Raw genomic sequence first — 48,518 nt, forward strand, 5'->3', positions numbered from 1 at the left:
GTTCATCCTGAGCCAGGATCAAACTCTCCAATAAAGTTAGTTTGTCTAGCATCTAAAATAAAAATTGACGTTTCACGTTGTTTGTTTCGTTCAGTTTTCAAAGAACTACTTCGCCGCTCAGAAGCGACTTTATCAATATAACATTTCGTTATATTTTCGTCAACAACTTTTTTCAATAAGTTGTTTTTCGTTTGTTTTGTTTGTTACCTTTCGTGGCAACGAATATAAATATACCAGTTTGATTATTAAAATGCAATAGTTTTTCTAATAAAATTTTTAACTTAGTAAAAAAGTATAAAAACAGCACTTTTCTTCTATATAAATATAATTTCTTCCAACATCAACATCTAATCTCCACGCTCATACTCAAATAAAGTGAAACTTTATTCAAGCCTCACCAATCGCGATAAAAAAAGCTTTGGAGAAATCTCCAAAGCTTAGTCTTGTTTATGACGCATAGCAGGGAATAATAGTACGTCACGAATAGATGGTGCATTCGTTAATAACATAACAAGACGATCAATACCAATTCCTAGTCCACCTGTAGGAGGCATACCATACTCAAGAGCTTCGATATAATCATCATCCATCATGTGAGCTTCATCATTACCTTGTTCGCGTTCTTTTAATTGCGCTTCAAAACGTTCTTTCTGATCGATTGGATCATTTAATTCAGTGAATGCATTTGCATGTTCACGTGCAACGATAAATAATTCGAAACGATCTGTGAATCGTGGATCTTCGTCATTCTTTTTCGCAAGTGGCGAAATTTCTACCGGATGACCGTAAATAAATGTTGGTTGGATTAATTTATCTTCTACTTTTTGCTCGAAGAATTCATTAATAATATGACCAACTTCCATTGTATCCTTAATTTCTACATTATGTTCTTTTGCAAGTTCACGCGCTTCTTCTACACTCATCGGATTCCAGAAATCTGCTCCAGAATGTTCTTTAATTGCATCTACCATATGAAGACGTGTCCATTCTGGTTCTAGATTAATTTCATAATCACCATACTGAATTGTTGTTGTACCTAGTACTTGCTTCGCGATATGAGCAACCATATTTTCTGTTAGTTTCATAATATCTTTATAATCAGCATACGCTTCATATAATTCAATCATCGTAAACTCGGGATTATGACGAGTTGATACACCCTCGTTACGGAATACACGGCCGATTTCATAAACTTTTTCTAATCCACCCACAATAAGGCGTTTTAAATGAAGTTCAATTGCGATACGCATATATAATTCCATATCTAACGCATTATGATGCGTAATAAAAGGACGCGCAGAAGCTCCACCTGCAATTGCGTGCATCATAGGTGTTTCCACTTCAAGATAACCATTGTCATCTAAGTATCTTCTCATTTCACGAATGATTTTACTGCGAGTAACAAATGTTTCACGGCTTTCCATACTTGTAATTAAGTCTAAGTAGCGTTGACGGTAGCGTTGTTCAACATCTTTTAATCCATGATATTTATCCGGTAATGGACGAAGAGATTTCGTTAATAGCGTAAAGCCCGTTGCTTTCACCGAAAGTTCTCCAACGTTCGTTTTGAAAACTTTACCTTCAATACCTACTAAGTCACCTAAATCTGCCGTTTTAAATAATTCGTACTCTTCATCTCCAACAGCATCTTTACGAACGTAAATTTGAACTTGTCCATGTAAATCTTGAATATGTGCAAATCCAGCTTTTCCTTTACCGCGTTTTGTCATAATACGACCAGCGATAGAAACAGAGATTTCTTTCTCCTCTAATTCTTCTTTAGAGAACTCTCCATATAGGCTTAATAATTCATTTGTTGCATTTGTACGTTCAAAACGTTTACCGAACGGATCGATCCCTTGCTCACGTAAGTTATGTAGCTTTTCACGACGAACAAGCAATTGGTCGTTTAATTCTTCGTGGTTCATGTTATCCATGGTATTGATATCACTCCAGCTCTATTAATTTTTACAATATATACAGTATAGCATTTTCTACTCAACTAGAAAAACTGCCAGCAACTAACTGGCAGTTCTTCTTTCTTTCACGTAATTATAGGAAGTGTATAGAAGAATGTCAATCTTCCCTTCCTATTATTAACCAACGTGAATTGTTTGTTGTTTCGCTTCTACTTCTTCTACAAATGTACTTAATACATTTGCAAGGTCTTCACGCGTATTACAAGCATTGATACCATTACGTACAGTTGCATTACCACGAATGCCCTTTAAATACCAAGCTGCGTGCTTTCTCATCTCTCTTACAGCGACATTTTCATTCTTTAAATCGATCAGACGATCTAGATGCAACATACATACGTCAATTTTCTCACGTACTGTCGGTTCCGGCATTAATTCACCAGTCTCTAAATACTTTACCGTACGATAAATCATCCATGGATCTCCAAGGGCAGCGCGGCCAATCATAACACCATCTACACCAATTTCATCAAGCATACGCTTTGCATCTTGCGGCGTTGCGACATCGCCATTTCCGATAACCGGGATATTTACAGCTTGCTTTACTTGTTTAATAATATCCCAATCCGCTTTTCCTTCATACATTTGTACTCGTGTGCGCCCATGAACCGCTACCGCTTGTCCACCAGCACGCTCAACAGCTTTCGCATTCTCGATTGCGAAAATATGATCCTCATCCCAACCGATACGCATTTTTACTGTAACTGGTTTTTCTACAGCATCTACAACTGCCGCTACCATTTCATATATTTTATTTGGGTCTAAAAGCCACTTTGCTCCTGCATCACACTTAACGATTTTTGGTACTGGGCACCCCATATTAATATCAATGATGTCTGCTGTCGTATATTGATCTACGTATTTCGCAGCATCTACAAGAGTTTCTTTCTCGCCACCAAAAATTTGTAAACTTAATGGCTTTTCTCTCTCATCAATATATAACATATCTAATGTTCTTTTATTGTTCAGTAGTATCGCCTTATCACTTACCATTTCAGCACAAACTAGGCCTGCACCGAATTCTTTTACTGTCAAACGGAATGCAGAGTTACACACTCCCGCCATCGGTGCTAATACAACCGGATTTTTCATCTCAATATTTGCGATTTTTAACACTCGATTTACTCCTTCCTTCATGGTCACTTTGGCATTAGCTCATCTATCGAGACCTTTAATGCTTTAGCAACTTCCACTACAAAGTCTTGGGAAGGCGATCGATTCCCTCGCTCAACTTCACCTAAAACAGATACAGATACCCCTAATTCTTTTGCAAAACCTTCTTGCGTATAACCTTTTAGTTTTCGAAAAGCACGAATGCGTCTTCCCCATTTTTCTGCTTCCATACCGTTACTCCCTCTCGCCTTTTCATTTCTTCTACTTGTGAACGTGAAATGTTTTGTTTTATATCTTGATTAATCTCTAACAACGGAACGATAACAAAAGCTCTTTCGAACATCCGCGGATGCGGAACAATAAGATTCTCTGCTTCAATATTTTCTTGATTATATAGTAAAATGTCAAGGTCGATAGTCCTAGGTCCCCACCTAATTTCCCTTTTTCTTCCTAGATCATTTTCTACTTTTTGCGTTACTTTCAATAATTCTTGCGGTGATAAATTGGTAGAAATTTTTATAACTAAATTTAAAAAGCAACTTTGGTCAGTATAGCCAACCGGTTCCGTCTCATATACAGACGAAACATCCTCAACTTTGATATAAGGATTTTTATTCAGAAACTGAATCGCTTCAGTTAAATACGTATAACGCTCTCCAATATTTGAACCTAATGCAATGTAAGCTATATTATTCATGGACGTTCTCTCGTAATTTCTACCGCTACAGCACGATAATGTCCTGGTATCGGCGGATCTGGTTTAATTACCTTTATCGTACATCTTGAAATACTCTCATATTGTTTCAATATATCTGTAGCAATATTTTCAGCAATACTCTCTACAAGCTTATATGTTCTATCTTCTACAACTTTCCTACATAATTCGAAAAGCTCTCCATAATTAACAGAATGCTCTAAGTCATCACTTTCTCCTGCTTGTTTCAAATCCAATTCCACCGTTAAGTCCACTTTAAATCTCTGGCCCAATTTATTTTCCTCTGGGAATACACCATGATAACCGTAAAACTCCATATCATGAATATAAATTTTATCCAATTACTTTACCCCCTTACCAATCATCGCATCCATCATCTTAGCCATACGTGCCATTTCCTTCACATCATGAACACGAACAAACTCACAACCCTTTTCAATACCAAGACAAACGGTAGCTCCCGTCCCCTCAAGACGTTCTTCTACCGGTAAATCTAGCACATGCCCAATAAAGGACTTTCTTGAAGTCCCTAAGAGAACTGGATAACCTAGTACGTTTAACTGTTCTAAATTACGCATCGCTTCTAAATTTTGTTCAGGTGTTTTAGCAAAACCGATGCCTGGGTCTAAAATGATATTCTCATCTCGTACACCAGCATCTTTAGCAATTTTAATACTGTCATATAAATCAGCAACCATATCAGCCATTAAATTACGATAATTCATGTTATCGCGATTATGCATTAAGATAATAGGTACATCGTAATGAGCCGCAACTTCAGCGATTTTCGGTTCCGCCTTCGCTCCCCAAACATCATTAATAATATGAGCACCAGCTTCGATCGCTTGTTTTGCAACTTCCGCTTTATATGTGTCGATAGAAATAGGTAATTTCACCTCTTTTGAGACAGCCTGAATCATTGGAACAACTCGTTTTATTTCTTCTTCCACTGACACTTTAGCAAAGCCCGGACGAGTAGATTCGCCACCAATATCAATAATATGAGCACCTTCATCTCGCATTTCTTTCGCATGGCGCACTGCAGCATCTACCTCGTTGTAACTCCCACCATCAGAAAACGAATCTGGTGTTACATTTAAAATCCCCATAATTAACGTTTTTTCATTTAAGTTCAATGTATATTCGCCGCAGCGCAAATCATAATCCCACTTCAAACTACACATCTCCTCTTCGTAATTCATTTCTGCTCCACAATTTCTCTCTCTGCATTTCATAAAGGTTCATAAATCTTTTTGTAACCATACCTACTTTACCCGGGAAATCTCGTCCCTCTATACGATTAAGCGGAACAATTTCTTGAATCGAGTTTGTTACGAAGACTTCATCGGCTGAAAGTAATTCATCTTTTGTAAAGAAACCTTCTTTTACTTCTATACCAATCTCTTCAGCAACCTTTATAATAAACGCACGAGTGATACCATTTAAAATCCCTGTTTCAAGCGAAGGTGTATATAAAATATCACCTTTCACAAAAAAGAGATTCGAAACAATACCCTCTGCAACATAACCTACTTCAGTCAGGAAAATTCCTTCCTTATTCACACCATTTCCAATTTCACGTTTCCCCAAAATGTTATTTAAATAATGGTGAGACTTCAAGCGAGATGCACCCTCTGGTGTATTTCTCACTTGATTTAAGACAACCCCTTCTTTTTCCACTACATCTCCCGGGGCCGCTAAAGGTTTTATAAAAACAATAATAGACGGCTCTTCATACATTTCTGTTTGCAATCCAATTTCATCTATACCCGCCGATACATTAAAACGGACATACGCATGCTCTAATTTATTCTTAACGAGTAAATTCTTCAAAATAAGCATTACTTCATCTTTCGTCATCGACCATTTAATTTGCAATGTATCCAACGCATCTATTAAACGGTCATAATGATCATCCAATAAGAAAGGATGACCATTATAAATACGAAAAGTCTCAAAAACTCCAAGACCATATAAATAACCATGATCATAAGGAGAAATTCTCGCTTCACTCGATTCTACATACTGACCATTTACGTAAATTAACATGATGTCACACTTGGACTATATTTACGAATGAAATTCTGCAACAACTCTTTCCCGTGAGAAGTCATAATAGATTCCGGGTGGAACTGCACACCTTCAATCGGTAATGTTGTATGGCGGAGCGCCATAATTTCCCCTTCTTCTGTCCAAGACGTTACCTCTAAACAATCAGGTAACGTCTCTTTCTTAACAATAAGGGAATGATAGCGCGTCGCGGTAAACGGATTAGGGATATCCGAAAAAATCGTCTTCTCATCATGATGCATAAGCGATGTTTTCCCATGCATTAATCGCTCTGCACGGACAACCTCTCCACCAAATACTTGCGCAATAGATTGATGCCCAAGACAAACCCCAAAAATCGGAATCTTTCCAGCAAAGTATCGAATAACCTCCATACTAATCCCTGCCTCATTCGGACTACATGGACCTGGCGAAATCATTAAAAAGTCTGGTTTCATATTCTCAATATCTAAAATAGTCACTTCATCGTTACGTTTAACAACAAGCTCTTGTCCAAGTTCTCCAAGAAACTGCACTAAATTAAATGTAAAAGAATCATAATTATCAATCATTAATATCATTTCTCTCACCTAACCGTTTCTTCACTACGTTCTTTTGCACGCCATAAAGCAATCGCCTTTTTTAACGACTCTTTATATTCATTTTCCGGATTTGAATCAATTACAATTCCCGCTCCCGCTTGTACATGCGCTTTTCCATCTTTAGCAAGAAGCGTCCTAATCACAATATTCAATTCTGTATCTCCAGAATAACCAATCCAACCAATTGAACCTGTATAAATCCCTCGGCGAACAGGTTCTAATTCTTCAATAATTTCCATCGTACGTATTTTCGGGGCACCAGTAATTGTCCCCCCAGGGAATACAGCCTTCACTAAATCAAAAGCGTCTTTATCTTCTTCCACCTCACCACGCACATTAGAAACAATATGCATAACGTGTGAGTATTTCTCAATTACCATAAATTCATCTACTTCTACAGTGCCATATTTACAAACACGCCCTAAATCATTTCGCTCTAAATCTACAAGCATGACATGCTCTGCTCGTTCCTTTTCATTCTCAATTAATTCTCTTGCCAACTCTTCATCCTCTTGCTCATTCGCCCCTCTAGATCTCGTTCCAGCAATTGGTCTTGTACTTACTTCAGTTCCTTGTTTCTTAATTAGCAACTCCGGCGATCCACTAACAATTTGAAAATCCCCAAGCTCCAAATAACCCATATATGGAGATGGATTAATTTCGCGAAGACTTGTATAAATTTCTAATGGATGTGTTTGTAACGTTCTTTCTTGTCTTGTTGACAAGTTCACTTGGAACACATCACCAGCACCAATATATTCTTGAATACATTCAACTGCCTTCATAAAACCTTCTTCAGTAAAAGCAACTGCTTCACTTTTCTTTTCAGGGCATGCAAACGGTATAGTCACTTCCGGCGCTTCTGTCGCCCAAAGAACCTTCCACTCATGTAATCGTTCTTTTGCCTCTTCATGCTTATCTGCATAATGTGTAATAATCCATAATACTTTTTCCTCTTGATCATACACAAACACATCATCAAATAATAAAAAGAATATGTCAGGTATATTAATATCATCCTCGGCAAGAGAAGGAAGTTTTTCAATATAACGGATGCAATCATAACTAAAGTAGCCAATTGCACCACCTTGAAAAGGCGGGTATTCCGGATTATAATCCGTTTTCCATCGCTCCATATATTCCTGCATTAAATCTAATGGGTTTCCTTGCTTTATTGTTTCCTTACCACTTTCACTTATATGTAACGTTTCACCCTTCCCTCGGATTACCGCTACCGGGTTTAACCCCACAATGTTATAACGACCGCCACGCCCACTCTCTAACAAAATATGTTGCGGTTTATCCTTAGAAAGAAATTTATATTGCTTAAAGAAATCTAACTGATATGGAATAGAAAGCGCTAAAGATTTTCTTCGTTGCATATCAACACCCCGTCTTCTTTTATCCCACCCTCTTATTTTAACCACTTCAAACTACATTCGTTATGTATATAGAAGAGTTATACTCGAAGGCTAGTGAAAATAAATTAATTATACTACCTCTTATTTTACATGAAGTTTTCTAGTCATTCACTCTTTTCCTATTTCCAATCCAAAAAGAAAAAGCATCCTTTTTCAAGGATGCTTTTTCAATCACATGTAATTAAGACTCAAATTGATAAAGTGGTGTACTTAAATAACGTTCACCGTTACTTGGGATAATAACAAGTACCTTTTTCCCTTTACCTAACTTTTTCGCAATTTCTGTTGCTGCATAAATAACTGCTCCAGAAGAGATACCAACTAGAATACCTTCCTCTTTAGCCACTCTTCTTGCATATTCAAACGCTTGCTCCGTTTTCACTTGAACAATTTCATCATATACTTCTACATCCAATGTCTCTGGGATAAATCCAGCCCCAATTCCTTGGATTTTATGCGGGCCTGGTTTCCCACCAGATAATACTGGTGAATCCGCAGGTTCTACTGCATAAATTTTAATATCTTTATATGCTTCCTTCAGCACTTCACCAGCACCAGTAATCGTTCCACCCGTACCAATACCTGCAATAAACGCATCTAATTGGTCGCCCATTTGTTCAACAATTTCTGGACCTGTTGTTAAACGGTGAATTTCTGGATTCGATTGGTTTTTGAACTGTTGTGGTATAAAGTAACCATTCTCTTTTGCTAATTCAGTCGCTTTACGAATTGCTCCACCCATTCCTTCAGGCCCTGGAGTCAATACTAATTCCGCACCGTAAGCACGTAATAAATTACGACGTTCAATACTCATTGTTTCTGGCATTACTAAAATTGCCTTATATCCTTTAGCAGCCGCTACCATCGCTAAACCAATTCCAGTGTTACCACTTGTCGGTTCAATGATTGTATCGCCTTCTTTTAATAATCCTTTTTTCTCAGCATCTTCAATCATAGCTAATGCGATACGATCTTTAACGCTGCTCCCTGGATTCATAAATTCTAATTTTAAGTATATATCTGCGCTGTCTGATTCTACGATGCGGTTCAACTTAACGATCGGCGTTTTCCCGATTAATTCTGAAACTGATTGTGCCACTCGCATTCCTGTCACTCCTAACACCGAGTATTTTTATTGGTTTTATCTATATTTAGATTTTGTCAGAAAATTCCCTGTTTGTCAATGTATTTAGAGGACGAATTCCCTTATTACAAATTCTCAATTAAATTTGTAATATCTTCTTTAGAGAACTTGTATCGCTCATTACAGAAATGACAATGAACTTCTGTTTCTTCTTCTTCTTCACGAACTTGCTCTAACTCCGTTTTACCTAAACTAATTAACACACTCTCGATACGTTCGCGTGAGCATGTGCAATTAAATTGAACATCCATCGTTTCTAATACTTTTACCTTATCTTCTCCAAGGACTGCATACAGTAACTCTTCTGGAGAAAGCCCTTGTTCAATCAATGTTGATACAGGAGGAATCTTCTGTAAACGCTCTTCAATGAATGAAATTGTTTCTTCCTGTGCACCCGGCATAATTTGAAGGATAAATCCACCTGCTGCTAATATGCTATCATCTCCATTTACAAGGACACCAACACCTACTGAAGAAGGCGTCTGCTCAGAAACTGCAAAATAATACGTGAAGTCTTCTCCTAATTCTCCTGAAACAATTGGAGATTGACCAATAAACGGCTCACGCATACCAATATCTTTAATTACCGTTACAAACCCTTCAGTACCTACCGCTTGATATACACGTAATTTCCCTTGTTCTGTTCCTTCAAAGTCAACATGCGGATTCGTTACATAACCACGTACATCCCCATTTGCATGAGCATCTACTAAGATAGGACCAATCGGGCCATTACCTTCTACTTTAATCGTTAGCTTTTGGTCACCTTTTAACATTGCACCCATCATTGTACCTGCAGTTAAAGAACGACCAAGTGCCGCTGAAGCTGTTCTCCATGTATCATGACGTCTTTGCGCCTCACTTACCGTGTTTGTAGTACGTACACTATACGCACGCACTTCCCCATCAAATGCTAACGCTTTTACTAAATAATCTTTCATACTTATTTATTCACCTTTCTCATGCTGTAAATTTGCATTACGCTCGTATAACATATACAAACCTTTTAATGTTAAGAATGGATCTACAACATCAATTACATTCGATTCTTCTGAAATTAATTTCGCCAATCCACCTGTTGCAATAACTTTCGGTTCTTGTTTAGCTTCCTCTTTCATGCGCTTAACAATACCTTCCACTTGTCCTACATAACCATAAAGAATACCAGATTGCATCGCACTTACCGTATTCTTCCCAACTACACTGCTGGGTTTTGTAATTTCAATACGAGGAAGTTTTGCTGCTCTACTATATAAAGCCTCTGCTGAAATCATAATTCCCGGTGTAATAACTCCACCCATATAATGCTTTTCTTCGTTAATATAACAATATGTAGTAGCCGTACCAAAATCGACAATAATAAGCGGACTTCCATATAAGTGGATTCCTGCTACTGCATTTACGATTCGATCCGCACCTACTTCACGTGGATTTTCATATTTAATATTTAGCCCCGTTTTTATTCCAGGACCTACTACAAGCGGCTTAATTTTAAAATACTTTTCACACATGCGCTCTAAAGCAAACATAATTGGTGGTACGACTGAAGACACGATAATACCTTTCACATCTTCAAACGAAAGACCCTCATGCTCAAGCAACTGTTTTACAAGCATTCCATATTCATCTTCTGTCTTATGACGATCTGTTTCCATGCGCCAATGTTGACGAAGTTCCCCCTCTTCAAACACGCCCAGTACAGCATTTGTGTTCCCTACATCCAATACAAAAATCATATTCTCACCACTTATCTTATTTAATCTATATTTATGTAGTATGCATAAAACTTATAAAAACATCATATCACACATACTTATATAATCAGCTTTTCTATCCTCATCATTTTACAAAAAGATTACTCTCCATTTCAATTTTTAATACCAGATTTATTTAAATTCTTTTTCTACTTAGTTCCCTTCTACAAATAAAAAAGGAGTGACTATCGTCACTCCTTCATCTCTTACTTATCTTCTGATTCTTCATCGTCCTTCTTCATGTTGATGTTTACTTTCACATCAGCTGAAGATGTTGGACGTTCTGGCAATCTGCCATAATCACATAAATGATTAATTTGCTCTGCATCTAACGTTTCTACTTCAAGTAACGTTTTCGCAATAAGATCTAGTTTATCACGATTGTCAGTAAGAATTTGTTTTGCACGAGCATAACATTCTTTCATAATCGTTTGCATTTCCATATCGATTTCGTGTGCAATCGCATCACTATAGTTTTGTTCTGAATGGAAGTCTCTTCCTAAGAACACTTGACCACCTTGTGAGCTACCAAATTGCATTGGTCCAAGCTTATCACTCATACCAAATTCCGTAACCATACGTCTTGCAATACCAGTCGCACGTTGGAAGTCATTATGAGCACCTGTACTCACTTCACCAAATACAATTTCTTCAGCTACTCGACCACCAAGTAAACCAGTGATTTTATCAAGTAACTCTGGTTTTGTCATGAAGTAACGATCTTCTTTCGGAAGCATTACTGCATATCCACCAGCTTGACCACGAGGGACAATTGTTACTTTATGAACGACATCTGCTTCATCAAGAACAACACCAATTACAGTGTGGCCCGCTTCATGGAAAGCAACGATATTACGTTCTTTTTCAGAGATAACACGACTTTTCTTAGCCGGACCTGCAATAACACGATCCGTTGCTTCATCAATGTCACTCATATCAATTTTCTTCTTATCTTGACGCGCAGCTACTAAAGCAGCTTCGTTTAATAAGTTTTCAAGATCGGCACCAGAGAATCCCGGTGTACGAGTTGCAATTGCTCTTAAGTTGATATTCTCATCAAGCGGTTTATTACGAGCATGTACTTTCAGTACAGCTTCACGACCATTTACATCTGGACGATCTACTGTAATTTGACGGTCAAAACGACCTGGACGTAATAATGCTGGGTCAAGAATATCAGGACGGTTTGTCGCAGCGATGATAATAATACCTTCGTTTGCACCGAATCCATCCATTTCAACAAGCAATTGGTTTAACGTTTGCTCACGCTCATCATGGCCACCACCAAGACCTGCGCCACGTTGGCGTCCTACAGCATCAATTTCATCAATGAAAATGATACAAGGAGCATTTTTCTTTGCGTTTTCGAATAAATCACGTACACGTGATGCACCGACACCGACGAACATCTCTACGAAATCAGAACCACTGATAGAGAAGAACGGAACGCCTGCCTCACCTGCAACGGCACGTGCTAGTAAAGTTTTACCTGTACCTGGAGGTCCCACTAATAGAACACCCTTCGGAATACGGGCACCAACTTCAGCAAACTTACGAGGATCTTTCAAGAATTCAACTACCTCAACAAGCTCTTGTTTCTCTTCATCCGCTCCAGCAACATCTCTGAAACGAACTTTTTTCTTTTCGTCATTATATAACTTCGCCTTACTTTTCCCGAAGTTCATAACACGGCTACCGCCGCCTTGAGCTTGGTTTAATAAGAAGAAGAATAAAATGAAGATAATGACAAACGGAATGATAGAAGTAAAGAAGGTTACCCAAGCACTTGTTTCTTCTGCTGGTTGATACTTAACTTCAGCACCTTGCGCTTTATCATTAATTTTCTTTTGTAATTCCTCAGTATTTGGTGCATAAGTAACAAATTGTTCTCCCTGGCTAGAGTTATTAAATTGTCCTTTTACTTCAAACACACCATTTTTCGGTTGAAGTTGCACATTACGAACTTCACCTTTTTCTAGTTTAGTAATGAATTTATCGTAGCTAACTGATGTCGTTTTTTGTGTCGAACCATTAAAATAGCTCACGATTCCAATTACTACTAGGAATATCAGTAAATAAAAGATGGTATTACGGAAGATACGATTCATTCCTAACCTCCTCTCACGGCATAAACACTATAGTAAATCGTAACATAGAAAAACTTTCCTATACAATTGTGACGCCTGTATTTAATTAATTTGAGTAAACGCTTGGTTTTAATACTCCTACATAAGGAAGATTACGGTACTGCTCTTTATAATCTAATCCATATCCTACAACAAATTCATGCGGTACAGTAAATCCAACATAATCCGCTTTCAAATCTACCTTACGGCCTGTTGGTTTATCTAATAACGTAACAATTTTTACAGACTTCGCTTTACGATATTTAAATAGGTCTACTAAGTAACTTAGCGTAAGACCGCTATCAATAATATCTTCAACGATTAAAATATCGCGACCTTCTACAGAAGTATCAAGGTCTTTTAAAATTTTTACTTCGCCTGTTGAAACAGTTGAGTGACCGTAACTAGATACAGCCATAAAGTCCATTTCAAGATATGTATCTGTTCTCTTTAATAAATCTGCCATGAATGGCATTGCACCCTTTAGTACACCAATCGCAAGAGGTACTGTGTTTTTATAATCCTCTGCAATAATCGCGCCTAATTCGAGCACCTTTTCTTGTATTTGCTCTTCAGAAATTAATACTTTTTCGATATCTTGATTCATCATTTCATTATCCTCCCGGAAGACTCCTTGCTTTTGTAGTGAATAATCATATATTTATCCTTCTTTGCTCTCTCTTTCGAGATAGCAAATGCAGATCGCTTCAACAAGGGTAACCAAATAACATTCCCTCTTGCATCACAAACGACCGGCCATTCTTCTCTTTTTTCTCTTGGCACTTTCGCTTCGATAAAAATAGCTTTTATCTTTTTGGTGCCATTCATACCTTGTATTGACATGCGATCTCCATTTTCTCTAGACCGAATACGAAGCGGATATGATATATCATTATACTTAGCAACAAATACTGTTTCATTCATGTCACTTGGTATATCTTCGCTCACCTCTGTTACAAGTTTATCCCCGTTCGATAGCGTAATTGTCCCGGGAACTGATAAATCTTGTAAGAAAGGAGAAACAATTTCTTGTTTAAATCCAAAGCTACACTCCTCGTATGCGCGAACAATTTTCAAATCACCTGGGAAATCAAGTGAACCCGAAGGTTGTGTCCGCTTAAAAAACTCAATCACTTTGTCAATATGTATAGAGGAAAGAGAAGATGGAATCTTATATTCATAAAGATAGTTTAATATTAGTTGAATCCCTCTTCTTTGTAAAGGCATAGACATGGATTCAAAGGCAGGAATTGATATGCTAATTTGTTTATCACTTTTTTTTGTAATTACTTTATTCATTTTCTCAAAAGCTAATTCCTGCAAATACGCCTCATCCTCTTGCATCTGCATGCTAAATTTTTGGAATTTCTCATGCACTTGTGGGTTTTCTTCTTTCAAATGAGGAAGAACATATTTACGTAATCGATTCCTTGTATATACTTCCTTTTTATTACTTGGATCTATACGAGGAATTATTTTCAGCTTATTACAGTAATCAACAATTTCTTCCTTTGTTACTCCAAGTAACGGCCTAATTAAATATCCATTATGAAAAGGACGCTTCACTGCAATTCCTGCATATCCTTTCGGAGTACTCCCTCGTACAAGACGCATTAAAATCGTCTCTACTTGGTCATCACCATGATGTCCAAGGGCTACATATCTCGCATCATATTTCTTCATTATTCTTTCCAAAAATGCATATCTGCATTCTCTAGCAGCAACCTGTGCATTCATCCCGTATTGCTGTTGATATTGCGACACATTAATTCTTATCGTTTCGCAAATAACTCCCAGTCCTTTACAAAGGTCCTGCACAAACTGTAGGTCCTCATGAGATTCATCACCTCTAAACATGTGATCCACATGAGCCACTACAATTTCAAACTGTTTTGCTGCTCTTTTCTCTAACAAATAATATAGAAGAGCCAAAGAGTCAGGACCACCAGAAACCCCTACAACAATTGTTGAGCGTTCCTTTAATACATCATGCTGCTTTACAAAGTCATCTACCTTTTCAACAAATGTATCTTTCAACTTCGTAATCACCTTTCATTAAACAAGAACAGCAACGTTAGTTACCTTGTTTATAATGGTACAACTTTTACAAACATTGTGCAAAAAAAAGATATACAAAAATTACATTTTTATCTTACATCATCCGTACATATTCACAAAAATAATAACATTATCTTTTAAAGCAAAAAAACCTAGGTATTCACCTAGGTTTTTAGAAGGAAAAAGCGATAAAGGAACATCACACTTCAACTTTATTGTGCCTGCATTCCCACAATTGGAATGGTAGCCCACTTCGGCATATTTTTCTTCACTTTCGCCACCACAATAGTCATATCATCATTTATATAACCATCGCCAGAGCGAATCACCTCTTCCATGATGATATCAGCAATCTCTTGCGGATCTTCAGTTTGTAACTCTTTAATTTTCCGCTTCATCCATAACTCGTGATTCTCTACATGCTGCGCGCCCTCAAAAATCCCATCACTCATCATAATAAGAATATCACCTGTTTTTAATTGCTCACCCACTACATCAACTTCAACATCCTCGATAATCCCCATTGGTAAATTACTTGCTTCAATTTTCAAAATATTATTTGCACGTTTAACAAAACTCGGCGTTGATCCAATCTTTAAAAACTTCGCACTCGCATCCCGCAAATCTACCATAGCTAAGTCTAATGTCGTAAACATCTCTTCTGTTGTTCTTAAAGAGAGAATAGAGTTAATAGATTTAATTGCTATCTCCTCATCAATGCCTGACTGAAGTATTTTTTGTAATAATTTCACTGTTTCTTTACTCTCCATATGAGCTCTTTGTCCATTTCCCATGCCATCACTAATTGCAAGGGCATATTTCCCAACACTTAAATCCATCATCGCATAAGAATCACCCGAAACAAACCCACCGCCTTTCGCGGCTGTGGCCAAGCCGGTATCAAGGGAATACGTTTTTGCTGAACCAAATGATATTAAACTGTGGCCGTTCGGATAAGAAGATTTTTCTTCATGTTTCACAACAATATTTTCCTTTAGAATATCAGAAAGCATCGGTGCAACTAATTTTTCACACTCTCCGTGTTCATTAGATGCAACTGGAATCAACATTTCAATATCAATACTCCCTCTATCTAAACAATAAATATCAACATGCTCTACTTCTACACCAAAATCACGAAACGCTTGCAGAATCTGCTCTTCCTGTACTTGATGATTTTCTCGTTCTCTTTGTATCTCCTTAGCAAAATCCTCCATAACTTTTGATACACCTAATAGTTGCTCCGCTACTATTCTACGATTTTCTTTCATTTGTTTTCGTAATTTTTGTCCCTCATAGAAGTGATCTAATTCACCCGCTACTAAATCCGTCACTTTCTTGCCTCTTACGCAATGCTTGTCCCATTCACGAACTAACTTCCGATTATGCTGCAGAGTTCCTTCTTCCGTTTCACTCATTATTTGTTTCATATAATCATATGTTTTATCGAAATTAACTACCCAGCATTGGTCCTTTTTAAAGCATGTTTGACATGTTTTTGCAGTAATTGTACTTAAGAACAAATCTGCCTCCGTCTCTTTATCTTCCTCCTCCACATATCCATATACAGAAAAGCTATTAGATAAAGCAGCAAATACATTGGCAAATTGATTGATTTTATTCGCTGTAACATCACGCATTCTTCTTAAATATTGTTGTTGATCTTGCGAATGCTCCTGTGTGCCTGGCATAAATTTAGCAATACGATCCATAACAAGTTTCGGTGTTAATAAAAAGAAAGCAATCGCCACACCAGATTCAATTAAAGTTGTCACAATGTTTGTTTGCTTATCTACATATAGCGTAATCAAGCTTGTCCCAATTAATAAACCTAAACTAACACCTAAGCGTTTCCCTTCTTTTAACAAACCACCAAGCAATCCAGAAAAAGCAAGCAGACTAAGTTGGGACAAACTAGAGACATTTGCTAAGCTTAATATTAACCCAGTGACGACCCCTACTGTAGATCCTGTAGCCGCTCCTGCGATAAACGCAAACACAAGCACTAAATACCTAGTAAAAATATGTTGAATAGAAGCGTCATATACGAACCAATCTGTTGTACCAGTTAAAACAGATGCTAGTAATATAATTAAACAAACAATTTCTTCTGTCTCTAACGCTTGTTGTTTCCCTTTTCTTTCTACTAAAAGCGGGACACTTTGTAAAAATATCATAGTTAATACAAAGCTAAGCCCTGCTTCAATCGTACTAACGAGTAAATCGTACATGGTAACAGTTTGTTGTGCAAAATATACGACAACTAAATGTGCAGTTAATGCGGAGATAAATACTTGGAATGGTACAAGTCCAACAGTTTTACGTGTAAACCGACTAAAGAAGATATTATAAATGAAGAAAGTAAAAATAGATGCAAAGGTAAAGAATAAATTATCTATCGAAACTGAAAGTGCGCCCCCCATTAGGGCCAAGAATGCGAGCGGCATTTTATCCCGCTTCATAACATAAACAGCAGCAAAAAACGGTAGTGCAAACGGTAAAATGTTTGTTAATATATATGCTCGTCCCAAAAGAAAACCAATAACAACAATAATAAATCCCCATCTAAAGAAAACTTGCTCAAACTTCATTCGCAACTTACTCGTCCACTTTACTCCTCCAAGCTGACCTTCATTCATTGCCAATGCACTTGTATTCATAGTATTCCTTCCTGCTTTAGGCATATTTTTAACACCACCTGCATAGTTTAATTACTGTCATTATAAAAGATGATTATTGGGATTTTTGTCAAAACAACAGTTTTCACTTTTATAATCGTTCGACTTTTTATTCGAAATAACTCTACATATATACACAGTATGTATTTTATTCTTAATATTTTAATCGAACATTCAGAAAATATAGGGTGATTTTGTAGAAGTGTTGTATGTCTTAATTTATTTAACAAAAAAAGATCATGCGCATTTGCATGATCTTTTTAGATGACCCGTACGGGATTCGAACCCGTGTTACCGCCGTGAAAGGGCGGTGTCTTAACCACTTGACCAACGGGCCGTTAAATTAAATATAGCGGCGGAGGGGATCGAACCCCCGACCTCACGGGTATGAACCGTACGCTCTAGCCAGCTGAGCTACACCGCCATGTCGTCTTATTTAACGGACAATTAGTATCTTACCTCAGATATAATTTAAAGTCAACACATCTTGAAAACTTTTTTAAAAATATATTTTCACATATAAAAAAGCACCCTGAGCAATCGCCCTGGGCACCTCTCTATATTCTAAGAATTAAACGTTCTTATTATCCGCGACGTGCGCCACGGCCACCACGTTTAGATTCAGTGTTACGCTTTAAAGAAGTTAAACGATCTTCACTATCCTTTAAGAAACGTGCCATCTTTTGCTCGAATGTTTCTTTTGGAGCACGGTCGTTACCGCCACCACGGTTATCTCTGTTGAAAGAACGATTACGTTGTGGACGTCCAGAACGTTGTTGATCACCACCGCGTTGGTATTCACCACGTGGACGATCTCCTTCTGTTTTTTCACGCTCTTTCGCTTTTTTAATAGATAGACCAATCTTACCATCTTTTTCAACGTTAATAACTTTTACTTCTACTTGGTCGCCCACTTTTAAGTGATCGTTAATATCTTTCACATAATTATCAGCAACTTCACTAATATGAACAAGACCCGTTAAGCCTTCTGGCAGCTCCACAAAAGCCCCAAAATTTGTAATACCTGTTACTTTACCCTGTAACTTGCTGCCTACCTCGATTGACATAAAAAAAATGCTCCTCCTTAGTGGTTAAAAAGTCAAATTTTACTTTATTATATATAATCCTAAAATATAGTGTCAATAAGACATACTCTACTTAGAAACAGGAAAAATTATCTCCCCTTTTCCAGAGAAGAAATAATCCCTTCTAGCAATCTTTAATACGTACTCTTCATCATTTAACTTTTGAACTTCGTCTTTTAGACTCTTTTCTTTGTTCGTTAATGAATCCAGTTCTTTTTTCATGTCCTTAACTTTTGCTTCTTTTGCTTTAATGGAACTGTTTTGTTGATAAAACGTTACACTAATACTCGCAATAATTGTAAAAGCAAAGACAAGAAAAACCGCTAAACGGCGATAAAGTCGCTTCCTGTTCTCATCCGTTTGTATTATATGCTCTTTAACAGGATTTGGACTCTGTTTTTCGATTGTTCTTTGTCTCAGTTCCCTCATTTCCGAGGTCCCCCTAACTTCTTTTTTATACGCTCCCACAATTGGAAGATATGTCCCTTCAATTTTGCTATATATTGCAGGAACCCTACATGCTTCATTATAAAAAGTTTAACACGATTAGGGAGAAGTTTCCATATGAGCGAAGCAATAAATCGAACAGGCCAGAAAAAAACTTTCCATATGAAAAGTAATATCCAAATCACCATTTTCCATAACACATGTCCAATTGAAAGCAGTATACGAAATAAGAATAATATAAATGCAATAAATAGCTGCGCTATAATAATAACAGGTTTTATCATGAGTAGCTGTATAATTTGAACAAAAAAGTGTGTTGTTTGCACAAAAATATAGATGAGAAAATTTAACAGTCTCATGTATATTGCTTTCAACATGCTTTGATATGCCGCAAAACCACATAATAATGCTAAAAATACATATATACGTAGTTCAGCTTCATTTACAAGAAGTAATACGTAAAAAACGAATAATGCTTGGACAATCCAAAATAGTATATCATGTATAAATACAATCCAACGCTTACGTTCTTGACGTTTTAAAAATCGTTGGTATGTATCTAAAGACGCTCCAATCCAAGCACCCATTCCGATCATTGAGAGCATCGTATACAACTGAATTGTTAGACTCATTTAAACAACTTACTAAAGAAGCCTTTAGTTTTCTCCCCTTGATTCTCATCAATATACAGCATCTCATGAACTTTCCCTTTAATCGATACAACACCTTTTTCTACATCTAAATTTTTCATTTGCAAATTTTGACCGCGAATTGTTAAAAAGCCCATTACAGTCTCAAGTAAAAACTCTTCGCTATCAAAACTCTCTACCTGCTTTACACCGGTAATATCAATTACACGTCTGCCACGCATAACAATATCATGCTCTACAGAAACATTTTGTTGATTAGAAGACATAGGTGAGTAACCATTATTCACGTAAATCCCCCCATACATTTATACTAGCTAATAGTAATGTATGAAGGGATAATCGATTTTAGAACAAGCCTTCTTCGGCCTTTACTTTTTCTTCACGAACTAAGCTATACATATTTGCTGCATCTTCTTTTTTAGTCGTTTCTTTCAATTCATTTATTTTTACAGTTACTATTTTTTGACCAAAACGAATTGTTAATTCATCAGCTACTTTTACATCTGAACTTGCTTTTGCCACTTGACCATTAATGGATATTCTTCCTTGATCAGCTACTTCTTTCGCCAATGTTCTTCTTTTAATTAAACGTGATACTTTTAAAAACTTATCTAGACGCATATTAAATCCCCCTATTAACGCTCTGTTTGTTTTGCCTCTTCCCAGAAAACATCTAACTGCTCTAATGATAAATCTTGCATCTCTTTCTTCATTTCAGCTACCTTTGCTTCCATGTATAAAAAACGACTGACGAATTTCTCATTTGTTGAACGTAACGCTTCTTCTGGATCTATTTTATAATGACGAGCTATATTAACAAACGCAAATAGTAAATCGCCAAATTCACTTAACATCTTCGCCTCATCCATGTTTGTAACTTCTTGTTGGAACTCTTGCCATTCTTCTAAGGCTTTCTCTATCATCGGCTGTACATCAACCCAATCGAAACCAACCTTACCAGCTTTTTTCTGGATTTCATAAGCGCGTAGTAACTGCGGCAAACTTTTTGGAACTCCATTTAAAACAGATTCTTTTACAAACCCTTTTTCTTGTTTTTTAATTTCTTCCCAATTGGCAATTACTTCATCGGCATTATTTACATCCGTATTCCCAAATACATGCGGATGACGACGAACCATTTTCTCAGATAAAGTTCGAATAATATCATCTATAGAGAACCAACCTTCGTCCTCTCCGATTTGGGCATGAAGCATAACTTGTAATAATACATCACCCAGTTCTTCTACTAAGTGATCATCATCCTCTTCATCAATTGCTTCTAATACTTCATAAGCTTCCTCAATTAAATATTTCTTTAAAGATTGATGTGTTTGCTTTTTATCCCATGGACAGCCATTCGGGCCACGAAGATCTGCAATAATTTCTCTAAGCACATCAAACTGTTGATACAAGGATGCACGTTCCTGAACTGGTGGTATGTACACACTCGTTAAATTATTCAACTCCGTTTCATGATCTAACATGTACAACGGCACCTTTTTCACTTGCTCAAATGAAGTCCCTGCAGCTGTTACGATATACACTTCATAATCATCTGGCAGCATCTCCATTAATGTTAATTTCACATCTGATGCAACGAATGCGTCATATACTTGGCAAAAGATTAAGTGTTGACGTAATTCTAATTGTCCTCTTTCAAATGATGTAGCGTCAATTAATTGGAATCCTTCAATCGGATCAATCTTAAGACTTGCAAACATAGGATCAAGGAAACTTTGCCCACCTTCAATTCGCACTTCAATATTCGCTACTTCACTTTTTTCCAATAGTAGCTGAACCGTTCTTTCCGCTACAAGTGGATGCCCTGGAACAGCATAGATGATTTCTGCACCTTCAGCTTGTTTTAGCAATGTATTCGCAATTGTTTCATATACAATTTCAAATGTATCATGTGCTTCATATACATTGTCAAAAGCAGTATATCGTATACCTTCTTTCTCCAACTCTTCTATAACGGGATGTTCCTTCGTTCTAACAAACATGTGATCTGCTTCTTTTATTTTTCTATATACACCCATCGTTAACTGATCTAATTCACCAGCACCTAATCCTAAAATAGTAATGATTCCACTCACAACCTGTCACCTCTATCCACTCTTCTTCAATGAACCTTCTTTTTTCTCTTTTTTCATAACGGTTCCTATTTCTGCTTTTGTAAATACACGTAATTTTAAAATGAAAAACATATATGCCAATCCGCCGATGGCTACACCTAACAACGCCTCAAGTGTTGCAACACCTCTATGACTTGTATCCATTACTAATCCAGACATTTGCAATACACGCATAAACATTATTAGTACAAATCCCATACCGATACCACTAATAACTATACCTAACATATTCCGTTTGTCGATAAGCGATTCGGATACAGCTCGCATAAGTAATACACTATTTAGTATAGAAATTACAATTAACGCAACTAGCGTCGCAATTGCAGCTCCCTTCACACTAAAATATGGCATTAATATATAATTTAAAGCTAACTTTAAACAACCGCCACATATAACAAATATTGCTGGTTTTAATGTTTGTCCTAACCCTTGCAAAATAGAAGCAGTTGTAATCGACAATGAACTAAATAAAATAGATAAAGATAAAATAGATAAAACATCTGACCCATCACTATTTTCAAACAACATAATATTCGTAGGTTGGATAATACAAGTTAATCCAATGGCTGCTGCAAATCCGATAACAAATGTTATTTTCATCGCTAACCTTACCTTTTCTCGAATAAAGGTAAGATCCCCTCTTTCCTTCGCTGCTGTAATAATTGGAATAAGCGACAACGAGAAGGAAGTTGTCACGACAGTACCCAATTGCATAAGCGGGATACTTCTGTCATAAACACCTTTTAACACCTTTGCACTTTCAACTGGCTCTCCCGCTCCAATAAGTAGAGAATAGAAAGAAATAGAATCAGCCATTTGTATAAAAATAAGCACTAAGTTACTAACACAAATCGCTAACCCCTGCCAAAACAGGATTTTTATAATCTTCTTTTTCCCTTTAATCCTCTTTACACTTTTGAAGAATATAGAACGAAAGTCATGACGCATATAAAGTATAAGTACGATAATCCCAATCAATCCACCTGCGATTGAACCGAGCATAGCACCTGCACCAACTGTATATAAATCAAATTCGTGAGCAATTAGGAATAGAGATAAAAATACAATAATAGAAACACGAATCGTTTGTTCTATCACTTGCGAAACAGCTGTTGGCATCATATTATTGAATCCCTGGAAATATCCTCTTGCTACAGATAAAAACGGCATCAATATGAATGAAAAGGAAATAACGCGTAATAGCTTATCTAAGTGTATATCGCCCATAGCTATCGCAATTGCTTCGGCACCAAAGAACAATGTAAAAAATCCTATGAAACCAATCCCTAATAAAAACCAAAAAGATACACAAATAATTTCCTCTGCTTCTTGTTTTTTCCCTCGCTCTAATCGTTCCGCAACCATTTTTGAAATTATAATAGGGAACCCATAAGTAGCTAAAATTAAACAAAATCCATAAAATGGATAAATTTGTTGGTAAATATAAAAACCAACGTCACCCGCTATATTTTGATATGGAATACGGTAAAAGGCGCTTAATACCTTTGTAACAAAACTTGCGATTGTTAATATAATAGCCCCACGCCAAAAGGCTTGATACTTCTTCGATTCCATGCAAGAAAACTCCTTTTTCTATTCTCACCCCTCGTATTATATCATAAAGAAAAGGACAAGCTTCCTTACCTACACAAGTAAGAATACGTTCGTGCAACGTTAGAAATATTCAATGAAAAAAGGTAGCAAAGCGCTACCTTCATTCAATATACATATATCTCCAAATAATTGATTTCTCAAGAAGAAATATCATAATTAGGAAAGATTGCTACTTCTAAAATCATACACCTTTACTGTTCCATTTGTTTTGCTAAGAAACTGGCAGCAGTATTGACCGCCTTGTGTTCTATTTCGCTTATAATCGCTTCTTTTGAAAAAATAATGACAGCCCCAATTGGGTCTCCATTTGCAACAATCGGCCCAACTGTATAAGAATGAACCTTTTCTGTTACACCATCAATAATGGAAATATCACTTTCGTCCGTCATAATAACAGACTTTCTTTCTTCCATCGTTTTTTCAATTAAATCGCCAACACTTTTATTTAAGTATTCTTTTTTTGATACACCTGATACTGCGATAATAGAATCTCGATCACATACAAGCACATTATGTCCTAAGCTATCATATAAAGCATCTGCATATTCTTTTGCAAAATCACCTAGCTCGCTAATTGGAGAATATTTCTTTAAAATTACTTCTCCATCGCGATCTACAAATATTTCTAGTGGGTCCCCTTCTCGAATACGTAAAGTTCTACGAATTTCCTTCGGGATTACTACCCTACCTAAATCATCAATTCGACGTACGATTCCAGTTGCTTTCATTCTAATGCTGCCTCACTTTCTACTGATGATCAAAGTGGTGAATTTACCTGTTCATGTAAAAATCACCAACTGTTAGACATAGTATTTTACACATTAGTTCTTCTATGCACGTCGAATTGCATTTTTTTATCTAATATTAGGCATTTATGACTTCTTTTTTTACATCTGGCAAGCCTTTTAATAAATTTTCAGCAATTGTTAACCACTTCGATGTCTCTAAGCCATTTGTTTTCATGACGATTTTCAATTGTGATCCTTCCATTCCTAGACCGATCATTCGTCCAAAACTATTTCCAAGCATAAATAATTTTCCGCCATCAATGTTTTGACTCGCTTGTTCTGAGAACAGAATTGTTACTTCAAATTTATTTTGCTTAATTAATTCAATTTGTTCTTTCATTGCTAATACTTTAATATTTGCGATTTGCAATAAGTAACCAACTTCTTGCGGGTAATCACCAAATCTATCTATCATCTCTTCCTGCAACTCTTCAATATCCTCAATTGCAGAAACACCTCTAAACTGTTTATACATCATAATTTTTTGTTTACTATCAGAAATATAAGCATCCGGTAAATATGCATCTACTTCTAAATCAATTTCAACATTAACTGTATTTTCAACTCCGTCTGTTCCCCTACGCTGTTCAATTGCATCTTTTAACATTTGAGAATATAAATCAAATCCGACAGAATCAATAAATCCATGTTGTTCGGCTCCTAACAAGTTACCAGCACCACGAATTGATAAATCTCGCATCGCAATTTTGAAACCAGATCCAAGCTCTGTGAACTCCTTAATGGCTTGCAGGCGCTTCTCCGCAACTTCCGATAACACTTTATCCCGTTTGTATGCAAAGTAAGCATATGCAACACGATTAGAACGTCCAACACGCCCACGAAGCTGATACAACTGCGATAATCCCATACGATCTGCATCAAATACAATTAATGTATTTACATTTGGAATATCTACACCCGTCTCAATAATCGTTGTGCTTACAAGAACATCATGCTGTCCTTCTAAAAACGATAGCATAACAGACTCTAATTCACTCTCGTTCATTTTCCCATGTGCATAAGTTACACGCGCATCTGGAACTAACATCGAAATTTCATCTGCTTTTCGTTCGATATCCTCTACACGATTATATAGGAAGTAAACTTGACCACCTCTTGCAAGCTCCCGTTCTATCGCTTCTCGCATTAATGCTGGATTATACTCTACTACATATGTTTGAACCGGGAAACGATTTTCCGGCGGCGTCTCAATAACAGATAAATCACGCACACCAAGCATAGACATATGGAGCGTACGCGGAATCGGAGTTGCCGTTAATGTTAATACGTCAACATTTGCTTTTAATTGTTTAATTTTTTCTTTATGCGTTACACCAAATCTTTGTTCTTCATCAATAATAAGAAGACCTAAATCTTTATAAGTAACATCTTTAGATAAAATACGGTGCGTTCCGATTACAATATCTACTGTGCCATCTTTTAAACCTTTAATTGTTTCATTTTGCTGCTTTCTCGTACGGAATCTACTTAATAATCCTATATTGATTGGATAATCTTGAAAACGCTCTCGAATTGTTTCATAGTGTTGTTGTGCAAGGATCGTTGTCGGCACTAAAATTGCAACTTGTTTTTCATCCATAATTGCTTTAAACGCCGCACGAATAGCTACTTCCGTCTTTCCATATCCTACATCACCACAAAGAAGCCTATCCATCGGACGTCCACGTTCCATATCCTTTTTAATCTCTTCAATAGAACGTAATTGATCCTCTGTCTCTTGATACGGGAAAGAGGACTCGAATTCTTGTTGTTCTGCCGTATCCGGTGTATATGCATAACCCTTTGAAGCTTCGCGCTCAGCATATAGTTTAATTAGGTCATCCGCAATGTCTTGTACAGATTTTTCAACTTTCGTTTTGACCTTCTTCCAATCATTTCCACCCAATTTATAAACTTTCGGATCCTTACCCTCAGATCCTACATATTTTTGCACTTGGTCAATTTGTTCAATTGGAACGTATAACTTATCATTACCTTGATATTTAATATTCAAATAATCTTTATGAACACCGTTAATCTCTAATGTTTCAATACCTAAGAATTTACCTATACCATGATTTACATGAACTACATAATCCCCAACTTTTAATTCCGAATAACTTTTAATACGCTCAGCATTCGATAACTTTTGCTTACGTTGTGATTTTTTAACTTTCTTATGGAAAAGCTCTTTTTCAGTAATGACAACAAGCTTTTGCATCGGCATTTCAAATCCTGCATGTAAATCACCTACAGCAATTTGTAGCCTTCCAGGCAATAATATATCTGTGCCTTCTACAATATCTGCCTCAATATCATAATCACTTAAAATATGTTGTAGTTTTTTCACACGTTCATCATCTGTACCTAACACAACAGTCGTAAAATGCCCTTCGTTCCATCTATCAATTTCAGTTTTCAACAACTGCATCTGCCCATGGAAATCTTGCATTGTTTTACATGTCACATTCACAATGTTTTGCGGATGTGTATGTGCTATATGACGTAAGAATAACGTTAAATATACAAAACTTCTTTTTTTATGATGAAGAAATTCTTCAAACGAATGAGAGAAAGATAAATCTTGAATGATTGTTCCCTCACCGAGAAGGGATATATACCATTCCGCCTCTTCCGTTTCAAGATGTGATGCTGTTTCTTGAATACGTGAAATCTCATCTAAAATCACAACACCATCTTCTGGTAAATAATCTATCAGACTAGCAGGTTCGTTATAGAAAATAGATAAATATTTAAACATCTGTTCTATACTTTGCCCGTTTTTTAACATCTCAATTTCATGACTTACCGTCTCAAGCACTGTAGTCTTCAACTTATCATCAGAAAGTTTTTGCATCGTCTTAGTCAGACCTTCTTCAAGATGCTTAATTCCTGATTTCAATTCTTCCTGCGAAAATAAAAACTCTGTTGCTGGACCAAATCTAACACTTTCTTTTTTATCTTGAGAGCGCTGTTCATCCACATCAAATAATCGAATAGAATCAACTTCTGTATCGAAAAATTCAATACGAAATGGTAGCTCTTCAGTTAGTGGATAAATATCTAATATTCCCCCGCGTAAACTAAATTCTCCAGGAGCTTCTACCATAGACTTACGCTCATAGCCGATATGATGTAAAGTATGCAAGAATGTATCTAAATCAATCTCTTGCCCTAGATTGATTTCGATTTGCCTTTGCTTCCACAACTCTTTCATTGGTAAAAATCTGCGTAGTCCTGCAACTGGTGCTACAATAATCCCATGTTCTCCTGCAGCTAAGCGATTTAACACTTCAATACGTTGCGCCTTCAATTCTGGGCTTGCAACACCAAGTTCTGATGCTATCAATTCATTTACTGGATATAGCCATACATCTTTTTCACCAAGTAACGCCACTAAATCTTCATGTACTTTTTGTGCTTGATATAAATTATGCGTCACAATAAGTTGTGATTTTTTTGTTTTTTTATATAAGGCCGCCATTAATAACGAACGAGAAGAGGTTGCCATACCTGATACAAGTTGCTCTTTTAACCCATCTTCTAATCCATTAATGACCGATTGGATCTCTTCATTTTTATAAAATTGCTCTAATAAACCTATCATTTTCAAAACCCCTCTCAACATAAAAGAGCAAGCCACTATATTTTATGCAAATATTTCGGAAAAAGAAAACAGAAAAATGCTTTGGACATGCCAAAGCGACAACATTTTATTGCAGAAATTTTTCATATTCATAATACTCAGGATAAGATGCGAGCGTTTCTTGACACAATTCACAAATCGTTTTTATATATATATTTCCATTCTCATGAAAATGAATCATTTCTACTACTTCTTGCTCTGTTAGTTGAAATAAAACGTCGCTATATACTTTTTCTGCGGTAACGGAGCCTACATTACTCCCGCAATGTCTGCAATAATAATACCCTTCCATACTAGCCTCCTAAAAATCCAATTACTGCTAGTATGGGTAAAAACAAAATAAAATATTCCCAATCGTACCCTTAACTATTGAAAGTATTCATAATTTGAAGAAAAGGTTTATTTAACCATTCTTCACATGCATCTGCTGCTTTTTCAATAGAATGATTTACATCAGGAATCTCTTCTGATGTAAAACGTCCTAATACGTAATCTACTACCTTCATTCCATTTTTCGGACGATCGATTCCCATGCGGATACGTTGAAACTCTTGTGTTCCTAAATGTGAAATTGTTGATTTCACACCATTATGTCCACCCGCACTGCCTTTCATACGAAGGCGTAATTTACCTACAGGAATGTCTAAATCGTCGTACAGAACAACGAAGTCCTCTACATCAATTTTATAGTAATCCATTAGTGGACGAATACTTTCCCCAGATAAATTCATATATGTAAGTGGCTTTAATAAGATTACTTTTTCTCCATTAACAAATCCTGCACCAAATACTCCTTTAAACTTTTGTTCGTTCAAAGAAATATTCCAACGCTTTGCAAGTTCATCAATCGCCATAAATCCAATATTATGCCTTGTTAATTCATATTCTCTACCCGGGTTCCCAAGTCCTACTATCAATTTCATTCTTGTACCACTACTTTCTTTTTTCGATACGAAAAGACGTAACCAATCTTGGTTACGTCTCATTCTATCCAATTAATTGAATAATACACTTACAGATTCTTCTTCGTATACACGAATGATTGCTTCTCCGATTAGTGGAGCAACTGAAAGTTCATGTACTTTGTCGATTTTCTTCTCTTCTGGTAATACGATAGAGTTCGTTACAACTAACTCTTTAATATTTGAGTTTTGGATGCGCTCAATTGCTGGACCAGATAATACTGGGTGTGTACAGCAAGCATATACTTCAGAAGCACCGTTCTCAACAAGAGCGTTTGCTGCTAATGTAATTGTACCAGCTGTATCAATGATGTCATCAATTAAAATTGCTGTTTTACCTTCAATATTACCGATAATGTTCATTACCTCAGATACGTTCGGACGAGGACGACGCTTATCAATAATAGCGATCGGTGCTTTTAGGCGATCTGCCATTTTTCTAGCACGAGTTACCCCACCGTGGTCAGGTGACACGATTACGATATCTTTAAGACCTTTTGTTTCAAAGTAATCTGAAAGAATCGGTACACCCATTAGGTGGTCGATTGGGATATCAAAGAACCCTTGAATTTGTGGAGCATGTAAATCTAGAGTGATTACACGAGTTGCACCTGCTGTTTCAAGCAAGTTTGCTACAAGTTTCGATGTAATTGGTTCACGAGAACGCGCTTTACGGTCTTGACGCGCATAACCATAGTAAGGAATAACAATATTAATTGTTTTTGCAGATGCACGCTTTAATGCATCGATCATAATAAGTAATTCCATGATATGTTCGTTTACTGGGAAGCTTGTAGATTGAATAATGAATACATCGCAACCACGGATACTTTCTTCAATGTTAATTTGAACTTCTCCATCACTAAAACGATCAACAGAACATTTTCCTAGTCCTACTCCAATATGCTTTGCAATTTGCTCAGCAAGTTCCTTATTAGAGTTTAAAGAGAATACTTTCAAATTAGAATTTAGATATTGAGTCGACATCTAGATTAACCCTCCACATTATGATTTTTTCTTATTCAGCAATTGATCAACATAGTCTTCTTTGTTAACTTGACGTGCACGTGCTACAGACAATGCTTTTGATGGAACATTCTCTGTAATTGTAGAGCCTGCTGCCACATAAGCACCGTCTTCAACTGTTACAGGAGCAACAAGGTTTGAATTACATCCAATAAATACCCCGTTACCAATCACAGTTTTGAATTTATTCTTACCGTCATAGTTCACCGTAATTGAACCACAACCAAGATTCACGTCTTCTCCAACTTGTGCATCCCCGATATAACTTAAGTGTGAAGCTTTACTTCTATTACCAAAAACAGTTTTTTTGATTTCCACGAAGTTTCCAACGCGTACTTCATCTCCAATAACTGAATCTGGGCGAATATGTGCAAATGGGCCAACCGATACTTCTGTACCAAGCTTACTATCATGTACAGTAGATTGACGAATTGTCGTACGATCTCCAATTTCACTATCGCGAATTACTGTATGCGGTCCAATCTCACAATCAGAACCGATTACAGTGTTCCCCTCAATAATTGTTCCTGGATGAAGAACTGTATCACTACCGATAATTGCATCAGCAGAAATATACGTGTTACTTGGATCAATAATAGTAACACCATTTACCATGTTCTTTCGGTTGATACGGTTTTTCATAATAATTTCCGCTTGCGATAGAGCGACTCTGTCGTTAACACCTAACGTTTCATCGAAGTGCTCTGTTTGATAAGCTGATACAATATGACCTTCATTTTTTAAAATTTCAATAACATCTGGCAGGTAATATTCACCTTGTACGTTATCATTTGAAACTTTAGAAAGTGAAGCAAATAAAGCTTTATTATCAAAACAATACGTACCTGTATTGATTTCTTTAATAGCTAATTCTTTCTCATTTGCATCCTTATGCTCAACAATCTTTTCAACATGACCATTCTCATTACGAACGATACGACCATATCCAGCAGGTTCTTCTATGTAAGCTGTTAATACCGTTGCCATTGCCCCTGCTTCTTTATGTTGCTGAAGTAATGCTTCCATCGTTTCAGCAGTTATTAGCGGTGTATCACCACAAATAACTAAAGTTGTTCCTTCTTCGTTTGCAAGTACACTTGCAGCTTGATCTACAGCATGTGCTGTACCAAGTTGTTCTGCTTGTAATGCAAACTCACTTACGTTTCCTAGCTGTTCTTGTACCATTTCAGCACCATGTCCTACGACTGTTACAAGTTTCTGCAATCCTAATTGAGATACTTGATCGACAACATGTTGTACCATAGGTTTTCCACATACAGGATGAAGCACCTTGTATAGCTTAGACTTCATACGTGTGCCTTTACCTGCCGCTAGAATCACTGCAAATCTGTTTGACATATAGACCCTCCATCGCAACCTATTTATCCATTAACGATATTATCCTAAATCATCATATATTTCAAGAAACACATTTTAACTATTAAATTTTACCATAATTCTTATAAGATGTTTTACTCTTTAGTATCTTTTTTAAGAAATAAGCTATACTATTTAAAATGATTTTGAAAAAATTAGAAGTTTATCTCTTCACTTTGTTGAATTTAGAATTTTCCGGACATAGGAATGTATATAACCACAAAAAAACAAACCCCTGTAAATGCTTACAGGAGTTTGTTACAAAATTATAGGGCTTTCTCTAAAAAGCCCTTTTCATTCGAATTTTACGAAGCACCTGCTTCTTCAAACTCAACCTCTTCTAACTCGCCTAAACGATGATACTCTGTTAAAACCGCATCTTGAATTTTAGAGCGTGTACCAGAATTAATTGGATGTGCAATGTCACGGAATTCTCCATCTGGAGTACGTTTACTTGGCATTGCTACAAATAATCCATTATTACCATCAATTACACGAATATCATGAACAACAAATTCATGGTCTAGAGTAATAGAGGCAATTGCTCTCATGCGGCCTTCTGTGTTTACGCGGCGTAATCTTACGTCAGTCACTTCCATCTTGTGTTCACCACCCTTTTCTAAATAAGCGATATATTTGTATAAATTCCACAAAATTTCTATTTTCCCTTTAATTTTTTAAAAATTTTTAAGATAAAAATTTTTAATGTAATTGAATATAGAGATTAGTAGAGGTTATCGCTTACAAAGAATTACTTAACTAGGGCAATTACTTCGATTTCAACTGAAACATCTTTCGGTAATTTTGCTACTTGTACACAAGAACGAGCTGGCTTATGAGCAGAGAAATAAGATCCATATACTTCATTAACAGCATTAAAATCATCCATATCTTTTAAGAATACTGTTGTTTTTACTACCGTATCAAATGAAGCACCTGCTTCTTCTAATACTGCTTGTAAATTTTGAAATACTTGCTCTGTTTGTACTGTTACGTCTCCTGCTACAAGCTCTCCACTTGCAGTTAACGGAATTTGTCCTGAACTGTAAAAAATATTATTTACAATAATCCCTTGTGAATATGGTCCAATTGCTTGTGGTGCATTGTTTGTTTGAACAACTTTCATACTTTTCACCCTTTTATTATTTATTTTTACTCTTTAAAAATAGTGCACGAAAAGCAGTTTGTCCATCTATTTTATAATTTATAAATAGAATAAAAAAAGATAAAGCTATTTGCTTTATCTTTTTACTCAGCCTCTACAAGCCCTTCATCAAATGGTGCCAGTGAATAATTTCCCTTTTCCACTTGAATCGCTTTTTCTTTCACATCAACTTCTGATAGACGAATCAATGATACAAAGTTATTAATTAGTCTTTCTTCAATATCCGTGGACTCTACTAATACACCAATACCAACAACATTAGCCTTAAACTCTTCTAACATACTCATCATACCTTGAATTGTCCCGCCAGCTTTCATGAAGTCATCAATAATTAAAACATTTGATCCTTCTGGAAGGCTACGCTTTGCTAACGTCATTGTTTGAATTCGCTTAGAAGAACCTGATACATAGTTAATACTAACAGTGGGGCCTTCTGTTACCTTATTATCTTTTCTTGCAATCACTACCGGTACATCTAAATAGTTCGCCACTGCATATGCAAGTGGAATACCCTTCGTTGCGACCGTCATAACTGCATCAATTGGTTGCCTAGCAAAAACAGAAGCAAACAAACGACCTGCGCCATTAATATGACGAGGATTACTTAAAAGATCTGTCATATATAAGTAACCACCAGGCAAAATACGATCTGGATTTTCAAATAAGCTACAAAGCTCACCGATAATTAGATCTGCCTCTTCTTCACTTATATATGGTATATATTTCACTCCTCCTGCTGCTCCTGGTATCGTTTGCAATGTGCCGACCCCTTGTTGTTCAAACGTTTGCTTAATAATAACTAAATCTTCACTAATAGAAGACTTAGCTGATTGATACCTTTCAGCAAAAAAAGTGAGAGAAACTAGCTGACGAGGGTTTTGTAACAAGTAATACGTCATATCGACTAATCTTGTACTTCGTCTAATTTTCATACTCTCACCTCAAATCACGAATATTCTAAACAAATCATAACGTATTATACGTCTTTATTCAAGCGTTTCTCGCTCTCCTAATAAACGTACTGCGTATACTTGTTCACAAAATCCTTTTAATCCGTTATATATACGATGCATTCGTGAATCATGGTGCACCAGACCGAATACAGTTGGACCACTACCACTCATTAATACAGCATCTGCTCCAAATCGCTTCATCTGTGCCTTAATACGTGCAACTTCAGGATGCATCGCAAACGTTACATCTTCTAAAACGTTACCAACAGTATCACAAATCCCTTTGTAGTCTCCAGCATTTATGACATCCACCATTTTATCTACATTTGGATGTGTAACCCGATTTAACTTTAAATTTCCATACACATCAGCAGTAGATACACCAATATGGGGTTTTGCTAAAATAACCCAACAAGAAGGTGGAGTTTTTATGTGCTCAATCTGCTCTCCTCTTCCAGTGGCAATTGCTGTCCCACCATATACACAAAACGATACGTCTGATCCAATTTCTGCGCCAAGCTCTGCTAACTGATCAATTGTAAGCCCTAAATTCCATAATTTATTAAGACCACGTAATGTCGCTGCTGCATCACTACTTCCACCCGCTAATCCAGCTGCTACTGGAATCGTTTTTTCAATAGTAATAGATACGCCTTTTTTCACATTAAACTTCTCTTTTAATAATTTCGCTGCTTGATAAGCCAGATTTCTTTGGTCGTCTGGGACATACCGATTATGGGATAAAATTTCAATACGGTCTTCTGCTAATTCCATTAGTTCTAAACGATCCGCTAAATCAATTGTTGTCATAATCATTTTCACTTCATGATATCCGTCTTGTCTTTTTCCCAGTACATCTAACGACAGATTAATCTTTGCTGGTGCTTTCACTAGTAGCTTCAATCTATTCACCCACTCTATGTACTCAATCTTTTATCGTTTATTTTACCATAAATTTATAGTAAGACGATGACACTTCCCTAATTATAACGAAAAGCATTCAGAATGAAACTACTTATGTAAAATGATGGCACTTTTTATAGTACAAAAAGCCGAGGAATCACTCCTCGGCTACCGTAGCATAGAAAGTATCTTACAACTACTGGTTTTGTTTCATTAATTGCTGTTCTGCAATTTCTATAGCACGTTTCACCATGTTACCAGCATCTTTCGCACGAATTCCGCCCCATCCTTCTTTCTGAACAACATCATAAAAGCCCAACTCTTTTGCAAGCTCTTCTTTAAATTGATTCGACATGACACCTCTTCGTCTACTCAATGCAGAGTCCCTCCTTATTTTGCTACGGTATCATTAGTATGCAAAATAATATAGCTTTTCATTTGTGGGAATATATGTAACGATACATGAATTATAAAATCACTTCATTATGAGGTTCACCATAAAATGTTAACTCTACTGTCTCTGTTAAAACATCCGCATAACTATACGACACACGTTGCAACGTATCTTCTTGTTGATCCAGTTGTACAACAAAAACAGAACGGTACGTTTCTGCAAGTACACCTGATTGTTCTACAGTTTTTCTTCTCCCACTGTTTGCCTTTAACATCAGTCTCTGTCCAAGATGGTGATCTAATTCGCTTTTAATTTCATCTAAACGTTTTGACATATACTTCGTTACACCTCGCTGTAATTTAGATTGAACACTTAAAACACGATATATCTATCCCAATTATTAACCGCAACTCACAGACAATATCATTATAAAAGCATCATGCGTTCGAATAGATAGAAGAAATACTATATTGTAAAAGTATCATTATGTAGTCTGTGCGTTCTTGTCTCTTTTTATCCAAACAGATTTAAATCCTCTCCATACAAAAAAGCAAGATACATATGTACCTTGCTTATTCTTCATAATGTTGAAAAGGTAAGCCAGTTCGTAAAATCCCCCTTGTCTCAATCCCGCCAAGTCCCTTTTCACCAGTAATCGTATTACGTACAACATCCCATACATTAACCCTTTCCATAAATGACGTAAAACTAATTTTACCAACCACATATACAGGATCTAGTGCGTGAATATTAATTCTAGATGGGGAACTAGCAAAATTAGCGCCCGCTCGAATTAATGCTTCAAAGTGTGATTGACATGCCCCAGCAAAAATAACGAGTTGATCCAATGATGGATATTTTTTTCTCACTTCTCGAACAGCCTGTACAAAATGCCTTGAATGCCTATATGCTGCTAAATCTCCCTTTACACCTTTTGATTTTGTATACGCATCGTGCCCTGTAATAACTAAAATGTCCGGGCGAAAATGGTCTATTAAATCTACTACCTTTTCATGCATCTCCGTCTCTTTACAATGAATACCTTGTACAGGAACACCAATTTTATTATATAAATCTAGGCACTTGCGCAAATATAAGGGGTCTCCATCTATGTGCAATACACGTCCTGGCATTTGAAAATAATTCACTTCACTTGTATATCCACCAGTTGAAGTGTGTTCATGCCTTTGTTTCATTAATACGTAATCTTGTTGAAACAAACGATACGTCCGCTCCATTGTTTCTTTCTCACGCTTTGCTCTCTTTTTATGTTCTCGTTGATCTATACTAATTAAATCTTCAAGTGGCGCATCTGCCACTAATCTAATTTCCTCTCCAAACAATATAGCTATCTCGCCTTTTATTTCTATAATACGAAAAAGGATATCCCTATTATGAGAATATCGTTCCACTAATTCTCCAACATGTAAAGCCATTCTCCTACCTCCAAACTCGTTAGGCCATCTTACCTGTTTTTAAAGTATGAATTTAGGAGGAGAAAGGTGACAAAAGGGACAGTTCAAATTGAACTGTCCCTTTTGTACCCTTATGATAACTTATGAAGAACTAATGCATTACTTAATGTCGCAAACTCTTCGATAGATAGCGTTTCGCCTCTTCGTTTTGGATCAATTCCTACTTCTGTTAAAATCCGATCCAACAGCTCTTTATCTTTCGGGAAACCATTTAAATTATTTGATAAATTATTCATTAGAGTTTTACGACGCTGTGCAAAACTTGCTCGTACTACTTCAAAGAAGAATGTCTCATCTGTTACCTCTACCACTGGTTTAGGACGCTTTAGGAGGCGAATAATTGCAGAATCAACATTCGGTTGTGGCACAAACACTGTACGCGGTACAGTCATAACTGTTTCTACCTCTGTATAATACTGAATAGCAATGGATAAAGAACCATACTCTTTCGTTCCAGGCTTAGCCGCTAAACGATCCCCAACTTCTTTTTGCATCATAACAACGAATCCACGAACCGGTAATTTCTCTTCCAGCAATTTAAATAAAATTGGCGTCGTAATATAGTATGGTAAGTTAGCTACTACCATTACATCTTGCCCTTCTTCAAATTGCTCACTAAACACCTCATGTACATCTGCCTTTAGTACATCTTTATTGATAACAGTAACGTTGCCATATGGAGCTAACGTCTCATCTAAAATCGGTAATAACCTTTGATCAATTTCAAAAGCCACTACTTTTTTAGCACGCTTCGCTAATTGTTCTGTTAATGCACCGATACCTGGTCCAATTTCAATTGCACCACTTTCTGAACCAATTTCAGCGTGATCAACGATACGATTTAATACATTCGTATCAATTAAAAAATTTTGTCCTAAACTTTTTTTGAATGAAAATCCATACTTTTCAACAATATCTTTCGTACGATTTGGCGTTGCGATATCCTTCATTTTCTTTCCTCCTGTATGACTTGCTTATAAGCTTCTGCAAATGATTCTTTTGAAACTTGAAACATTTGTAAACGTTTATGTAACTGTTTTGCGTTTGTATAACCAATCTTTAATAGCTTACCCATTCTTTCTCTGCGACTCTTTGCCATTTCTCCGCCCACTAAACCTGCATCGACTAAATCGCTCCAACTGATTTCACTTGTGTAAGCTTCCATTTCTTCATGTATATTCTCTAAAGCACGGCGAATTGATTCATTAGAAGCATGTTCAATCCCGACACCTTTTTTCCTCTTAGCAAGTGCTTCTTCCTTCGGTAAAAAAGCATGTTTACATCCAGGCACCTTATCAGAAATAATTTTTCGAATACGCTCTCCAGGATAATCCGGATCTGTGAAAATAATAACGCCTCGTTTTTGCAGCGCTAATTTAACTTGTTCAATAACATGATCACCGATTGCTGAACCGTTCGTTTCAATTGTATCCGCATCAACAGCACGCTTAATCGCGACTGTATCATCTTTACCTTCTACAACGATAATCTCTTTAATTTTCATGCTTGCCTCCACACTCGTTTCGTCTCTACTTAGTAAAACAAAAAAATGACGACTTTTCCATTATTATTTTCCCCATTGTTACATTTTAAAAAATAGAATGTCCAAAACTTTGTTCTCTCTCCTTATTGTAACACTTACTCATTCACCCTCGTTTTCTCTACCACTTCTACTATTCTGTTTCTCAAAAAATAAAAAGAATGGGCTCCCCCATTCTTTTTATTCGACACCAAATAAAGCTTTTGCATTCTTAGTTGTTACTTCCGCTACCTCTTCATAAGAAATTCCTTTTAAGTTCGCAATTTCTTCTGCTACGAGTTTTACATAACTTGGTTCATTTCGTTTCCCGCGAAATGGATGCGGTGTTAAATACGGACAATCCGTCTCTATTAATAATTTCTCTAATGGAATCTCCGTAGCAACTTCTTTCGGTTTCTTAGCGTTTTTAAACGTAACCGGTCCACCTAACGAAATTAAAAAGTTCATATCAACACATCGCTCTGCTACCTCTACGCTACCGCTAAAGCAATGCATAATACCTCCTACTTCATCTGCATTCTCTTCTTCTAGAATATCAACAATATCTTGAGTTGCATCGCGGTTATGTATAATAATCGGTAATTTTACTTTTTTCGCTAATGCAATTTGTTTACGGAATACTTCTTTCTGTATTTCTTTTGGAGACTTATCCCAGTGATAGTCTAAGCCCATTTCTCCAAGTGCAACGACTTTAGGATGAGAAGCAAGTTCTTCTAACCAAGCTAAATGCTCTTCTGTCATGTCGATTGCATCAACTGGATGCCATCCAACCGCGGCATAAATAAAATCATAGGCTTCAGCTAATTCAATCGCCTTTTTTATCGTTACTTCATCAAAACCAACAACAACTGTATAAGTAACCCCCGCTTCTTTCATTCGGGCAATAACTTCTTGTAAGTCTTCTTCAAATTGCTCTGCATTCAAATGTGAATGTGTATCAAACAACATCATACATAACTCCTTTTATATTGAAATCAAATTTATTCTACGCAAATAAGCTCTTTTATAACTTAACGATAACAATACTACAATCTTAATGCAAAAATTGAGAGTGTAAAAAGAAAAAAGACGCTTCACACATGTTACACGTGAAACATCTCTTTTCTTGTCTTAATTACTTAATTTTTGTACCATTTGGTAGATTTTGGTCAATCGATGCTAATGACAATACGCCATTCTCTTCACCCGCTAAGATCATACCTTGTGATAATTCACCGCGTAATTTTACAGGTTTTAAGTTTGTTACACAAATAACTTTTTTACCTTTTAAATCTTCCGGCGAATAAAATTTTGCAATTCCAGAAACCACTTGACGTTTTTCTGTGCCTAAGTCTAGTTGAATTTTTAACAACTTGTCTGCTTTTTTCACAGGTTCCGCCGATAGAACTTCAGCTACGCGTAATTCTACTTTAAAGAAATCATCAATTGTAATTTCTTCTGCCTTCGGTTCTTCTTCTTTTTTCTCTTCTACTTTAGGAGCAGAGGCTTTCATTTGTTCTTTAATGTACGCTACCTCTACTTCCATTTCTAAACGAGGGAAAATCGGGTTTCCTTTTTCTACTTTTGTTCCAGCTGGAATGCATCCAATTGTAGACAGGCTTTCCCAAGATGTATGTGCTTCTTCAGTAAGGCCAAGCTGAGCGAACATCTTGCTTGGTGCTACTGTTAAGAATGGCATAAGCATAATACCTGTTTGACGAAGTACTTCTGCTAAGTGAGCCATTACAGAGGCTAACTTTTCGCGATCATTCTCATCTTTCGCTAATACCCACGGTTGTGTTTCGTCAATATATTTATTCGTACGGCTAATCAATTGCCAAATTGAACTTAGAGCTACAGAGAATTCCATGTTCTCCATTGCTTCTTCCACTTTTTTCAATGTATCCTGTGCAAACGTTACTAACGTTTCATCAAATTCCGTTACATTTGCTTTAAATGCAGGAATTTCTCCGTTAAAGTACTTATCAATCATAGCTACTGTACGATTTAATAGGTTACCTAAGTCATTTGCTAAATCGAAATTAATACGCTCCACAAATCCTTCTGGTGTGAATACGCCATCAGATCCAAATGGAACTTCACGAAGTAAGTAATAACGTAATGCATCTAATCCGTAACGATCGATTAATGTAACTGGATCTACTACGTTTCCTTTTGACTTACTCATCTTTCCATCCTTCATTAAAATCCAACCGTGAGCAAAGACTTTTTTCGGAAGAGGTAAATCTAATGCCATTAAAATGATTGGCCAATAAATCGTATGGAAACGAACGATTTCTTTTCCAACTAAATGCACATCTGCTGGCCAGAACTTCTTATACATCTCTTCATTTTCTGTTCCATAACCTAATGCTGTAATGTAGTTAGATAATGCGTCAACCCATACATAAATAACGTGTTTCGGATTACCTGGAACACGAACTCCCCAGTCAAATGAAGTACGGGAAACTGCTAAATCTTCCAATCCTGGTTTAATAAAGTTATTAATCATTTCATTCTTACGAGACTCTGGCTGAATGAAATGTGGATTCTCTTCATAGAACTTTAATAGTCTGTCAACATATTTACCCATTCTAAAGAAATATGATTCTTCACGAACAAGTTCTACATCATGACCACTGTCTGGACTTTTTCCCCCAACTACTTTGTCACCTTCCATAATTGGATCTACTAATTGATGCTCTGTATAGAATGTCTCATCTTGTACAGAATACCAACCTTCATATTCATCAAGATAAATATCACCTTGATCTACTAGTTGCTTGAAGATTTTTTCGACAACGTCTTTATGACGATCTTCCGTTGTACGGATAAAGTCATCATAGGAGATATCCATCTTCTCCCAAAGTTCTTTAATTCCTGCAACGATGTTATCCACATATGCTTGTGGTGTAACATTTAATTCTTCTGCTTTCTTTTGGATCTTCTGTCCATGCTCATCAGTTCCTGTTAAATAATGAACATTATATCCTTGCATACGCTTATATCGTGCCATCGCATCTCCTGCTACTGTTGTATAAGCATGTCCAATGTGTAATTTTCCACTTGGATAATAAATTGGGGTAGTAATATAAAAGGATTTGTTTTCCTTTGTCATTGTTTTGGACCTCCCGGATAACCTCATATGTATTTATAAATAGTATATCAAAAACTTATATATAAAGTGAAACTTTAATCTGTGAGGGTCTTGTTCATTCCCACGGATTATCAACCCACACCAATCGGACTTTTACGAGCAATCCGACTTCCACTTAACTTCCTTGGCCCAGCCGAATTTAAAATTTAGAATCTTACTACTCGTTAATGCAGGATAAAAACAAGTTCATATTTTTATATTTATCATCTATTACTCATATTTCAAGAAAATATACAGTCATTACCTATAATTTCTTGATTTTTCCGAAAATAAAGTGAAATAATAGTAGAAATTACTCAAATTCTATTATATATAAGAAGTAAGAAATCTATAAATCTTTTTAAAAAATATAGAATTAAAGAATTGACGGAAATGTAAATGATTGGTATCATATGTCCATAGGGTATTTTGTCGAAAAATGACGAATCTAAAAATAGACTCGAAACTTATAAACTATTTCTTTAGGAGGAAAAGAATTATGAAATCTACTGGTATCGTTCGTAAAGTTGATGAATTAGGTCGTGTAGTAATTCCGATCGAATTACGCCGTACTTTAGGTATTGCAGAAAAGGATGCTCTTGAAATCTATGTTGATGACGAGAAAATCATCTTAAAAAAATATAAGCCAAACATGACTTGCCAAGTAACTGGTGAAGTATCTGATGGTAACCTATCTTTAGCTGAAGGTAAAATTATCTTAAGCAAAGAAGGCGCTGAGCAAATCTTAAACGAGCTTCAAGATTATATCGAAACAGCAAAATAAGCTTCTCAATTATGAGAAGCTTATTTTTTATCGACATGATAGATTTGATATACATCGCGTTTCGACAAATCTCGATCTTTAGCGACTGTTTTTATCGCCTCTTTTGAATTCATACCTTTTTCGTTTATATAATGTTCAATATGATTATATACTGAAATAGATCCCCACCATTTTTCTTCTGGAGCAGGTTCTTCCGTTGAACCAGCTACTAAAATACAAAACTCACCACGAACTTCATTTTGTTTCGTCCACTCAATTGCTTCTTCAACTGTTCCTCGAATAAATTCCTCGAATTTTTTCGTTAACTCTCGGCATAATACGATTTCTCTATTTCCCAATACTTCTTGCATCGAGATTAAAGTATCATCCAGGCGGTGAGGCGCTTCATAAAACATCATTGTAGTTTGTATGTAACGAAGCTTCTCTAACTCCATTTTTCTTTCTTTTTTATTTCTTTGTAAAAACCCATAGAAATAAAACTGTTTTGTTTCAAGTCCTGATGCAATTAATGCTGTAAGGGCTGCATTTGCCCCAGGAAGCGGGATTACATGATATTGCTCAGCTACCGCCTCGACAACAATATCATAGCCTGGATCGGAAATACACGGCATACCAGCGTCACTAACAAGCGCTACAGTCTTTCCTTCATCTAACTTCTCTAATATTTTCTTTCCACTTACTTCTTTATTATGCTCGTGGTAACTCATAACAGGCGTTTCAATTTCAAAATAATTACAAAGTTTTTTCGTTTGTCTCGTATCTTCAGCAGCAATTAAATCCGCTTCTTTTAAAATTCGGATTGCACGAAATGTCATATCTTCTAAATTTCCAATAGGAGTTGGTACTAAATATAAAACTCCCTTTTCACTTTGTTGAAAGCTTTTTTGTTGCCACATAGCGTTCTCCTTTTTGCATATATTCTTCTTTTTGTTTTCTATTTAATTGCTTAAAATAATACTCTGCTTGCATAGCTGTACGCTTATCTTCATGAAATTCTACGTATTTTAAAGCAACAGGAAGTCTAGCACGCGTATACTTAGCCCCTTTTCCGCTATTATGGGTCTCAATCCGCTTCTCTATATGATTTGTATATCCAGCATAGTAACTTCCATCAGAGCACTCCACTACGTAAAAACAATGCTTATTCTTCTCCATATAAAATAGAACGAATCTCCTTTGTATATTCATTATTTTCTTCATATACAAAAAGAGGTGGCAATATTTTTAAATCTGCGTTTCCGTCCTTAATTCCTTCAATTAACAATGTATTCGCTTCTTTCCCTGCCTTAGGATAAACAAATCGTACACGCTTCGGTTCAATTTTGTATTTACGCATTAATGTAACAATATCTAATAAACGACCTGGACGATGTACAAATGCTACTTTCCCGCCTTGCTTTACTAGCTGACTACTTGCAGATACAACATCCTCTAGTGTACACATAATTTCATGACGAGCTATCGCTAAATGTTCATTCATATTTTTTTCAGAGGTTGCAGGTGTTTGGAAATAAGGCGGATTACATGTGACAACATCATATTGATGACGCCCAAGTTTCTCCGGCATATCTTTCAAATCCCCGTGTATTAAGTGAATTCTTTCTTCCAACTTATTGTATTGGACACTTCTTATTCCCATATCATATAAGCGTTCTTGAATTTCTACACCAGTAATATTCCCTTTCGTCCTTGTACTTAATAGAAGGGGTACAACTGCATTACCTGTACACAAATCAAGTAAATTACCTTTTTGAATTGGCACCCAAGCAAAGTCTGCAAGTAAAACAGCATCTAACGAGAAATTAAATACTGATGGGCTTTGTATAATCTTCAAATCTTGTGCTAATAAGTAATCTAAACGTTCATCTTCGTATAAATTCATATGTTGCTCCTTTTCTTACACTTAACCTACCCTATTTCATCTTCTACTAATAAAAAACATATTCGATTCCACTCTCATGTATAAAAAATTACCTTTCCAATTATTATTGGAAAGGTAATTTCACTTTTTATTTAAAAATGACAGGCAGAATAAACAATCTCCCTCTTTACGTACACTTCCATAATGCAGATTACAAATATGAAAACCTTCTTGATATAGTCTTGCTAAATTATCGTAGCCTTCACCAATATCTGTCTTCGGCTTCACTTCTTTACGTTTTTGAGTTTTTTGTTTTTCTTTAATCTGTACTTCTTCAAAGCGGTGTCGCAAATTTTCATTTTCCATTTTTATATGTTGGTTTTCTTCCAGTAACTCTGCAAGATGTTGTTTTAATTCTCCCAACTGTTTGTATAAATGTCCAATTTGCTCTTCCATACTAGAAACCGATGCAAAAATATCTTTTTTCTCCACAAGCACCCACCTCATTAATCTGTGGTTTGACTCGAAACGACCCCTTTATTCACTAACTCATCTAACGTATATTCTACTATCCGTTCCTTGTCTACTAGTTCCACTTGAATTAATCTTTCTAAAATATTTAATCCGATAACACGGCCAGTACCATCCGGGGTTTGTATACGTTGATCTAAATCAGGAAGTTGTTCCTTTGCTGCCTCATATTCATCGTTCTCATATTTTAAGCAACACATTAAGCGACCACATAAACCAGAGATTTTTGCAGGATTTAATGATAAATTTTGATCCTTTGCCATCTTAATGGATACAGGTTCAAAATCCCCTAAAAAAGTAGAACAACAAAGCATACGACCACATGGACCAATACCACCAAGCATTTTCGCTTCATCACGAACACCGATTTGTCTTAGTTCAATTCTTGTCCTAAAAATTGCTGCTAAGTCCTTCACTAGTTCGCGAAAATCAATCCGACCATCCGCAGTAAAGTAGAAAATAATTTTATTGCGATCGAACGTATACTCTACATCTACAAGTTTCATATCAAGATTATGTTCTACTACCTTTTGCTGACAAACTTGATATGCCTCTTTTGCAGCATGTTTGTTCTCTTCAACAATGGTACGATCGTTTTCATTTGCAATGCGAATAACCTTTTTTAGTGGTAATACAACGTCGTTTTCATCAACTTGCTTTTTGGTAATAACTACTTTTCCGTATTCAATACCTCTTACCGTTTCTACAATTACAAACTCATTTTCAGAGATATCGAACTGATTCGGATCAAAGTAATACACCTTTCCGGCCTTCTTAAAGCGAACACCTACTACATCATACAAAACGGTCATCCCTCCTGCAACCGCAACACTAACTGTTCGAACACAAGCTGCGCATTTACATTAGCGTTGATTCTATTTTTTGCCTCTAATATATTAAAGAGAGCTGATACAATGCGCTTCTGAGCGTAGGAGAAAGATTCAAACATCTCTTTCTGCTCATGAAAAACAAGACGATCTTCTTCTCCAAGTTGAACATATAATAAATCCTTATAAATAAGGAGTAACATATCTAAACCTTGCTGTAATTGTTCTTTCTCTCCAAAGTGTTTTCCCCATTTTTCTTGTACAAAAAAAATAGAGGCTTTATCTTTTTCGAGCGCTTCACATAATTTTATCACTAAAGCTCGTGCTTGTGCAAACCATTCATCACTACATAAAGCCAAAGCTTCATCAAAACTATTTGTGAGTTGTGCAGCAAGTGTCGATAAAGATGTCGTAACACCTTCATCCTGTAATCTTCTAATTAAAGATTCCGTAGGTAACGGTCTAAATGTAACAACTTGACAACGAGATAAAATCGTATTTAAAATTTGATGACTTTGTTCAGTAAGTAAAATAGCTGTTGTATCACTACTTGGTTCTTCTAAAAATTTCAACAGTGTATTCGCCGCATTTGCTGTCATACGGTCTGCGTGCTCAATAACATATACTTTTTTATTTGCTTCTAATCCTGTTTTTGAAAACTCTTCTTGTAAATCATGAATTTGCTGCTTCTTAATAGACAATCCGTCTGGTTTTACAATATGTAAGTTTGGGTGGTTACCTGAATCAATTCGCTTACAATTTGTACATACATGACAAGGCTCTACCCCATTCCGCTGAGAACAGAGGAAACTCTTTGCCATTTGAATTGCTGTCGCAAACTTTCCTGTCCCTTTCCCTCCCTCTAATAAGTAAGCGTGGGATATACGCTCTTTTGCGATGCTATTCATCAACATTTTTACACCGATGGGTTGTATAGCAGAAAGCTGCTCCCACGTCTTCGTCATAATGCATACCTCACTTATTTCATTCTTTCCTTCTATTATAACAATTTATCTTCTATAACTTGAATAACTTCTTCTATAAGTTTTTCCATTGGTTGATCAGCATTTACTAATACAATACGATCCGAGAAACGTTCTACAACTTGTAAATACCCTTCACGCACACGTTTATGGAAAGTGATATCTTCCATATCTAACCGATTCACTTCACGTCCTGCATCTTTTGCAATTCGAGCTAAACCAACCTCGGGTTCAATGTCTAGGTAAATTGTTAAACTAGGCATGCAGTCTTCTGTTGCGAAACGATTGATTTCAAATACTTTATCCATACCTAACCCTCTTGCATAGCCTTGATACGCTAAAGAGCTATCTATAAAACGATCACATAATACAAGGTAATCCTCATCAAGTGCCGGCATAACTTTTTCCACTAAATGTTGTCTACGTGCAGCGGCATATAAAAGTGCCTCTGTACGTGCTTCCATCATCGTATATTCTTGCTTATGTAAAATCGTTCTAATCTCCTCAGAAATCGCAATACCACCTGGTTCTCTTGTCGCCATTACCTTTTGTTCCTTTTGTTCAAAGTATGGCAATAAACCTTGAATTAACGTTGTTTTACCCGAACCTTCTGGCCCCTCAATTGTTACAAATAATCCCTTCATCCTAAAACCTACTTTCTATATCATACACTTTCATATATTTCGTGCTACCTTGAAAACGAGCGCCTGCTCTCTCTAAATGCATAATTTGCTCTTTATGTTCTGAAGTAATTCTTTCTCCATACATAATCAATGGAATACCAGGTGGATATGGAATTACCATTTCCGCCGCTATCATCCCAACTGCTTCTTCTACAGATACTACTTTTGTTTCATATCCTTCCAGTTGTTTATATGTATACGGCAGGGGAGAAATTTCTCCTTTATAAGTATAACGAATAGATTCCGTCTTGTCTTTCACCTCATAAGGTTGCAATGCCGCCCGGATCATCTCTATAGCCTTCATATACTTCTTATTTACTTGCAAAGGCAAAATAAATAAGACATTATATGGATCTGCCATTTCGGTATATATACCAACCTTTTCTAATACGGACTGTAATTCGTATCCTGATAACTGACAACGCGTCTGTATGGTAACTTTTAGCTCGTCTTGTAATGGATATTGTAAAATAGCTAATTGTGGGATAGAAGACAATTCTTCTTTAAATTTCTGTAAAAACTCGACAATTTCATCATGTCCCTTTTCTTTTATACGCGCTATCGTAAAGCGTGCAATATCAAGGGAAGCCATAATTGGATACGATGGACTACTAGATTGTAGCATACTTAAATAAGTAGAAACTTTTTCTTCTTTCACTAAGCGGCTATTTATATGTAAATAGGATCCCATCGTCATCGCAGGTAATGTTTTATGTGCGGAATGAACTACAATATCTGCACCATATGCTAAAGCTGACTTTGGAAATGCCCCACCTAAACAAAAATGAGCTCCATGCGCTTCATCTACTAACACAGGAATTTTATGTGCATGTGCATAAGCAATGCTTGCCTCTAAATCCATCCCCATACCATAATAATTAGGATGTGTTAAAATAAGTGCTTTCGCATTTGGATATTTTTCAATTGCTTCCTTAATAATCTCATCATGAATTCCCACGGGTACGTTATAAGCTTCATCAATCCATGGATCTAAAAAAATTGGATTTGCTCCTGCTAATTTTAAACCATTAATAATTGATTTATGACAATTTCTTTGTACAAGAACAATATCATGTTCCCTACAGCAAGACAAAATCATTGCTAAGTTCCCGACTGTTGAACCATTAATTAAAAAATAACTTTTGTTCACTCCATATACATCAGCTAATAATTGTTGTGCCTCATCTATACATTCAAACGGACTATGTAAATCATCTAACCCTGATAACTCAGTTACATCGATAGATAGTATATCTTTAAACTCCTCTACTGCCCCTTGAGGGAAGTTTAAACCATTTTTATGACCTGGAACATGAAAGGATAACGGCCTTCTTTCTTTAAACTCTATTAATGCTTCATATAAAGGTATGCGATTTTGATTCATCTATATCTCTTCCTTATTATTTCATTCTTTCTCTATTATACAGAACAAAAAAAATAATAGGCATATGCCTATTTAAAAATATGATACTTCTAATTTCCGAAGCTGTTTTAAATAATATATATACTTCGGATCATTTGTTTCTGTATTCACCATGTCCTTTTCACATTCATAACATATTAAATTATTATAAACATATATCCCTTCTTTTCTTTCTGTCTCACAAACAATACAAACTTCGTTTTGTGATTTCATATCTTTCCCTCCCTATTTAATTTAAATGGACATATTTTATACTTCTATTCCTTAACAATTTACAGAAAAATATACATCGATTTCTTATATAATATGATTCATCCTTGGGCAACGTGTTTGTATTACCATTACTTCTTTTTGCATACTGTTTGAAAACACAAAAAAACACAAGTCAAAAGACTTGTGTTTTTAGTTGCTTGGCGACGTCCTACTCTCACAGGGACAAGGTCCCAACTACCATCGGCGCTAGAGAGCTTAACTTCCGTGTTCGGTATGGGAACGGGTGTGACCTCTCTGCC

50 protein-coding genes, 2 tRNA genes and 1 rRNA gene are annotated in these 48,518 nt (G+C 36.2%); 1 reads left to right on the plus strand and 52 read right to left on the minus strand.

From position 1 onward, the window contains the following. Positions 1-437 precede the first annotated feature (437 nt). The 42 genes from lysS to metG form a co-directional block, all read right to left on the minus strand. Entirely contained in the window at positions 438-1,937 is a 1,500-nt protein-coding gene (lysS, locus tag ACTFSI_RS26305) for a lysine--tRNA ligase (protein ID WP_000369678.1), read from the minus strand. 159 nt (positions 1,938-2,096) lie between these two features. Next, complete coding sequence (gene dusB, locus ACTFSI_RS26310; protein WP_000912260.1) at positions 2,097-3,095, minus strand: tRNA dihydrouridine synthase DusB; 999 nt, start codon at positions 3,093-3,095, stop codon at positions 2,097-2,099. A 23-nt stretch (positions 3,096-3,118) separates the two neighbouring features. Then, positions 3,119-3,322: a helix-turn-helix domain-containing protein gene (locus ACTFSI_RS26315; RefSeq protein ID WP_000387027.1), complete on the minus strand. Its 204-nt coding sequence runs from the start codon at positions 3,320-3,322 to the stop codon at positions 3,119-3,121. Then, the gene (gene folK / locus ACTFSI_RS26320) at positions 3,274-3,789 is read right to left on the minus strand and encodes a 2-amino-4-hydroxy-6-hydroxymethyldihydropteridine diphosphokinase (protein ID WP_001059445.1); all 516 of its coding nucleotides are present in this window, start codon (positions 3,787-3,789) and stop codon (positions 3,274-3,276) included. The genes ACTFSI_RS26315 and folK overlap by 49 nt, the downstream gene beginning before the upstream one ends. Beyond that, a complete protein-coding gene (gene folB, locus ACTFSI_RS26325; RefSeq protein ID WP_000358059.1) occupies positions 3,786-4,148 on the minus strand; it encodes a dihydroneopterin aldolase in 363 nt (120 codons plus the stop codon). The genes folK and folB overlap by 4 nt, the downstream gene beginning before the upstream one ends. Continuing rightward, positions 4,149-5,009: a dihydropteroate synthase gene (folP, locus tag ACTFSI_RS26330; RefSeq protein ID WP_002081846.1), complete on the minus strand. Its 861-nt coding sequence runs from the start codon at positions 5,007-5,009 to the stop codon at positions 4,149-4,151. After that, entirely contained in the window at positions 4,984-5,856 is an 873-nt protein-coding gene (gene pabC / locus ACTFSI_RS26335; RefSeq protein ID WP_000909886.1) for an aminodeoxychorismate lyase, read from the minus strand. The genes folP and pabC overlap by 26 nt, the downstream gene beginning before the upstream one ends. Continuing rightward, the gene (pabA, locus tag ACTFSI_RS26340) at positions 5,850-6,437 is read right to left on the minus strand and encodes an aminodeoxychorismate/anthranilate synthase component II (RefSeq protein WP_000602285.1); all 588 of its coding nucleotides are present in this window, start codon (positions 6,435-6,437) and stop codon (positions 5,850-5,852) included. The genes pabC and pabA overlap by 7 nt, the downstream gene beginning before the upstream one ends. Positions 6,438-6,442: 5 nt before the next feature. Next, on the minus strand, positions 6,443-7,840 hold the full coding sequence (gene pabB, locus ACTFSI_RS26345; protein ID WP_138322576.1) for an aminodeoxychorismate synthase component I: 1,398 nt from the start codon (positions 7,838-7,840) through the stop codon (positions 6,443-6,445). Positions 7,841-8,060: 220 nt separating this feature from the next. Continuing rightward, positions 8,061-8,984 carry a cysteine synthase A gene (gene cysK, locus ACTFSI_RS26350; protein WP_001261701.1) on the minus strand — a complete coding sequence of 308 codons (924 nt, stop codon included), beginning with the start codon at positions 8,982-8,984 and terminating at the stop codon, positions 8,061-8,063. A 104-nt stretch (positions 8,985-9,088) separates the two neighbouring features. Beyond that, entirely contained in the window at positions 9,089-9,964 is an 876-nt protein-coding gene (hslO, locus tag ACTFSI_RS26355) for a redox-regulated molecular chaperone HslO (RefSeq protein ID WP_000656366.1), read from the minus strand. A gap of 6 nt (positions 9,965-9,970) precedes the next feature. Beyond that, entirely contained in the window at positions 9,971-10,759 is a 789-nt protein-coding gene (locus tag ACTFSI_RS26360; RefSeq protein ID WP_000578367.1) for a type III pantothenate kinase, read from the minus strand. Positions 10,760-10,983: 224 nt separating this feature from the next. Next, complete coding sequence (gene ftsH, locus ACTFSI_RS26365) at positions 10,984-12,885, minus strand: ATP-dependent zinc metalloprotease FtsH (protein WP_001079659.1); 1,902 nt, start codon at positions 12,883-12,885, stop codon at positions 10,984-10,986. A gap of 85 nt (positions 12,886-12,970) precedes the next feature. Then, the gene (gene hpt, locus ACTFSI_RS26370; RefSeq protein WP_000981838.1) at positions 12,971-13,513 is read right to left on the minus strand and encodes a hypoxanthine phosphoribosyltransferase; all 543 of its coding nucleotides are present in this window, start codon (positions 13,511-13,513) and stop codon (positions 12,971-12,973) included. Continuing rightward, complete coding sequence (tilS, locus tag ACTFSI_RS26375; RefSeq protein ID WP_000655446.1) at positions 13,510-14,940, minus strand: tRNA lysidine(34) synthetase TilS; 1,431 nt, start codon at positions 14,938-14,940, stop codon at positions 13,510-13,512. The genes hpt and tilS overlap by 4 nt, the downstream gene beginning before the upstream one ends. A gap of 233 nt (positions 14,941-15,173) precedes the next feature. Beyond that, positions 15,174-17,645, minus strand: a complete 2,472-nt coding sequence (spoIIE, locus tag ACTFSI_RS26380; RefSeq protein ID WP_001123535.1) for a stage II sporulation protein E — start codon at positions 17,643-17,645, stop codon at positions 15,174-15,176. Between the two features lie 259 nt (positions 17,646-17,904). Further along, positions 17,905-17,976, minus strand: a tRNA-Glu gene (locus tag ACTFSI_RS26385). A 13-nt stretch (positions 17,977-17,989) separates the two neighbouring features. Further along, positions 17,990-18,063, minus strand: a tRNA-Met gene (locus ACTFSI_RS26390). A 160-nt stretch (positions 18,064-18,223) separates the two neighbouring features. Next, positions 18,224-18,706, minus strand: coding sequence for a S1 domain-containing RNA-binding protein (locus ACTFSI_RS26395; protein WP_000021452.1), 483 nt, complete (start codon positions 18,704-18,706; stop codon positions 18,224-18,226). An 87-nt stretch (positions 18,707-18,793) separates the two neighbouring features. Beyond that, on the minus strand, positions 18,794-19,153 hold the full coding sequence (gene divIC / locus ACTFSI_RS26400) for a cell division protein DivIC (protein WP_001208736.1): 360 nt from the start codon (positions 19,151-19,153) through the stop codon (positions 18,794-18,796). Next, the gene (gene yabQ, locus ACTFSI_RS26405) at positions 19,150-19,803 is read right to left on the minus strand and encodes a spore cortex biosynthesis protein YabQ (RefSeq protein ID WP_000059762.1); all 654 of its coding nucleotides are present in this window, start codon (positions 19,801-19,803) and stop codon (positions 19,150-19,152) included. The genes divIC and yabQ overlap by 4 nt, the downstream gene beginning before the upstream one ends. Then, positions 19,800-20,108 (minus strand): sporulation protein YabP, encoded by a 309-nt coding sequence (gene yabP, locus ACTFSI_RS26410; RefSeq protein WP_001059102.1) that lies wholly within the window; start codon positions 20,106-20,108, stop codon positions 19,800-19,802. Before yabP ends, yabQ begins: the two co-directional genes overlap by 4 nt. A gap of 58 nt (positions 20,109-20,166) precedes the next feature. After that, positions 20,167-20,442, minus strand: coding sequence for an RNA-binding S4 domain-containing protein (locus ACTFSI_RS26415; protein ID WP_001234876.1), 276 nt, complete (start codon positions 20,440-20,442; stop codon positions 20,167-20,169). A 14-nt stretch (positions 20,443-20,456) separates the two neighbouring features. Continuing rightward, on the minus strand, positions 20,457-21,917 hold the full coding sequence (gene mazG / locus ACTFSI_RS26420; RefSeq protein ID WP_000014267.1) for a nucleoside triphosphate pyrophosphohydrolase: 1,461 nt from the start codon (positions 21,915-21,917) through the stop codon (positions 20,457-20,459). A gap of 12 nt (positions 21,918-21,929) precedes the next feature. Further along, on the minus strand, positions 21,930-23,531 hold the full coding sequence (locus ACTFSI_RS26425; RefSeq protein WP_000444155.1) for a putative polysaccharide biosynthesis protein: 1,602 nt from the start codon (positions 23,529-23,531) through the stop codon (positions 21,930-21,932). Positions 23,532-23,761: 230 nt separating this feature from the next. Beyond that, positions 23,762-24,298 (minus strand): stage V sporulation protein T, encoded by a 537-nt coding sequence (gene spoVT, locus ACTFSI_RS26430; RefSeq protein WP_000648302.1) that lies wholly within the window; start codon positions 24,296-24,298, stop codon positions 23,762-23,764. A 136-nt stretch (positions 24,299-24,434) separates the two neighbouring features. Continuing rightward, on the minus strand, positions 24,435-27,965 hold the full coding sequence (gene mfd / locus ACTFSI_RS26435; RefSeq protein ID WP_000579710.1) for a transcription-repair coupling factor: 3,531 nt from the start codon (positions 27,963-27,965) through the stop codon (positions 24,435-24,437). Positions 27,966-28,071: 106 nt separating this feature from the next. Continuing rightward, positions 28,072-28,296 carry an anti-sigma-F factor Fin gene (locus tag ACTFSI_RS26440; protein WP_000399440.1) on the minus strand — a complete coding sequence of 75 codons (225 nt, stop codon included), beginning with the start codon at positions 28,294-28,296 and terminating at the stop codon, positions 28,072-28,074. 70 nt (positions 28,297-28,366) lie between these two features. Continuing rightward, positions 28,367-28,927, minus strand: coding sequence for an aminoacyl-tRNA hydrolase (gene pth / locus ACTFSI_RS26445; RefSeq protein WP_001979768.1), 561 nt, complete (start codon positions 28,925-28,927; stop codon positions 28,367-28,369). 72 nt (positions 28,928-28,999) lie between these two features. Continuing rightward, complete coding sequence (locus tag ACTFSI_RS26450) at positions 29,000-29,953, minus strand: ribose-phosphate diphosphokinase (RefSeq protein ID WP_000107420.1); 954 nt, start codon at positions 29,951-29,953, stop codon at positions 29,000-29,002. A gap of 18 nt (positions 29,954-29,971) precedes the next feature. After that, a complete protein-coding gene (glmU, locus tag ACTFSI_RS26455; protein WP_000071036.1) occupies positions 29,972-31,351 on the minus strand; it encodes a bifunctional UDP-N-acetylglucosamine diphosphorylase/glucosamine-1-phosphate N-acetyltransferase GlmU in 1,380 nt (459 codons plus the stop codon). Positions 31,352-31,674: 323 nt separating this feature from the next. Beyond that, positions 31,675-31,968 carry a septation regulator SpoVG gene (spoVG, locus tag ACTFSI_RS26460; RefSeq protein ID WP_000454041.1) on the minus strand — a complete coding sequence of 98 codons (294 nt, stop codon included), beginning with the start codon at positions 31,966-31,968 and terminating at the stop codon, positions 31,675-31,677. A gap of 152 nt (positions 31,969-32,120) precedes the next feature. Next, on the minus strand, positions 32,121-32,495 hold the full coding sequence (locus ACTFSI_RS26465; protein ID WP_070805066.1) for a RidA family protein: 375 nt from the start codon (positions 32,493-32,495) through the stop codon (positions 32,121-32,123). Positions 32,496-32,617: 122 nt separating this feature from the next. After that, on the minus strand, positions 32,618-33,466 hold the full coding sequence (gene purR / locus ACTFSI_RS26470; RefSeq protein ID WP_000702473.1) for a pur operon repressor: 849 nt from the start codon (positions 33,464-33,466) through the stop codon (positions 32,618-32,620). 54 nt (positions 33,467-33,520) lie between these two features. Beyond that, the gene (gene ispE, locus ACTFSI_RS26475; RefSeq protein ID WP_000772094.1) at positions 33,521-34,390 is read right to left on the minus strand and encodes a 4-(cytidine 5'-diphospho)-2-C-methyl-D-erythritol kinase; all 870 of its coding nucleotides are present in this window, start codon (positions 34,388-34,390) and stop codon (positions 33,521-33,523) included. 196 nt (positions 34,391-34,586) lie between these two features. Continuing rightward, positions 34,587-34,766, minus strand: a complete 180-nt coding sequence (sspF, locus tag ACTFSI_RS26480; protein WP_001985066.1) for an acid-soluble spore protein SspF — start codon at positions 34,764-34,766, stop codon at positions 34,587-34,589. Positions 34,767-34,857: 91 nt separating this feature from the next. Beyond that, positions 34,858-35,118 carry a biofilm formation stimulator Veg gene (gene veg / locus ACTFSI_RS26485; protein ID WP_000044350.1) on the minus strand — a complete coding sequence of 87 codons (261 nt, stop codon included), beginning with the start codon at positions 35,116-35,118 and terminating at the stop codon, positions 34,858-34,860. Between the two features lie 238 nt (positions 35,119-35,356). After that, positions 35,357-36,220, minus strand: a complete 864-nt coding sequence (gene yabG, locus ACTFSI_RS26490) for a sporulation peptidase YabG (RefSeq protein ID WP_001173738.1) — start codon at positions 36,218-36,220, stop codon at positions 35,357-35,359. Between the two features lie 110 nt (positions 36,221-36,330). After that, on the minus strand, positions 36,331-37,209 hold the full coding sequence (gene rsmA / locus ACTFSI_RS26495; RefSeq protein WP_000651552.1) for a 16S rRNA (adenine(1518)-N(6)/adenine(1519)-N(6))-dimethyltransferase RsmA: 879 nt from the start codon (positions 37,207-37,209) through the stop codon (positions 36,331-36,333). After that, the gene (rnmV, locus tag ACTFSI_RS26500) at positions 37,206-37,763 is read right to left on the minus strand and encodes a ribonuclease M5 (RefSeq protein ID WP_000692830.1); all 558 of its coding nucleotides are present in this window, start codon (positions 37,761-37,763) and stop codon (positions 37,206-37,208) included. The genes rsmA and rnmV overlap by 4 nt, the downstream gene beginning before the upstream one ends. A gap of 216 nt (positions 37,764-37,979) precedes the next feature. After that, a complete protein-coding gene (locus tag ACTFSI_RS26505) occupies positions 37,980-38,747 on the minus strand; it encodes a TatD family hydrolase (protein WP_070805065.1) in 768 nt (255 codons plus the stop codon). Between the two features lie 166 nt (positions 38,748-38,913). Continuing rightward, on the minus strand, positions 38,914-40,896 hold the full coding sequence (gene metG, locus ACTFSI_RS26510; RefSeq protein WP_000159677.1) for a methionine--tRNA ligase: 1,983 nt from the start codon (positions 40,894-40,896) through the stop codon (positions 38,914-38,916). Between the two features lie 517 nt (positions 40,897-41,413). Between metG and ACTFSI_RS26515 the strand changes: the two genes are divergently transcribed. Continuing rightward, a complete protein-coding gene (locus ACTFSI_RS26515; protein WP_000843036.1) occupies positions 41,414-41,698 on the plus strand; it encodes an AbrB/MazE/SpoVT family DNA-binding domain-containing protein in 285 nt (94 codons plus the stop codon). A gap of 20 nt (positions 41,699-41,718) precedes the next feature. Here the strand turns inward: ACTFSI_RS26515 and rsmI are convergent, their stop codons facing one another. From rsmI to rrf, 10 genes are all read right to left on the minus strand, one after another. After that, entirely contained in the window at positions 41,719-42,594 is an 876-nt protein-coding gene (gene rsmI, locus ACTFSI_RS26520) for a 16S rRNA (cytidine(1402)-2'-O)-methyltransferase (protein ID WP_000267829.1), read from the minus strand. Beyond that, positions 42,563-42,853, minus strand: a complete 291-nt coding sequence (locus tag ACTFSI_RS26525) for a GIY-YIG nuclease family protein (protein ID WP_000414340.1) — start codon at positions 42,851-42,853, stop codon at positions 42,563-42,565. The genes rsmI and ACTFSI_RS26525 overlap by 32 nt, the downstream gene beginning before the upstream one ends. Further along, positions 42,840-43,580: a tRNA1(Val) (adenine(37)-N6)-methyltransferase gene (locus ACTFSI_RS26530; protein WP_001055351.1), complete on the minus strand. Its 741-nt coding sequence runs from the start codon at positions 43,578-43,580 to the stop codon at positions 42,840-42,842. Before ACTFSI_RS26530 ends, ACTFSI_RS26525 begins: the two co-directional genes overlap by 14 nt. Before the next feature lie 120 nt (positions 43,581-43,700). After that, entirely contained in the window at positions 43,701-44,051 is a 351-nt protein-coding gene (yabA, locus tag ACTFSI_RS26535) for a DNA replication initiation control protein YabA (RefSeq protein ID WP_000412056.1), read from the minus strand. Positions 44,052-44,065: 14 nt separating this feature from the next. Further along, the gene (locus ACTFSI_RS26540; protein ID WP_440045755.1) at positions 44,066-44,893 is read right to left on the minus strand and encodes a PSP1 domain-containing protein; all 828 of its coding nucleotides are present in this window, start codon (positions 44,891-44,893) and stop codon (positions 44,066-44,068) included. A gap of 5 nt (positions 44,894-44,898) precedes the next feature. Continuing rightward, positions 44,899-45,882 (minus strand): DNA polymerase III subunit delta', encoded by a 984-nt coding sequence (holB, locus tag ACTFSI_RS26545; protein ID WP_000169574.1) that lies wholly within the window; start codon positions 45,880-45,882, stop codon positions 44,899-44,901. Between the two features lie 35 nt (positions 45,883-45,917). Beyond that, entirely contained in the window at positions 45,918-46,544 is a 627-nt protein-coding gene (tmk, locus tag ACTFSI_RS26550) for a dTMP kinase (RefSeq protein ID WP_000677231.1), read from the minus strand. A gap of 1 nt (position 46,545) precedes the next feature. Next, the gene (locus tag ACTFSI_RS26555) at positions 46,546-47,967 is read right to left on the minus strand and encodes an aminotransferase class I/II-fold pyridoxal phosphate-dependent enzyme (protein WP_001075285.1); all 1,422 of its coding nucleotides are present in this window, start codon (positions 47,965-47,967) and stop codon (positions 46,546-46,548) included. A gap of 72 nt (positions 47,968-48,039) precedes the next feature. Next, a complete protein-coding gene (locus tag ACTFSI_RS26560; RefSeq protein WP_000842028.1) occupies positions 48,040-48,219 on the minus strand; it encodes a sigma factor G inhibitor Gin in 180 nt (59 codons plus the stop codon). A gap of 195 nt (positions 48,220-48,414) precedes the next feature. Continuing rightward, positions 48,415-48,518: ribosomal RNA gene (rrf, locus tag ACTFSI_RS26565) — 5S ribosomal RNA — on the minus strand; the annotation flags it as partial.

The organism is Bacillus cereus group sp. MYBK101-2 (genome assembly GCF_051918845.1).
Lineage (GTDB): Bacteria > Bacillota > Bacilli > Bacillales > Bacillaceae_G > Bacillus_A > Bacillus_A paranthracis.

What these genes read in the sequence shown, in the direction of transcription:
- ACTFSI_RS26505 (WP_070805065.1), bottom strand. Translation starts at nt 38,747, where the DNA reads ATGTTGTTTGATACACATTCACATTTGAATGCAGAGCAATTTGAAGAA.
- hslO (WP_000656366.1), bottom strand. Translation starts at nt 9,964, where the DNA reads ATGAAAGATTATTTAGTAAAAGCGTTAGCATTTGATGGGGAAGTGCGT.
- pth (WP_001979768.1), bottom strand. Translation starts at nt 28,927, where the DNA reads ATGAAATTGATAGTAGGACTTGGGAACCCGGGTAGAGAATATGAATTA.
- hpt (WP_000981838.1), bottom strand. Translation starts at nt 13,513, where the DNA reads ATGATGAATCAAGATATCGAAAAAGTATTAATTTCTGAAGAGCAAATA.
- lysS (WP_000369678.1), bottom strand. Translation starts at nt 1,937, where the DNA reads ATGGATAACATGAACCACGAAGAATTAAACGACCAATTGCTTGTTCGT.
- purR (WP_000702473.1), bottom strand. Translation starts at nt 33,466, where the DNA reads ATGAAAATTAGACGAAGTACAAGATTAGTCGATATGACGTATTACTTG.
- yabG (WP_001173738.1), bottom strand. Translation starts at nt 36,220, where the DNA reads ATGGCTTTACATGTTGGAGAATTAGTGGAACGATATTCTCATAATAGG.
- spoIIE (WP_001123535.1), bottom strand. Translation starts at nt 17,645, where the DNA reads ATGCCTAAAGCAGGAAGGAATACTATGAATACAAGTGCATTGGCAATG.
- ACTFSI_RS26525 (WP_000414340.1), bottom strand. Translation starts at nt 42,853, where the DNA reads ATGGAGAAGAATAAGCATTGTTTTTACGTAGTGGAGTGCTCTGATGGA.
- ACTFSI_RS26395 (WP_000021452.1), bottom strand. Translation starts at nt 18,706, where the DNA reads ATGTCAATCGAGGTAGGCAGCAAGTTACAGGGTAAAGTAACAGGTATT.
- tmk (WP_000677231.1), bottom strand. Translation starts at nt 46,544, where the DNA reads ATGAAGGGATTATTTGTAACAATTGAGGGGCCAGAAGGTTCGGGTAAA.
- cysK (WP_001261701.1), bottom strand. Translation starts at nt 8,984, where the DNA reads ATGCGAGTGGCACAATCAGTTTCAGAATTAATCGGGAAAACGCCGATC.
- rsmI (WP_000267829.1), bottom strand. Translation starts at nt 42,594, where the DNA reads ATGTGGCAACAAAAAAGCTTTCAACAAAGTGAAAAGGGAGTTTTATAT.
- folP (WP_002081846.1), bottom strand. Translation starts at nt 5,009, where the DNA reads ATGAATTACGAAGAGGAGATGTGTAGTTTGAAGTGGGATTATGATTTG.
- rsmA (WP_000651552.1), bottom strand. Translation starts at nt 37,209, where the DNA reads ATGAAGGATATCGCAACGCCAAATCGTACGAAAGATATTGTTGAAAAG.
- ACTFSI_RS26465 (WP_070805066.1), bottom strand. Translation starts at nt 32,495, where the DNA reads ATGAAAGTTGTTCAAACAAACAATGCACCACAAGCAATTGGACCATAT.
- ACTFSI_RS26560 (WP_000842028.1), bottom strand. Translation starts at nt 48,219, where the DNA reads ATGAAATCACAAAACGAAGTTTGTATTGTTTGTGAGACAGAAAGAAAA.
- ACTFSI_RS26530 (WP_001055351.1), bottom strand. Translation starts at nt 43,580, where the DNA reads ATGAATTTATACGAAGATGAACGTTTAGATTACTTATTAGCACAAGAT.
- ACTFSI_RS26450 (WP_000107420.1), bottom strand. Translation starts at nt 29,953, where the DNA reads ATGTCGACTCAATATCTAAATTCTAATTTGAAAGTATTCTCTTTAAAC.
- yabQ (WP_000059762.1), bottom strand. Translation starts at nt 19,803, where the DNA reads ATGAGTCTAACAATTCAGTTGTATACGATGCTCTCAATGATCGGAATG.
- ftsH (WP_001079659.1), bottom strand. Translation starts at nt 12,885, where the DNA reads ATGAATCGTATCTTCCGTAATACCATCTTTTATTTACTGATATTCCTA.
- metG (WP_000159677.1), bottom strand. Translation starts at nt 40,896, where the DNA reads ATGACAAAGGAAAACAAATCCTTTTATATTACTACCCCAATTTATTAT.
- ACTFSI_RS26440 (WP_000399440.1), bottom strand. Translation starts at nt 28,296, where the DNA reads ATGGAAGGGTATTATTATTGCAGACATTGCGGGAGTAATGTAGGCTCC.
- ACTFSI_RS26360 (WP_000578367.1), bottom strand. Translation starts at nt 10,759, where the DNA reads ATGATTTTTGTATTGGATGTAGGGAACACAAATGCTGTACTGGGCGTG.
- glmU (WP_000071036.1), bottom strand. Translation starts at nt 31,351, where the DNA reads ATGTCAAACAGATTTGCAGTGATTCTAGCGGCAGGTAAAGGCACACGT.
- folK (WP_001059445.1), bottom strand. Translation starts at nt 3,789, where the DNA reads ATGAATAATATAGCTTACATTGCATTAGGTTCAAATATTGGAGAGCGT.
- spoVT (WP_000648302.1), bottom strand. Translation starts at nt 24,298, where the DNA reads ATGAAAGCAACTGGAATCGTACGTCGAATTGATGATTTAGGTAGGGTA.
- ACTFSI_RS26315 (WP_000387027.1), bottom strand. Translation starts at nt 3,322, where the DNA reads ATGGAAGCAGAAAAATGGGGAAGACGCATTCGTGCTTTTCGAAAACTA.
- rnmV (WP_000692830.1), bottom strand. Translation starts at nt 37,763, where the DNA reads ATGAAAATTAAAGAGATTATCGTTGTAGAAGGTAAAGATGATACAGTC.
- ACTFSI_RS26515 (WP_000843036.1), top strand. Translation starts at nt 41,414, where the DNA reads ATGAAATCTACTGGTATCGTTCGTAAAGTTGATGAATTAGGTCGTGTA.
- holB (WP_000169574.1), bottom strand. Translation starts at nt 45,882, where the DNA reads ATGACGAAGACGTGGGAGCAGCTTTCTGCTATACAACCCATCGGTGTA.
- divIC (WP_001208736.1), bottom strand. Translation starts at nt 19,153, where the DNA reads ATGAGGGAACTGAGACAAAGAACAATCGAAAAACAGAGTCCAAATCCT.
- ACTFSI_RS26425 (WP_000444155.1), bottom strand. Translation starts at nt 23,531, where the DNA reads ATGGAATCGAAGAAGTATCAAGCCTTTTGGCGTGGGGCTATTATATTA.
- veg (WP_000044350.1), bottom strand. Translation starts at nt 35,118, where the DNA reads ATGTCAAAACGTTTAGATGAAATTAAAAGCGAATTAGATCACCATCTT.
- pabC (WP_000909886.1), bottom strand. Translation starts at nt 5,856, where the DNA reads ATGTTAATTTACGTAAATGGTCAGTATGTAGAATCGAGTGAAGCGAGA.
- spoVG (WP_000454041.1), bottom strand. Translation starts at nt 31,968, where the DNA reads ATGGAAGTGACTGACGTAAGATTACGCCGCGTAAACACAGAAGGCCGC.
- ACTFSI_RS26415 (WP_001234876.1), bottom strand. Translation starts at nt 20,442, where the DNA reads ATGCGTCTAGATAAGTTTTTAAAAGTATCACGTTTAATTAAAAGAAGA.
- mfd (WP_000579710.1), bottom strand. Translation starts at nt 27,965, where the DNA reads ATGATAGGTTTATTAGAGCAATTTTATAAAAATGAAGAGATCCAATCG.
- ACTFSI_RS26555 (WP_001075285.1), bottom strand. Translation starts at nt 47,967, where the DNA reads ATGAATCAAAATCGCATACCTTTATATGAAGCATTAATAGAGTTTAAA.
- pabB (WP_138322576.1), bottom strand. Translation starts at nt 7,840, where the DNA reads ATGCAACGAAGAAAATCTTTAGCGCTTTCTATTCCATATCAGTTAGAT.
- pabA (WP_000602285.1), bottom strand. Translation starts at nt 6,437, where the DNA reads ATGATATTAATGATTGATAATTATGATTCTTTTACATTTAATTTAGTG.